The 57,671-nt window shown below is 38.4% G+C and carries 50 protein-coding genes, 3 pseudogenes and 1 other annotated feature (2 of these 54 running past the window's edge); of the genes and pseudogenes, 18 read left to right on the top strand and 35 right to left on the bottom strand.

All coding sequences use genetic code 11. From position 1 onward, the window contains the following. Together MKX69_RS02215 and MKX69_RS02210 are read left to right on the top strand one after the other, a co-directional pair. On the top strand, window positions 1-690 hold the 3' portion of the coding sequence (locus MKX69_RS02215; RefSeq protein ID WP_002339572.1) for a PTS transporter subunit EIIC. It extends 684 nt beyond the left edge of the window; 690 of the gene's 1,374 nt are visible here — the last part of the coding sequence; its start codon lies beyond the left edge, outside the window; the stop codon is at window positions 688-690. Window positions 691-1,046: 356 nt separating this feature from the next. Then, entirely contained in the window at window positions 1,047-3,197 is a 2,151-nt protein-coding gene (locus tag MKX69_RS02210; protein ID WP_114635063.1) for a glucosaminidase domain-containing protein, read from the top strand. A 51-nt stretch (window positions 3,198-3,248) separates the two neighbouring features. On the opposite strand, the gene MKX69_RS02205 is transcribed toward MKX69_RS02210, so the two are convergent. The 10 genes from MKX69_RS02205 to MKX69_RS02160 form a co-directional block, all read right to left on the bottom strand. After that, a complete protein-coding gene (locus MKX69_RS02205) occupies window positions 3,249-4,289 on the bottom strand; it encodes an aldose epimerase family protein (RefSeq protein WP_114635064.1) in 1,041 nt (346 codons plus the stop codon). Window positions 4,290-4,565: 276 nt separating this feature from the next. After that, entirely contained in the window at window positions 4,566-6,368 is a 1,803-nt protein-coding gene (locus tag MKX69_RS02200) for an ABC transporter permease (protein WP_341008597.1), read from the bottom strand. A 13-nt stretch (window positions 6,369-6,381) separates the two neighbouring features. Then, complete coding sequence (locus tag MKX69_RS02195) at window positions 6,382-7,134, bottom strand: ABC transporter ATP-binding protein (RefSeq protein ID WP_002286304.1); 753 nt, start codon at window positions 7,132-7,134, stop codon at window positions 6,382-6,384. A gap of 8 nt (window positions 7,135-7,142) precedes the next feature. After that, on the bottom strand, window positions 7,143-7,505 hold the full coding sequence (locus tag MKX69_RS02190; RefSeq protein ID WP_002286306.1) for a YxeA family protein: 363 nt from the start codon (window positions 7,503-7,505) through the stop codon (window positions 7,143-7,145). A 175-nt stretch (window positions 7,506-7,680) separates the two neighbouring features. Further along, window positions 7,681-8,553, bottom strand: a complete 873-nt coding sequence (locus MKX69_RS02185) for an SPFH domain-containing protein (RefSeq protein WP_002319206.1) — start codon at window positions 8,551-8,553, stop codon at window positions 7,681-7,683. A gap of 25 nt (window positions 8,554-8,578) precedes the next feature. Next, entirely contained in the window at window positions 8,579-9,091 is a 513-nt protein-coding gene (locus MKX69_RS02180) for a DUF5348 domain-containing protein (RefSeq protein ID WP_002339568.1), read from the bottom strand. Between the two features lie 137 nt (window positions 9,092-9,228). Next, window positions 9,229-10,020 carry a DUF4097 family beta strand repeat-containing protein gene (locus MKX69_RS02175; RefSeq protein ID WP_002322196.1) on the bottom strand — a complete coding sequence of 264 codons (792 nt, stop codon included), beginning with the start codon at window positions 10,018-10,020 and terminating at the stop codon, window positions 9,229-9,231. Window positions 10,021-10,074: 54 nt separating this feature from the next. Then, window positions 10,075-10,683 carry a DUF1700 domain-containing protein gene (locus tag MKX69_RS02170; protein WP_002286313.1) on the bottom strand — a complete coding sequence of 203 codons (609 nt, stop codon included), beginning with the start codon at window positions 10,681-10,683 and terminating at the stop codon, window positions 10,075-10,077. Continuing rightward, window positions 10,676-10,993 carry a PadR family transcriptional regulator gene (locus tag MKX69_RS02165; RefSeq protein WP_002286315.1) on the bottom strand — a complete coding sequence of 106 codons (318 nt, stop codon included), beginning with the start codon at window positions 10,991-10,993 and terminating at the stop codon, window positions 10,676-10,678. The genes MKX69_RS02170 and MKX69_RS02165 overlap by 8 nt, the downstream gene beginning before the upstream one ends. 155 nt (window positions 10,994-11,148) lie before the next feature. Further along, on the bottom strand, window positions 11,149-11,877 hold the full coding sequence (locus MKX69_RS02160; RefSeq protein ID WP_002294613.1) for a DUF554 domain-containing protein: 729 nt from the start codon (window positions 11,875-11,877) through the stop codon (window positions 11,149-11,151). Between the two features lie 158 nt (window positions 11,878-12,035). Between MKX69_RS02160 and MKX69_RS02155 the strand changes: the two genes are divergently transcribed. After that, complete coding sequence (locus MKX69_RS02155) at window positions 12,036-12,917, top strand: LysR family transcriptional regulator (RefSeq protein WP_002339567.1); 882 nt, start codon at window positions 12,036-12,038, stop codon at window positions 12,915-12,917. A 233-nt stretch (window positions 12,918-13,150) separates the two neighbouring features. Here the strand turns inward: MKX69_RS02155 and MKX69_RS02150 are convergent, their stop codons facing one another. Continuing rightward, window positions 13,151-14,194, bottom strand: a complete 1,044-nt coding sequence (locus tag MKX69_RS02150; RefSeq protein ID WP_002339566.1) for a HAMP domain-containing sensor histidine kinase — start codon at window positions 14,192-14,194, stop codon at window positions 13,151-13,153. Between the two features lie 2 nt (window positions 14,195-14,196). Then, window positions 14,197-14,865 carry a response regulator transcription factor gene (locus tag MKX69_RS02145; protein WP_002297412.1) on the bottom strand — a complete coding sequence of 223 codons (669 nt, stop codon included), beginning with the start codon at window positions 14,863-14,865 and terminating at the stop codon, window positions 14,197-14,199. Between the two features lie 141 nt (window positions 14,866-15,006). Between MKX69_RS02145 and MKX69_RS02140 the strand changes: the two genes are divergently transcribed. Beyond that, the gene (locus MKX69_RS02140; RefSeq protein ID WP_002319201.1) at window positions 15,007-17,343 is read left to right on the top strand and encodes an ABC transporter ATP-binding protein/permease; all 2,337 of its coding nucleotides are present in this window, start codon (window positions 15,007-15,009) and stop codon (window positions 17,341-17,343) included. 114 nt (window positions 17,344-17,457) lie between these two features. On the opposite strand, the gene MKX69_RS02135 is transcribed toward MKX69_RS02140, so the two are convergent. Further along, entirely contained in the window at window positions 17,458-17,760 is a 303-nt protein-coding gene (locus tag MKX69_RS02135) for a hypothetical protein (protein ID WP_002286327.1), read from the bottom strand. A 188-nt stretch (window positions 17,761-17,948) separates the two neighbouring features. Here MKX69_RS02135 and MKX69_RS02130 point away from each other — a divergent pair, with 188 nt between their 5' ends. The 3 genes from MKX69_RS02130 to lpdD are packed head-to-tail and all read left to right on the top strand — an operon-like array spanning window position 17,949 to window position 20,476. Continuing rightward, entirely contained in the window at window positions 17,949-19,424 is a 1,476-nt protein-coding gene (locus MKX69_RS02130) for a UbiD family decarboxylase (protein WP_002339564.1), read from the top strand. 46 nt (window positions 19,425-19,470) lie between these two features. Next, window positions 19,471-20,055, top strand: coding sequence for a UbiX family flavin prenyltransferase (locus tag MKX69_RS02125; RefSeq protein ID WP_002293209.1), 585 nt, complete (start codon window positions 19,471-19,473; stop codon window positions 20,053-20,055). A gap of 1 nt (window position 20,056) precedes the next feature. Beyond that, window positions 20,057-20,476: a prenylated flavin chaperone LpdD gene (lpdD, locus tag MKX69_RS02120; RefSeq protein WP_025478230.1), complete on the top strand. Its 420-nt coding sequence runs from the start codon at window positions 20,057-20,059 to the stop codon at window positions 20,474-20,476. Between the two features lie 280 nt (window positions 20,477-20,756). Here the strand turns inward: lpdD and MKX69_RS02115 are convergent, their stop codons facing one another. The 3 genes from MKX69_RS02115 to MKX69_RS02105 form a co-directional block, all read right to left on the bottom strand. Beyond that, entirely contained in the window at window positions 20,757-21,041 is a 285-nt protein-coding gene (locus MKX69_RS02115) for a DUF1905 domain-containing protein (protein ID WP_002286335.1), read from the bottom strand. Window positions 21,042-21,149: 108 nt separating this feature from the next. Then, the gene (locus MKX69_RS02110; protein ID WP_002286342.1) at window positions 21,150-21,860 is read right to left on the bottom strand and encodes a DUF4811 domain-containing protein; all 711 of its coding nucleotides are present in this window, start codon (window positions 21,858-21,860) and stop codon (window positions 21,150-21,152) included. Beyond that, window positions 21,857-23,329: an MDR family MFS transporter gene (locus MKX69_RS02105; RefSeq protein ID WP_002319556.1), complete on the bottom strand. Its 1,473-nt coding sequence runs from the start codon at window positions 23,327-23,329 to the stop codon at window positions 21,857-21,859. Before MKX69_RS02105 ends, MKX69_RS02110 begins: the two co-directional genes overlap by 4 nt. A 137-nt stretch (window positions 23,330-23,466) precedes the next feature. On the opposite strand from MKX69_RS02105, the gene MKX69_RS02100 reads away from it, so the two are divergent. Then, entirely contained in the window at window positions 23,467-23,940 is a 474-nt protein-coding gene (locus MKX69_RS02100) for a MerR family transcriptional regulator (RefSeq protein WP_002286344.1), read from the top strand. Between the two features lie 152 nt (window positions 23,941-24,092). On the opposite strand, the gene MKX69_RS02095 is transcribed toward MKX69_RS02100, so the two are convergent. Next, complete coding sequence (locus tag MKX69_RS02095; protein ID WP_002286354.1) at window positions 24,093-24,644, bottom strand: PadR family transcriptional regulator; 552 nt, start codon at window positions 24,642-24,644, stop codon at window positions 24,093-24,095. A gap of 104 nt (window positions 24,645-24,748) precedes the next feature. Here MKX69_RS02095 and MKX69_RS02090 point away from each other — a divergent pair, with 104 nt between their 5' ends. After that, window positions 24,749-25,279 carry a phenolic acid decarboxylase gene (locus MKX69_RS02090; RefSeq protein ID WP_114635018.1) on the top strand — a complete coding sequence of 177 codons (531 nt, stop codon included), beginning with the start codon at window positions 24,749-24,751 and terminating at the stop codon, window positions 25,277-25,279. A gap of 239 nt (window positions 25,280-25,518) precedes the next feature. On the opposite strand, the gene MKX69_RS02085 is transcribed toward MKX69_RS02090, so the two are convergent. Together MKX69_RS02085 and MKX69_RS02080 are read right to left on the bottom strand one after the other, a co-directional pair. Continuing rightward, window positions 25,519-25,962 (bottom strand): GNAT family N-acetyltransferase, encoded by a 444-nt coding sequence (locus tag MKX69_RS02085; protein ID WP_002286361.1) that lies wholly within the window; start codon window positions 25,960-25,962, stop codon window positions 25,519-25,521. 15 nt (window positions 25,963-25,977) lie between these two features. Continuing rightward, window positions 25,978-27,137 (bottom strand): annotated as a pseudogene (locus tag MKX69_RS02080) (class C sortase). A 629-nt stretch (window positions 27,138-27,766) separates the two neighbouring features. On the opposite strand from MKX69_RS02080, the gene MKX69_RS02075 reads away from it, so the two are divergent. Beyond that, window positions 27,767-29,467, top strand: coding sequence for a hypothetical protein (locus tag MKX69_RS02075; protein WP_002376521.1), 1,701 nt, complete (start codon window positions 27,767-27,769; stop codon window positions 29,465-29,467). 101 nt (window positions 29,468-29,568) lie between these two features. Here the strand turns inward: MKX69_RS02075 and MKX69_RS02070 are convergent, their stop codons facing one another. Beyond that, the gene (locus MKX69_RS02070) at window positions 29,569-30,402 is read right to left on the bottom strand and encodes an endonuclease/exonuclease/phosphatase family protein (protein ID WP_002319551.1); all 834 of its coding nucleotides are present in this window, start codon (window positions 30,400-30,402) and stop codon (window positions 29,569-29,571) included. Window positions 30,403-30,951: 549 nt separating this feature from the next. Beyond that, the gene (locus MKX69_RS02065; RefSeq protein WP_002319550.1) at window positions 30,952-33,117 is read right to left on the bottom strand and encodes a PTS transporter subunit IIBC; all 2,166 of its coding nucleotides are present in this window, start codon (window positions 33,115-33,117) and stop codon (window positions 30,952-30,954) included. 259 nt (window positions 33,118-33,376) lie between these two features. Here MKX69_RS02065 and MKX69_RS02060 point away from each other — a divergent pair, with 259 nt between their 5' ends. The 4 genes from MKX69_RS02060 to MKX69_RS02045 are packed head-to-tail and all read left to right on the top strand — an operon-like array spanning window position 33,377 to window position 38,370. Further along, the gene (locus MKX69_RS02060; protein ID WP_002319549.1) at window positions 33,377-35,671 is read left to right on the top strand and encodes a glycoside hydrolase family 65 protein; all 2,295 of its coding nucleotides are present in this window, start codon (window positions 33,377-33,379) and stop codon (window positions 35,669-35,671) included. Further along, a complete protein-coding gene (pgmB, locus tag MKX69_RS02055; protein ID WP_002307916.1) occupies window positions 35,664-36,329 on the top strand; it encodes a beta-phosphoglucomutase in 666 nt (221 codons plus the stop codon). Before MKX69_RS02060 ends, pgmB begins: the two co-directional genes overlap by 8 nt. After that, window positions 36,322-37,329 carry an aldose epimerase family protein gene (locus MKX69_RS02050; protein WP_114634966.1) on the top strand — a complete coding sequence of 336 codons (1,008 nt, stop codon included), beginning with the start codon at window positions 36,322-36,324 and terminating at the stop codon, window positions 37,327-37,329. Before pgmB ends, MKX69_RS02050 begins: the two co-directional genes overlap by 8 nt. 21 nt (window positions 37,330-37,350) lie before the next feature. After that, window positions 37,351-38,370: a LacI family DNA-binding transcriptional regulator gene (locus tag MKX69_RS02045; RefSeq protein ID WP_341008578.1), complete on the top strand. Its 1,020-nt coding sequence runs from the start codon at window positions 37,351-37,353 to the stop codon at window positions 38,368-38,370. A gap of 280 nt (window positions 38,371-38,650) precedes the next feature. On the opposite strand, the gene nhaC is transcribed toward MKX69_RS02045, so the two are convergent. The 4 genes from nhaC to tyrS all read right to left on the bottom strand — a co-directional run bounded on the left by nhaC (window position 38,651) and on the right by tyrS (window position 45,215). Further along, window positions 38,651-40,018, bottom strand: a complete 1,368-nt coding sequence (gene nhaC / locus MKX69_RS02040) for a Na+/H+ antiporter NhaC (RefSeq protein WP_002286385.1) — start codon at window positions 40,016-40,018, stop codon at window positions 38,651-38,653. Between the two features lie 108 nt (window positions 40,019-40,126). Next, window positions 40,127-41,524, bottom strand: coding sequence for a tyrosine-tyramine antiporter (gene tyrP / locus MKX69_RS02035; RefSeq protein WP_002316652.1), 1,398 nt, complete (start codon window positions 41,522-41,524; stop codon window positions 40,127-40,129). A 266-nt stretch (window positions 41,525-41,790) separates the two neighbouring features. Beyond that, a complete protein-coding gene (tdc, locus tag MKX69_RS02030) occupies window positions 41,791-43,668 on the bottom strand; it encodes a tyrosine decarboxylase (protein WP_002319546.1) in 1,878 nt (625 codons plus the stop codon). Window positions 43,669-43,958: 290 nt separating this feature from the next. After that, the gene (gene tyrS, locus MKX69_RS02025; RefSeq protein WP_002286405.1) at window positions 43,959-45,215 is read right to left on the bottom strand and encodes a tyrosine--tRNA ligase; all 1,257 of its coding nucleotides are present in this window, start codon (window positions 45,213-45,215) and stop codon (window positions 43,959-43,961) included. 111 nt (window positions 45,216-45,326) lie between these two features. Then, window positions 45,327-45,532, bottom strand: a binding site (T-box leader). 262 nt (window positions 45,533-45,794) lie between these two features. Here tyrS and MKX69_RS02020 point away from each other — a divergent pair. Next, window positions 45,795-47,096 carry a polysaccharide deacetylase family protein gene (locus MKX69_RS02020; RefSeq protein ID WP_002339555.1) on the top strand — a complete coding sequence of 434 codons (1,302 nt, stop codon included), beginning with the start codon at window positions 45,795-45,797 and terminating at the stop codon, window positions 47,094-47,096. A gap of 68 nt (window positions 47,097-47,164) precedes the next feature. Here MKX69_RS02020 and MKX69_RS02015 read toward each other — a convergent pair whose 3' ends face one another. Further along, on the bottom strand, window positions 47,165-47,764 hold the full coding sequence (locus tag MKX69_RS02015) for a TetR/AcrR family transcriptional regulator (RefSeq protein ID WP_002294634.1): 600 nt from the start codon (window positions 47,762-47,764) through the stop codon (window positions 47,165-47,167). A 253-nt stretch (window positions 47,765-48,017) separates the two neighbouring features. Here MKX69_RS02015 and MKX69_RS02010 point away from each other — a divergent pair, with 253 nt between their 5' ends. Next, window positions 48,018-48,899, top strand: a complete 882-nt coding sequence (locus MKX69_RS02010) for an ABC transporter ATP-binding protein (RefSeq protein ID WP_002339554.1) — start codon at window positions 48,018-48,020, stop codon at window positions 48,897-48,899. Between the two features lie 12 nt (window positions 48,900-48,911). Beyond that, complete coding sequence (locus MKX69_RS02005; protein ID WP_341008572.1) at window positions 48,912-50,522, top strand: ABC transporter permease; 1,611 nt, start codon at window positions 48,912-48,914, stop codon at window positions 50,520-50,522. Window positions 50,523-50,598: 76 nt separating this feature from the next. On the opposite strand, the gene MKX69_RS02000 is transcribed toward MKX69_RS02005, so the two are convergent. The 5 genes from MKX69_RS02000 to dhaM form a co-directional block, all read right to left on the bottom strand. Beyond that, on the bottom strand, window positions 50,599-51,258 hold the full coding sequence (locus MKX69_RS02000) for a Crp/Fnr family transcriptional regulator (protein WP_002289290.1): 660 nt from the start codon (window positions 51,256-51,258) through the stop codon (window positions 50,599-50,601). A gap of 282 nt (window positions 51,259-51,540) precedes the next feature. Beyond that, complete coding sequence (locus MKX69_RS01995) at window positions 51,541-52,206, bottom strand: glucose-6-phosphate 1-dehydrogenase family protein (RefSeq protein ID WP_002289292.1); 666 nt, start codon at window positions 52,204-52,206, stop codon at window positions 51,541-51,543. Window positions 52,207-52,352: 146 nt separating this feature from the next. Continuing rightward, window positions 52,353-52,958 (bottom strand): dihydroxyacetone kinase subunit DhaL, encoded by a 606-nt coding sequence (gene dhaL / locus MKX69_RS01990; RefSeq protein ID WP_002319542.1) that lies wholly within the window; start codon window positions 52,956-52,958, stop codon window positions 52,353-52,355. Between the two features lie 27 nt (window positions 52,959-52,985). Further along, window positions 52,986-53,996: a dihydroxyacetone kinase subunit DhaK gene (gene dhaK, locus MKX69_RS01985; RefSeq protein ID WP_002324360.1), complete on the bottom strand. Its 1,011-nt coding sequence runs from the start codon at window positions 53,994-53,996 to the stop codon at window positions 52,986-52,988. Further along, window positions 53,971-54,366, bottom strand: a complete 396-nt coding sequence (gene dhaM / locus MKX69_RS01980) for a dihydroxyacetone kinase phosphoryl donor subunit DhaM (protein ID WP_002304157.1) — start codon at window positions 54,364-54,366, stop codon at window positions 53,971-53,973. The genes dhaK and dhaM overlap by 26 nt, the downstream gene beginning before the upstream one ends. A gap of 152 nt (window positions 54,367-54,518) precedes the next feature. Here dhaM and MKX69_RS01975 point away from each other — a divergent pair, with 152 nt between their 5' ends. After that, window positions 54,519-54,839, top strand: a complete 321-nt coding sequence (locus MKX69_RS01975) for a putative heavy metal-binding protein (protein WP_002292575.1) — start codon at window positions 54,519-54,521, stop codon at window positions 54,837-54,839. Window positions 54,840-54,950: 111 nt separating this feature from the next. Here the strand turns inward: MKX69_RS01975 and MKX69_RS01970 are convergent, their stop codons facing one another. From MKX69_RS01970 to MKX69_RS01955, 4 genes and pseudogenes are all read right to left on the bottom strand, one after another. Next, on the bottom strand, window positions 54,951-55,808 hold the full coding sequence (locus MKX69_RS01970) for an LPXTG cell wall anchor domain-containing protein (protein ID WP_002317153.1): 858 nt from the start codon (window positions 55,806-55,808) through the stop codon (window positions 54,951-54,953). 107 nt (window positions 55,809-55,915) lie between these two features. Then, window positions 55,916-56,517: pseudogene (locus MKX69_RS01965) on the bottom strand (glycosyltransferase); the annotation flags it as partial. A gap of 80 nt (window positions 56,518-56,597) precedes the next feature. Next, a complete protein-coding gene (locus MKX69_RS01960; protein WP_002327492.1) occupies window positions 56,598-57,107 on the bottom strand; it encodes a hypothetical protein in 510 nt (169 codons plus the stop codon). A gap of 174 nt (window positions 57,108-57,281) precedes the next feature. Then, window positions 57,282-57,671: pseudogene (locus MKX69_RS01955) on the bottom strand (HelD family protein); it runs 1,745 nt beyond the window's last position.

Genomic DNA, 57,671 nt, shown 5'->3' with positions numbered 1-57,671 from the left:
TATTCTTTTGTTGAAAAATTCCTCAAAAAATATATTCGCGAAAATATGCAATTAGTATTTGTACCTTTACTTTCATTAGTTATCACGGTTCCTTTGACGTTAATGGTATTCGGGCCTGCGGGTGTTTACCTTGGCGAAGGTTTAGCTGCCGCAATTACTTGGATGATGGATATTAACGGACCGATCAGTGGCGCAATCATCGCTGGTGGTTGGAATATTTTGGTAATATTTGGTATCCAATGGGCTGTAAACCCTGTCATGATCAGTAATATCTCTGCTTATGGGTTCGACCGAATCGTTCCGTTGACAGGAGCAGCCAATTTTGGAATGGCTGGTGCAGCTTTAGGTGTATTTCTGCGAAGTAAACGTTCAAAAACCCGTTCGATCTCCGGTTCTGCTTTTGCTTCGATTTTACTTGCGGGAGTGACCGAACCAACTGTTTACGGAATTGCGATCCCATTGAAAAAACCATTTGTTGCTGCTTGCATTGGTGCAGCTGTTGGTGGAGCTGTAATGGGATTTGCCCAAGTGAAAGCGATCGCTTTTGTATTTGGTAGTCTGACCACATTGCCTGCATTCATTTCCGGTACTTTTTTCTGGTACTTAGTAGGACTGGCTGTTAGTCTAGTCGTAGCAATGATCACTACTCTTGTTAGCGGGTTTGATGAAGACCTAATGTCTTATGAATAGTTAATGAAAAAGACTGAAGTATGAGATGTTTATCACATATTTCAGTCTTTTTCTTTTTAGGATCATTATTTTTATAAATTTTTGTGATACTTTCCAAACTTTGGTATAATTTACATATGCATAACCATTTTTATCCCCACTTGTTTATCCCCAAACAAAGGTGGTCTATGCAATAAAATGAACGTCAAAGAAAAACGAATGAATGCTCGTTGCTTATTTACAAATTGTTTTATTTAGAATACACAGACAGATTTATGAAAAGAAAAAGCTTTTCGACACGATTATCTGTTCCAAAAAATGTCTAATGAATGCTGAATAAGACAGAAAATCAATGAAAGGAAAAGGACTAGTTTATTATGAAAAATAAAAAAACGATACGTTTGCTAGCTGCTACTTGGCTGATTGCTCCGTCTGTTTTGTCGACCAATACCGTATTTGCCGTAGATAATCAAACAGCTGGTCAAACAGTCACAACAGATACGACTACATCCAGCTCAGCTACTAGTGAAACAACGGATTCTTTTACAGAAGACCCAACTGGAACAACTAACTCAACAACAGGATCGACCGAGCCAACTGAAATTGATCCGGCTGATCCATCAGAAAATGAAAAGCCAGCCGAGACATATTCCCTTACAATTGCTCCTTCTTTGATTGGTAAGATCCAACTGACTGCTTCGACAGCGGATTCCCCTGAACAGCAACCTTTGGATATTACGGAAAGTGGAACGGTAGAAGGTTTATCAGCGGAAACGAAGGTAACTTACACTATTACGCCAGCTGAAGGTGAACAAATTGCTTCAGTCGCTGTTAATGGTGCCAAAGAAGTAAATTATGATGCAAAGACCTTTACAGTAGGTACGAACAATTTATCTATTACTGCAGAATTTGAACCTGTACCGGATACTTCAACAGAGAAACCAACTGATCCTAGTGAAGAAGTCCCTAGTACACCAGATCCGGAAACGCCAAACAAACCAGATGTGGGTAATAACAACAATAACAACAATAATAATGGTTCAAATAATTCAAACAATAATAACAATAATTCGAACAACGGGAATTCTTCGAATCAAACAAACCCATCTGGATCGAATAACAATGGAAATACTCAGAGAGAACCAAACCATCCAAACAATGGTTCATCGAATGGCGGAACGAACAATGCTTCATCTCGTCCAAATACAGCAAATCAAAGCGGTATAGAGAATCCATCTTCTGCTTCTTCTGATTTTGTTGTAAAATCACCAATTGATGCTGTATTGCCTACAAATACAACGAATGTCCAACAAGCAATCGTTCGAGAAGCATTCGAGCATCTTGGAAAACCATATGTATGGGGAGCAAAAGGTCCAAATACTTTTGACTGTTCTGGTTTGATTTATTACGTATATATGAAAGCAACCGGTCATTATATCGGTGGCTGGACAGGCGAACAGCAATATGCAGGTACGCAGATTCCAGTAAGTCAGGCCCAACCTGGCGATCTCGTCTTCTGGGGACCTTCTTCCGGTGTTACTCACCATGTAGGTATCTATATTGGGAACGGACAATTTATCCATGCGCCCCAACCAGGAGATAAAGTTCGAGTAACTTCTATTTCAGATTTCACGCCTGATTTTGCTGTCCGAGTAAACTTAGCAGGTTTACCTGCTGCTTCAGGCTCGCTAACTGGTTCATCTATTTTAGATGGATTAGATGGCTCGTTCCATTTCAGTCAAAACCAAACAACTGATCAGTTCTTGAAAAAGATTGCAGATGATGCACAGGAAATCGGGCAAAAAGAAGGAATCTACGCATCAGTCATGATGGCTCAAGCTATCCTTGAAAGTGGATCTGGAAACAGCTTATTATCAAGCGAACCAAATCATAACCTTTTTGGTATCAAAGGATCATATAATGGAAGCAGCGTGACCTTCAATACACTTGAACAAGATAGTTCCGGACAAAGCTACCAAATCCGCGCACAATTCCGTAAATATCCTTCTTACAAGGAAAGTTTGGAAGACTATGCCGACTTGATCAAAAATGGACTGACTGGCAATCCTGATTTCTACAAACCAACTTGGAAGTCGGAAACAAAAGACTACAAAGAAGCAACCAAATATTTGGAAGGAAGTTATGCTACAGATCGCCAATATTCACAAAAATTGAACGCGATCATCGAAGCGTACGACCTGACAAAATATGATGAACCGAAAAAAGAAGCAGCAACAACTGAAGAAGCAAACGCTGAAATCCTCAATATGTCTAAGCGATTCGATGTGCCAATCAAATGGACAACAGATGGCGTGCCAATCACAGGATTAGAATTTTCAACGATAAAACGCGTCAACAACGCTTCTTCCATCTTCCGTGTCGCTTCAATCTGGGATTTGTGGAACAATTTTACGGCAAGACAGATACCAGAAACAACTACTCGTACAGTTAAAGCTGCAACTGTTCCTGTACTAACCTTGTTAAGTTTAGACAAATCATTCTGGCTTGATCTGCCTTTAAAGAAATAGAATAAATTAAAAAGGGGATGTGACACTGTCACACTCCCTTTTTAATTTATTCTATTTCTTTATATTTATTTTGTATTCCGTTACAAACTCGCGTACTTGGTTAGGTTCCAGAGTGACATCTCCAAAACTTTCAAGTCGCTCCGCTCCTGGCAGTTCTTGAGTCTCAAATGTGATACCGCCATGATTTACTAATTTATTCCCGCGCATTTCCGGTCCATCTTCTCCAAAATTTGCTGTAAAAATCACGATTCCTGAAGCACCTGTTTTTACTTGGATCGATACTTTTTCATCTGGGCTTGTCAATTCCGCAGCATTTAGTAAACCAGATTGTTTTTTCAACAAAAATGGATGATCGATACCGCCCACTATCATTGATTGGCGAAAATCACTGGCAAAGACCTCACCTAATTTTTTAGGACGTTGGAAGTCAAATGCTGTGCCACTTACTGAAACTACTTCTTCTGTAGGCGTTGTATCTTTATTGAGCGTAGCAAATAATCGGCTATTCAACCAAAGTATATGTTCGTCGATTGACTGTGCTGGATCACCGGTTAAATTGAAATAGACATGATTTGTAGGATTGAATACTGTTTTGCGGTCACTGATCCCTTGGACCGTCACTCGCCATGTATCATCGTTCGTCAGCGTATACCGTACTTCTACATCTAAAGTTCCAGGAAATCCGTTTTCCATATCTGGGCTAGTCTGATAGAAAATGACCGATGCTTCGTTTTCACCATTGATGACTGTATAATGCCACTGCTTGGCTTCAAAGCTAGGTGCACCACCATGTAAACAATGACCAGTGTCCGGGTCTGTTTTTACTTCGAACGTTTCATCATCTAATTTGAATGTGCCATTCGTAATCCGTCCAGCCATACGTCCGATTGAAGCACCGATATAAGGGTCTTTTTCTAGATATTCTTTTGCTTCATCAAAACCTAAGATCAACTCTCGTTTTTCATTATCGATTATTGTTTGAAAATGAACAACCCGTGCCCCAAGATCACTGACAGACAAAGATGTCCCATTTTGATTCGTGATCGTAATCAAGTGATAGTTTTCGCCAAAATTTTGTTCATTGATTTCCATGTTCCTTGCACCCTCTTTTCTTTCATTTGCACTGATTCCAGTATACATGGAAACCGTTTTCTTAACAGCTTATTCCGTGAGTAACGAGAAAAAATTTACTATATTTTAATAAAAGACCGTGAAAAAAAGGTTGTGACAAAAATATTGTCACAACCTCTTTTTCCGAACAAACGGTGTTCAAAAGCTTGCATCTGCGGTAATAAGCCCAACCAAACGAAAAATATGAGGAGCTATTTTTGCTTGGCTGTTCTTATTACTTGATGCAGGACAGCTTTTTCACAATCTCTTTTTCAATACGATTCCAGTATATAACCATGTCGTCAGTACATAGTAGATGAAATACAATACGAAGAAGATCGTAAACGGAACCCAAATATCTTTGTATGGATTTTGCATGAATAGACTAAACATTTGTAATCCGAATAAGACATGGACTACACCTAAGATTCCTGGTGCTAAGAATAACACGCCTACTTCTCTACGGATCGATTGTTTAAGCAACCCGCGTCGTGTTCCTATCTTTTCAAGCATTTCATAACGAGCAATGTCACTCTTGCTTCCTGACAAGATCTTGAACATCAAACAGCTAGCAAGCATGGTCAAGAAAGCTAAACCTAGGAAGAATCCCATAAATTCAAAACCAGAGAATAGACAATTATACACTTCATACATTTCATATTTCTGGTTGCTGTACTCTACTTTTTGCAAAGATGGATTGTTCATTTTATTTTGAGCAACAAGTGTTTCGATTGGTTTCAGGTTTGCTTGGAAGTCTTTTACCTGAACTAGCTGTAAAGTGGATTGTGGCAAGTTCAGTTGATCAAATTCTGATTGACTGACTACCTTGATTTCTTTTTCTTGCTGTTCCGGCAATTCATAGCTTCGAAGTTCCTCTTGTACAGTCAGTTCATTCATTTTTTCAGCAGGAACTTTTTCTTTCGTGATCTTCGGCGGTGTTCCATCTTCATGTTTTATCATGATCAATGGTTGAGCCGCAAATTCACTTGCATTATAGTAAATCGTTCCCGCATCTTCTTTTTGAGTATAAGAAGCAGAAAGTGTTGGTGAAAGTTCTTTGATTTTTTGCTGATCTTCTGCCCGAGGATTATTCATCACTAGATCATATCCAGAATTGTTTTCTGTCAAGTCTGCAATTTCATTTTTAAAACCTAATCCTACCGTCAAAGCGCCCAGTGCCAAGGCAAACAGCATAGCGACCATTGAGAGCATTTGTGTATATTCACGAATACGAAAGTTTAACTGTGACAATGTGAAATTGTTCAATTTTTTCAATGAAATCTGTTCTGATTTCTTTAGTAATGATAAAAAGAAAATGATCACAGAATGGAAAATGAAATAAGTTCCTAATACGATCGTAACTAAGGCTACCCCTATACCAAAGACTTGATAGGTCCCCACGTGTTTCATCATATAGTAACCGCAGCCTAGAAAAGCAATCCCCAGTACTACTTCAAGGAAAAACAAGAATTTATGCTGCTTGATTCTTGTTGGTGTCTGATCCGCACGAATCAATGCTAATATCGGTTTTTTGACAATAGAAAAAGCATTGACAACAGCAGCTAATAAAAACAAAACAGCAAAAAACAAAACAGTGATCAACAACCCGTGAATACTAAAAGGTGTAAAATGCGAAATATTGAGATCTAACTGATCCACTAATAATCGGTGGACGATACTTGTCAATCCTACACCGACAGCTGAACCCACTAAAGTAGCTGCGATCCCTACTAAGAATGTTTCAGAAAAAATCATCTGTGCGATTTTTCTGCCTTTTGCTCCTAGCATCATAAACATTGCATAGTCTTTTTGCCGCATCGTCATCAAAAAGGAATTTGCATATAAAATATAAACGAATGTGATGATCCCTAGTAAAACAGAACCGAATCGGAAAATGATAACTGTAGCCGCAACGATCGTATTACTTTTCAAAAAAGCTTCGTTGCTTGCCATTGATTCAAACATGTAAAAAATAGCAGATGCCATAACTAATCCTGAGAATAACACCAGGTAGTCTCTTAAACGGCTCTTTATCCCAGTAAGTGATAATTTCCAAAGCATAGTCAATCTCCCCCTACTGTTCCAAGTTTCCAAGAATAGATAGTATTTCTCGATAGAAGGAATCACGGCTTTGATCTCCACGTTTCACTTCTTGATGGATACCGCCATCCTTGATGAATAAAATACGTTGGCAATAACTTGCAGAAAACGGATCATGCGTCACAAGAAGAATCGATACATGATCTTTTGTATTCAATTCGTCCATCGTATCTAAAAGATCCCGGGCACTTTTGGAATCCAGCGCACCTGTAGGCTCATCCCCTAATAGAATCGTTGGTTGTGTGATCAATGCACGTGCGGCGGCGACCCGTTGTTTTTGTCCACCGGAAATCTCAGAAGGATAGCTTTCCAAAATATGAGAGATGGATAAACGTTCTGCAATTTTTTGGACACGTTGCTTGATTTCTTTTGGTCTGACGCCTTGTAAAGAAAGAGGAACAGCGATATTTTCTTGTGCTGTCAAGCTTTCTAATAAATTAAAGTCTTGGAAAATAAAGCCAATCTCATTCGCACGAAAATCTGCTAGTTGATTTCCTTTTAATGTAGTCACATCTTTTTGATTGATTCGGATATGCCCATCTGTTGGTTTATCTAATGTGGATAAAATATTCAAAAGTGTCGATTTACCAGAACCAGAAGCGCCCATGATCCCAATAAATTCGCCTTTTTCTACATCGAAGCTGATGCCGCTTAATGCTTGCGTCTTTTTCTCATTGTTTTTTCCGTATACTTTTGTTACATTCTGTACTTCGACTATTTTGTTTATTTCTTTCCCTACCCTTTAATTAGTTTTTCCAGTGCTGTTTTCGGCACGTCTTTTTTTTCGACTTCTTCATACGAAGTGACACCTTTATTTTTGTTCCAGGTGATTTTTAAATATGCTCCTTTACGAAGCGGTCGAGTCAATTGTCCCTTGAAGTCCAGTTCTTTTTCCTTACCCTCTTTCGTATAGCCAGGCAGGATATATCTATAGTTGACTGTTTCTTGTCCAGAGTCTGATTTTGAAACTGTTTTTGTACCATCTGTCGTAATTTGTACATAGTATTCTTCTCCACCCATAACTACGTAATCTGCGATTTTCACCCCTGCAAGTACCACAACGATGAAAACAAGTAGACCGATCAGAAGTTTTTTCACTTTTTCCCCTTCTCTCTTACTTTATATACTGATTATAGAAAAAAGCGAACAATTCTGCCTTCGAATCAACTATCATTCTTCTTTCAATTTTGTCATTTTCTTTAAAACAACTAAAAAAAGAGTTCAAGACAATAATCCGTCCTAAACTCCTTCTTCCTATCTTACAAAAAGTATGTCACTTACGGTCTTTCATGTCGCCTGTATTGATAACAGGTTGCGTTCCTTTGTCTGTAATGATTGAGACAAGTAAATTATTGATCAATTGGACTTTCCGATCATCGGTGAAATTGATTTCTTGTCCATCTTCGATTTGCTCTAAGGCCATTTTAGTGATCGTGACAGCTCCTTCAACAATGGTTTGTCGAGCAGACAAAATGGCTTTTGCTTGTTGACGTTGGAGCATGGCACTAGCGATTTCTGTTGCATAGGCTAAATGGTTCAAGCGTGTTTCGATTACTTCGACACCTGCTACTGCTAAACGCTCTTGCAGCTCTTTTTGCAACTCGTCAGACACTGCCGTCGTGTTTCCTCGAAGCGTCAAATCATTCTCATTGAATGTATCATACGGGTATTGGCTAGCGATATGCCGAATGGCTGTCTCACTTTGGATTTCTACAAAATCTTGATAATACGCTACATCGAATAATGCCTTTGCTGTATCAACGACTTTAAAGACTACTACTGCTGAGATTTCGATGGGGTTTCCATCCAAATCATTGACTTTTAAAACAGAACTATTGAAATTCCGAACTTTCAACGAAACAGTCATTTTTTGTGCCAAAGGTATCGTAAGGAAAAAGCCATTTTCTCGAATCGTACCTAAATATTGTCCAAAAAACAAAATTACTTTTGCTTGATTAGGACTGACTACAGTTGCCGAACTTAACAACAATAACGTGATCAACCAAAGAAAAATACTTAAAAAAAGTGCCCAAACTTTCGCTTGCCACATGCCTAAATAGAAGAAAAACAATCCAACTAAAGCTAATACGACCAATCCGACAATCCCTGCATAACCATTGATATAAAATGCTCTTTTTTCTCTCATACTACTTCCTGCGCTCCTTTATCCTTCAATAAATATCTAATGTTACTTTTTTAATTTTTTTTCGAATACGCGCCATTACACCTTCTAGTTCTAACTCTTTGTCTTCAGTGATGTACCAACCGCTTGCCTGTGTCCCTCCGGCTGCCTGCGGTAAATAATCCAATTTTGTTCGAACCCAGTGCTTTTCTTCTGTAAAATAGTCTTCTACCAAGACCTCTAGATCCATCCCTGCTGAAAGAGGCAAATCTTCCCGAACAGATTTAAAGATAAATCGTTCCTTCTTCCCATCATACTTCAATATTCCTGTATCGATAATCGGTAAAGAATAATAATCCAGCTCTTTCTTCACCGTCAATAAATGTTTGAAAACTTCATGGTACACTTGCTCTAATTGGCGACCTTCTGAATTGTTCGGGTAATTAACCATCACTTTTTCTTTGTCTGGATCATAGAAGGTTTGGCTTAGTTGAGTGATATAAGTATGTAATCTTTCCATTTCTGTCTTTAACTTTTCTCTTTGACCTTCTTCTACCTTCATATACTCTTTCACCCTGTTTTCTTTTTAGATATTTTCTTTCTTATTTTACTATAGTTATGTGCGTTAAGCGATGAAAAACAGCAAAGATTGGAAGGATCTTTGCTGTTTTTTCTTAAAATATCCAGTTGAGTACAGGATCAATCTGTTTCATTGTCCTCTTGATCCGTCGTAATATTGATCGATGTGTCTTTAGCAGTGATCTTTAGCTTTTTCTGTCCTTGTTCTAACAAAGTATTTGTTATTGGCTGGTAGTCTTTTTCAATATAAGATTCACCAGACGTTTGGATAGTATAGCCACTGTTTTCCATCTCATGCAAAGATAAATTACCACCGTTTAGGATGACTTTTCCTTCTTTGCTGATCAAACTGTCTTCTAGATGGAAGTTGCTGTTTTCACCTGTGACGATCAAGTTATCCACATTGGCCTCATCTAGTCGAAGTGAGCCTAATTCATCTTTCGCAGTTATTGTTCCTCCTGTAAATTCATTGAACGATACCCAGCCATCATGTGTCTTAGTATTCACTTTTTTGATTGATACTTCGTTGATATCAATTGCACTATTATTCCCTTCGATTGTCAATTCAGATAATTCATGATCTGCAGGGACAACAATAGTGATTTGTGCACTTGTGTCTTCTAAACTAATGATTGCACCTGTTGATTTTTTGACTGCATTCACAGTCAACACGCCATTTTTCTCCTTTATTTCTGGCTTTTCTGTCTTATCATAAGTCGTTTTTATCTCAAAATCCAATCCGCGTATGACCGAAACTGTTTGATTTTCTGCATGGATGACGATTTTGTTTGCATCCTTGATTTTTTTTGTCTCAGTAACCATATCGATCAATCGAGGACCATTATCCCAAGTCAGACTCTTTTGAGCGCCTAATGTATAAGTTGCACCTGCTAGGAGGCCACCAGTAAGCATCAGACCAATACCGGTAATCAAAAAATGTTTCAATCTCAATTTATGTGTCCTCCTTCAAACGCCCGCTGAATGCAGATCTCTTTTTGTAATAAAACGTCGTCCCATCCATTTAACAAAGTTCATCATGACATAAAAAAGCCCTTTTGTTCCTTTCAGCAACAGTGGCGAAATAAATACTGCGCTTCCTGTGGCGAACAGACCGACACCGATAAAGAATAATCCACTCAGAATCGATTGTCCAAACACACTTATTCCTGATATGATCATGAATAGGCCAACACCTAAGATACTGATACATAAAACATAGATACTAAAAATGAGCGCTAGTAAAGCAACCAATAGTCCCCCAATAACCAATATAAACCCCAGTGCTAGTGGAATGAGGACAGGAGAAGCAAATAAACCGATAATGATTAACCAAATCAGGCGAATTTGTCTTTTTGGATTTTTCACTAACTCGTTTTCTGCTTGTTCTTCTTCTGAAAAGTAACTGATTTTTAATTTTAAGGCAAACTGCTTTGGTGTACCATATTCATCAATGATCTGATCTAATGTTTTTCCAGAATCTAAAAAATATTCCTCATAATACTGGATCAAATCAAAACGATCGTCTTCAGGAATTTCTTGAAGATGATCCACAACTTCATTCAAATATTCATTCATTTGTGCTCTCCTCCAATAACCGGTCTAAAGAATCTCGAAAAACAATCCATTCATCAATAATTTCTTCTAAATGACGACTTCCCATTGGTGTCAACGAGTAATATCGACGGTTTCTGCCTTCAAAAGGTTCATCATAGGTCTCAAGATATCCTTCTTTTTTCAATCTTCTCAAAACCGGATATAGTGTAGATTCACTGACAGAGAGACTTTCTTGTACGATTTTTGTTAAGGCATACCCATACATATCTTCCTTGCTTAATGCTGCTAGCACAGTACCATCAAGAAGAACAGTTGGAATCTGGATGTGCATTACGTCACCTTCTATTCTCAAGTGTAATATTTTATTTCAATCTATATTATACAACATATAATATAGTTTCAAAATTAGTTTGTCAAATACAAAAAAACTGACTAAAAGATTTGATCCTTTTTAGTCAGCAAAAAATGGCTTCTCTTTGATTTTTATTATAACAGTGGCATAATCCAATTTGTCCACATCCAGCTCAGTGGCATGATAACGATCATTGCAGGTATCATGTCAGCTACTGGGAACATTTTCACGTTGATCATTCTAAAACCGGTAGCGACCATCAAGAATCCGCCGCAAGCTTTAAAATCTAAGATCATGTCTGGTGTAGTCAATGGATAAATAAATTTTGCCAATAAGAACAAAATATAAAAAATAATGAATTGGGGAATTGCTATCACAGAAACGACATACCCTAAATTACACGCAAAAATAGCTGCTGTGAAAAAATCAAGGACAGATTTAGAAATCAAAATCGTACTGTCTCCTGTCATCCCAGAATCTAAACTTCCATAGATCCCCGTACCACTTGCACAAAATAGAACAATGACCGTCACTAATGTACTGATAAATTCATCGTGGGTCATACCAAGCTTTTCACTAGGGAAGATTTTAGAAATAGGTACTTGCATCAGCGCAGCCCCCTTATTTATCCCATTACCTAAATGAACAATCAGACCAATCGCTGTTCCTATCACTAAAGCAAAAATAACAGCCGGCATATTTTTCATCGGCGCAATGGAATAGATTCCCATCCCCATCGAACACACACCAAAAACCATCGTCAGCTGTGCTTTAAAATGTTCACTTAATTTATTTCCTACTAATCCGCCAATTAGTCCGCCAAGCAAAACGGAACCTACATTGATCAAAACTCCAGTTGGCATCAAAAAACTCCTCTCTTTTTCTACGAAGCGAAAAAAATCAGAAAAATTTCTGTAATTATTGCTTTCGCTGCAAGAAAGATTGTAACAGACAGAGAAGATTACACCAATTCATTTTTTGTGTTAAAGTATTCTTTATTGGAATAAGTAGGAGGAATATGATGGATATCCATAAATTCGAAGTTTTTCTTGATTTAGCCGAAACAATGAATTTCACCAAAACTGCTGATCGACAATTCACCACCCAAGGAAATATTTCTAAACAGATTCTTTCGTTAGAAACAGAATTAGACGTCAAATTATTCGAACGCGCCCATAGAAAAATCGAATTGACCGAAGCTGGAAGCTTATTGCTCCCATATGTAAAAAATGTCGTAGAACAATACCATGCTATGCAAGAAGTGCTTGAAACCTATACGAAAGACAACAATCTTTCATTAAATATCTTAACGATACCGACAATGATCAATTATAAAGGTTTTTCCAAAATCACCGACTTTTTGAAACGCCATCCTGAATTTACAGTCCAGTTGAAAGAAGTGGAAAGTGTCGAATTAACTTACAATGACGCCAATGAACATAGTGACACGATCCACTTTGCTAGAAGTTTCCAGGCCCCGCCGAGTTCGATTGAGTGGTTGCCTACTGAAACAGACGATTTTGTAGCAGTTCTACCTAAAAATCATCCTTTAGCTAGTAAAAAGAAATTGGATCTAAGCGAACTGAAAAAGGAGAACTTTTTGCTCCTTGGCCCCACTACGAACTTGTATCAACCTGTACTAGATCTGTGTCGCAAAGCTGGATTTGAACCAAAAATCTCTTATAAAGGAGCAAGAATCGACTTGATCATCAATATGATTGCAAATGACATGGGGATTGCTATTGTTATGGAAAAAACAGTCAAAAATCTGTTAAAAGAAAATACTGTGATCCTCCCCATCTCTCCAACAAAAGAAAGTTATCTCGCATTTACGCGTAAAATCGGTGAACATTCTTTGGCTTCAGACACATTTTGGGAGTATTTGAGACAAGAAGAGAACTAAGCCCTTCATTTTCTGTCTATCTATCCATCCAAAAAGAGAGCGACTCATGACTTTCGCTCTCTTTCTTGCATCATATCCTTGTTTCAATAACACCTCTAACATTTCTCGTAGTTCAATAGGAAAGCAGCGATTTTTATGCCAAAAGAACCGTAAGAACATTTCCCTAATCACAAAAAACGACTAAAAACCCCTAAAAATCTTCAATAGAATTTTTAGGGGTTTTATTCTTTTTCCTATTGTTTACTTAACCGTATCATTGCTGTCGTTCCTACTCCTTCGATACTGCTATAATCAATACGTCCATCATGCAGTTCTAGAATTTTTTTGACCAGTGAAAGTCCTAGCCCATTCCCAGAAATTTGACGACTTGTATCTCCTTGATAAAATTTTTCAAACATTCGATCTTTGGTCTCTTCATTCATTCCTACACCTGAATCAGTCACTTCCAGTACAATCTCTGTGGCTGTCTCAAATAGTTTGATATGAATCTTTCCATTGACTTGATTGTACTTTATGGCGTTATCCATGATATTCAGCCACACTTGGTACAAAAACTCTTCATTACCTGTATAGTTTACTGCAGCAAGTTCGATATCCAATTCTAGCTGTTCTTTTTCCCATTTAGGCTGCAAAAAAACGATTACTTCTCTGATTTGTTCATCTAATCGATACTCTTTCTTTTCCAGTTGGATACGCTGGTTTTCCAGTTTGTTCAATTTTAAAATGTTCTCTGTTAATTGTGAAAGCTGCGTGATACTTTCGATGACCCGATATAAAAATATTTGGCGTTCTTCGTCAGAAAGATTTGGGGCTTGTAACAATTGAACATATCCTTGGATTGTTGCTAGTGGTGTTTTGAATTCATGGGATACACTGGACACAAAGTCATTCCTCAGTGTCTCGATACTATTGAGTTCTTGGACCATAACGTTGAAATCTTTATACAGTTGCTGTACTTCTGCTACTTTCTGCTGTTCATCCATTCGAATCGAAAAATCTCCCGTTGCTACCAGACTCATATTTGTCCCTAGCGCACTGATTGGATGCAGGATACGCCGCCCAACAAAAATCGATATTCCTGTACCCACGACCATACTGAACCCCGCAAAGACGAATAACGGGTATAACGTTGGTTTTCCAGCCGATTCAGCAGGCGAGATAGAATGTCGAGACAATAAGAAAATAAAACCAAGAAAACACAGCAGTGTTACTAAGATCGAAATAAATACGATACTAGCAAAATAGATCCATAATTGTGAAAATAGCTTCTTTTTCATCTTTAAATAACCGCCTTATAGCCTAGTCCCCGTACTGTGATGATTTGAAAATCTTCTGTCTTTTCAAAACGGGTCCTTAAACGTTTGATATGTACATCGATCGTTCGTTCTTCTGTATTCGTGTCTAATCCCCAAATATCGTCCATCAACTGCTGGCGAGTGAAAATCTTGTTTGGATAAGACAGTAATTTATACAGAAGCAGAAATTCTTTTTGAGGCAGAATAAAAGAATGCTGATTTTGTACCACTGTATAAGTATCCAGCTCTAATTTTGTTTGCCCAATCGTCAAGATACTGCTGTAATTGATTTTTGAACGTCGAAGCAATGCTTCCACACGCAGGATCATTTCATTGACATCGATGGGTTTTGTCATATAATCATCTGCACCTAATTTGAATCCACGTTTCTTGTCCTCGAAATCAGCCTTTGCTGTAATCATCAGAACTGGCATGTCGAATCTGGCGTTACGTAATGATCCTACCAAGTCATAGCCATCCATTTCAGGCATCATGACATCTGTAATGATCAATTCTATATGTGTCGCTTCTAGTTTTTTCAGCGCATCCTCTCCATTCAGTGCGGTGATGACTGAAAAGCCCGCTCGTTCCAACACAGAACGGTAAAGCAACTGTAATTGCGGATCATCTTCTACTACTAAAATACGATTCATTGATCTCCCTCTGTTTTTTGAAAAATTTCTAGATTTTTTCTTGTAGTTCATCTTCAGTTAACATTTATTTCGTATACTACGATCATTGTTCTGATATACTTATTAGTATACCGAATATTTCAATACGGGAGAAGGGTGATTATGCTTCAATTAAAAGATATAAAAAAATATTATAAAGTCGGCGAAACCACCACCAAAGCATTGGATGGTGTGTCTGTCGCTTTCAGACAAAAAGAATTCGTAGCGATTTTAGGTCCTAGTGGTTCTGGTAAAACGACTATGCTGAATGTGATTGGTGGACTAGATAATTATGATTCCGGTGATATGGTGATCAATGGAAAGTCTACTAAAGACTTTAAGGACAGTGACTGGGATGCCTACCGAAACAACTCTATCGGTTTCATTTTTCAAAGTTACAACTTGATTGGTCATCTAGGCATTATTGAAAACGTTGAGCTTGGGATGACATTAAGTGGTGTTTCTAAAGACGAAAAACGAAAACGGGCAGAAGATGCATTGCACCGGGTCGGCTTGACAGATCATATGCATAAAAAGCCAAATCAGTTATCTGGTGGACAAATGCAGCGAGTGGCCATCGCTCGAGCACTAGCCAATGACCCAGATATCCTTTTGTGCGATGAACCAACCGGAGCGTTAGATACAGAAACAAGTATCCAGATCATGGAATTGATCCAAGAGTTATCGAAAGAAAAATTAGTGATCATGGTCACACATAATCCTGAATTGGCCCATCAATACGCAGATCGGATCATTGAATTTTCTGATGGTAAGATCTTAACAGATTCCCATCCTCACATCGAACGACCAAAAGATGATCAATTTAACTTACGCAGAACAAAGATGAGTTTTTGGACAGCGTTGAAGCTTTCCTTCAACAATATCCGAACAAAAAAAGGACGTACTTTCTTGACCTCCTTTGCTTCCAGTATTGGGATCATCGGAATCGCGATCGTTCTGTCCCTTTCTTCTGGATTCCAAAAACAAATCGATAACACGCAAGCTGAAACGATGGCGAAATTTCCGATTACTATTTCTAAGGTAACGACTAACCAGACTCGTGACGATGCCGGATTGGGTGCAAGCAAAGCGGATTATCCAGACAGCAAAACGATTACTGCAAAAGTCAGCGAAGAAGATAAAGCACAGCACACGAATAAGATTGATCAAACATACGTCGATTACGTAACAGACATCGATCCTAACTTAAGTAATAATATCGGATTTACCCGTACTACAGGAATCAATCTTTTACGTGATGTAAATGGCAAAGTACAGCCTGTCAGCTTCTCGAATCAAAATCCTGATACGGAATCTCTTTCTTTATCTAGTACGATGTCAACAATGACAGGTGTGGGAGTGTCAAGTTTCCCTACACAGCTTGACACTAGCAAAGAAAACTTTTTAAAAGACAATTATTCTTTACTTGCCGGAAGTTATCCAGCCTCAGCAACAGATGTCGTGCTGATCGTAGACGGCAATAATAATACTAATATCAACGCATTGAAGAATCTTGGATTTGATGTGAAAGAAGACGAAAAACTTGATTTTGATGATATCGTTGGTACAACATTCAAATTAGTAAACAACAATACTTACTATACAAAACTTCCAACTGGGAATTTTATCCCTAATACAGATTATGATGCGATGTATCAGAATGCTTCTGATGAATTGAAGATCTCGGGGATCCTACGCGTGAAATCTTCTTCTACAATGAATCTCTTATCTCCAGGAATCGCTTATAGCGATCAATTAACGACTCAAATCGTCAACGAAAACAAAGAATCAGAAATCGTCAAAGCTCAAAGAGACAGTGATGTAAATGTCTTAACTACTGAAAAAGTTGACGAAAATGCCAAACAAACATTGCTTAGTTATTTAGGTGGAGACAGCTTGCCTTCAAGTATCATGATTTATCCGAACAATTTTGAAGACAAAGAAAAGATCTTGGATTATCTAGATGATTACAATAAAGGCAAATCAGATGAAGATAAAATCATTTATACTGATTTAGCTGGAACGATGACTGAACTGACTGGCGGATTGATGGATGCTATCACTTATGTCCTTATTGCTTTTGCAGGGATCTCTTTAGTAACAAGTATGATCATGATCAGTATCATTACTTATACATCTGTGATTGAACGGACAAAAGAAATCGGTGTACTAAAAGCTTTAGGTGCACGTAAAAAAGACATCACTCGCGTATTTGACGCAGAAACGTGTATTTTAGGTATTTCTTCTGGGATATTAGGTGTGTTTATTGCATGGCTAGCTACGTTCCCTATCAATAGCATCTTATACAACATGACGGATCTAAAAAATGTTGCTCAACTAAATCCTGTCCATGCGATTATTCTAGTGATCGTCTCTACTATATTGACGATGCTTGGCGGTCATCTTCCTGCACGAATGGCAGCGAAAAAAGACGCCGCTATCGCTTTGCGTGCAGAATAAGGTTGTGACAACCACATTTATATTTGAGTCATAAGAGCGCTGAAATAGTAGAAAACAGCAAGAAACGAGGAAGTAATATGTTCCTTGTTTCGCGCTGTTTTTTTTAATTATTTTTTATAATTCTGGTATACTTTTCTTTCCTTTGTACCACAACTCTTCTGGCGTATACCTGTCTTTTCCATTTATGAATACTGTTCCATCTGCTTCAATCGTTACTTCAGTCCCAATCCACATATTACGAGAAAGTGCGAGAAGATTTTTTCTTTTTCCTCTTCCTTTTTTTCCAAATTGCAAGGCATCGGTTATCTCTTCTGTCCAATGAGATTTCACGTATTTTACTTCTCCGTTTTCAAATGTAACTTTCAAAATATTCGCTATATTTTCCACTTTTACTGCTTTAGGAAATGACTCCTCCATTTTTTCACTTTCCTTCTGTTAATTTTAAGTATACGCTTTCTTTTAGTGATAAGTATATCATAGTTTATTCTATTATCAAAAAAACGCATCCATTCCATTGTAGAATACTTTACCGAACAAGTTGAATTGTTTTCCTCTTTTTCACCTTTTACTATAGATAGGTAAAGACAACTAAGGAGGAATCTCTCATGACAGATCAACCGTATGATTTAAGAAAAGTCATCGAAGAACTAAAAACACTTCCAGGTCAATATCACGAAACAGATATTGAAATCGATCCTGAAGCAGAATTATCTGGTGTTTACCGTTATATCGGTGCTGGCGATACAGTAAAACGTCCGACTCAAGAAGGACCAGCTATGACTTTCAACAATATCAAAGGTTTCCCCGGCACACGTGTGAACATCGGAACAATGGCTAGTCGTAAACGTGTAGGTGAAATTTTGCACCATGATTATCGAACACTTGGTCGTTTCTTGAAAGACGCTGTAGAAAATCCAATCAAACCTGTGAAAGTAGACAAAGCAGACGCTCCAGCACAAGAAGTCGTTCATCTATCTACCGATGCAGACTTCGATATTCGCAACATTTTGCCTGCACCTACAAATACTCCTGAAGATGCTGGTCCATACATCACAATGGGTGTAGTCTTAGGATCAGATCCAGAAAAAACAATGAGCGATGTAACGATCCATCGTATGGTTCTAGAAGATAAAGATACGATCGGTATGTACATCATGCCTGGCGGACGCCACATTGGTCACTTCCAAAAACAATTCGAAGCCTTGAATAAACCAATGCCTATCACTATCAATATTGGTTTAGATCCAGCAATTGCCATTGGCACGACTTTCGAACCACCTACCACTCCACTTGGCTACAATGAACTATGGTGTGCAGGAGCTTTGCGTAACGAACCTATTCAAATCGTTGATGGTATAGCAGTCGATGAAGTGGGTATTGCTCGTGCTGAATTCATTATTGAAGCAGAAATCATGCCAAATGAAACAATGCAAGAAGATATCAACACGAACTCAGGAAAAGCAATGCCAGAATTTCCTGGCTATACTGGGGATGCTAATTCAGCTGTACAAGTAGTGAAAGTCAAAGCAGTTACTCACCGAAAAGACAATCCAATCATGCAAACAACGATTGGTCCCAGTGAAGAACACGTATCTATGGCCGGTATTCCTACAGAAGCAAGTATTCTTGCCTTGGTCGATAAAGCTATTCCAGGAAAAGTAGTAAATGTCTACAATCCTCCTGCAGGTGGTGGTAAATTGATGACCATCATGCAAATCCGTAAAGAAAACGAAGCGGATGAAGGTATTCAGCGTCAAGCAGCTATTCTTGCTTTATCAGCCTTCAAAGAATTGAAGACAGTCATTTTAGTCGATGAAGATGTTGATATTTTCGACATGAACGATGTAGTTTGGACTTTCAACACTCGTTTCCAAGGAGATAAAGATATCATCGTGATCCCAGGAATGAGGAACCATCCATTGGACCCATCAGAATTACCAGAATATAATCCTGGCTCTATTCGTTTCCGTGGGATGAGTGCAAAAACTATCTTTGACGGTACAGTTCCTTTCGATATGAAAGAACATTTTGTACGTGCAAAATTCCAAGAAGTAAAAGATTGGGAAAAATATTTGAAATAATGAATGATCTGCAACTGTTTTGACATCATAAAAAGGAGTGCGGAAAATGGAACAATTGGCACAACGGAAGAAAAAAATCGTGATTGGTGTAAGTGGCGCTTCAGGCACCATTTATGCCATCAACCTAGTGAAGAAACTAAAAGAATATCCGATGGTAGAAACACACGGAATCATCAGTCCATGGGCAAAACAGAACTTAAAGCTGGAATCCGACTTATCACTAAATGAATTCGAAAGCCTGTTTGATTACCATTATTCAAACAAAGATTTAGGTGCTGCTGTCGCCAGCGGATCATTTTTGACCGATGGAATGATCATCGTACCGGCAAGTATGAAAACAGTCGCAGGTATCTCTGTTGGTTTAGGCGACAACCTGATTGCACGTGCTGCTGATGTAACAATGAAGGAGCAACGAAAGTTAGTTATTGTTCCTCGTGAAACGCCATTAAATGCCATTCACTTGGAAAACTTGACTAAATTAGCACGACTAGGTGTGCAAATCATACCACCGATCCCTGCTTTTTATAATCAGCCTCAAACGATCCAAGATCTTGTTGATCACCATACAATGAAACTTTTGGATCAATTTGGGATTGTAAATGAGCATTCAAAACGTTGGCAAGGTGATTAATATGGAAAAAGAAACGATAGTTGAAGTAACAAAACTAGGTTTCACGATCCAAGCTGCTGTTAAAGTAATTGGTAAAGACTTATTGATTACTTTAACAGGCGGAGATACACCACATATCGGAACAGTCACTACATTTTCTCGTAATACAGAGATGCAAACTGTACGTTTCCCTAGCCACGATGGTCGGTTCCATAAAGACGATGTCTTAGCCGAAAAAATAGCTGTGATCATCAAAACTGCCGTTCCGGGAAGTTGTACGATCACTTCCGGTATCCATGTTGACCATATCTCCAATGCACAAATCAACGCCTCTTTTCCGATGTCAGAAGAGTTAGGTTACAAGATTTTAGATTGGTTGGAAAAAATAGATTTCCATATCAAAGAACCAGTTTATTATAAAGATGGTGAAAAACCATTATGAAAGAAGAGGTTGTGAAATCAGCGTTATGACCTGAGTATGAGAGAAAAAAATGGAAAAATAGCTTCTCATATTTTGCCGTTTTTGAGCTAATACCGAGGGACAGCTGATTGAACGCCGTTTATCAAGAGGTTGTGATAAAGCCGCTTCGTTTCGAGTAGTAAGAAAAATTTTGTAAACATGGGTTTCCACATTTTTGCATAAATTTGACTTACTACCGAGAAACTGGCTTTTGAACACCGTTTATCAAGAGGTTGTGACACGTCTTTTGTCACAACCTCTTTTATTTTTGCTTCACTGTAACTGCTACAATATCACCGATTTCTTTACCGATGTTTTTACGAATATCTTTTCGTAGTCCAAGGATGTAGCAGACTGAACCATCTGGATTTTTCACACCCATATTCACGATACTGCCTTCGTACGGCACATTGTCAAAAGTTGCTTGGACTTTAACTCTTCCAGCACCGAATTCTTTTCTTATATCATACGGAAAAATAATATATGCCCCGCCCTTGCCGACTTCGGAAGCATAGATTTTTGATTCAAAAGAATAAATTTCCCTCATTTTATTTCTCCTATTTTTTACATCTAGTATAGCATAGCAAAAAAAAGAAGGAACTGTGACAAAAGTCTTGTCGCAGTTCCTTTTTTCGAATAAACGGTGTTCAAAATATTATTCGCCTTTTGCTTCTTTCACTAATTTTGCGAATGCTTGTTGTTGGAATTCAGCAGCTAAGGCTTTCGTACGTTGTTCTTGCTCTGCTTTGCTCATTTTTGGATTTTCAGTCATTGCTTTTACCATACCGTCTTGAACATAAGCTTTTGCTTCACTTTCCATCGTACTTTGCTGTTTCTTCACTAATTCAGCTAACTTGGCTGCTTGGTCCGTACTTAATTCTACCCATGTCTCTGGGATTTTGAATGTATTCACTCGGCTGTCATATTCGTGATTGTTATCAGCAATATTGAACCAGAATTTATACATGTCGTTTTTGTATTCCCAATAAGTAGTTTTCGTCACTTTTTCAGCATCGCCGTCTGTCTTTTCTACTTTATTTGTTTCGTTATCCGTACCAGTTGCTTTTGGTTTTTCTTGTTTTTCATTTGTTCGGTAAAGATACACTTTTTCTTTTCCATTCCCTAAAGCTTTATACAAAAGCATATCTGCTCCTTGGGAATCAGCACTGGAAACAATTTTTTCTGTTTTTGTTTCCGTTACTTTTTCCATTCCAAAGTGATTGGACAAATTAGCGACGATCAAACTTAGTGAAGCGACGAAGATTAGTCCGAAAATCAAAGATAAAAAGGTTTGCCATGTTTTTTTAGCGAACACGTTCGTTAAAGCAAAAGCAAGCAAGCTGACAATCAAAACTCCAATAATCATGCATTATCCCCCGCTTTCGTTAGAACAGGTTCTTTTTTCTTCAATAAAAAGGCAATAATAAAGCCAAGGATCCCAAAGATGATCGCTACGATAAACGCGGCATGGTAACCTGACAGTGTGGCATTGATTGCCTGATCTTTATAAGCTAATGGTGTATTATCCAATACAGATTTGCTTGGGATATTTACTTTTGTCACATTCGTCAACACACTGATCAAAATAGCTGTACCAATCGAGCTTGCGATTTGACGGAATGTATTATTTACCGCTGTCCCGTGACTGATCAAGTTATTTGGCAATGCATTCATACCAGAAGTCGTTACCGGCATCATGACCATGGAGATCCCAAACATACGGATTGCATAAAGGATCACGATATATAAAACTGGAGTCGTTTTTGTCAAGAAAGCAAATGGTGCAGTTGCGGCTGTCAAAATGAACATCCCTGTGATGGCTAAACGTTTCGCGCCATATTTATCGAAAATCGCACCCGTAACAGGCATCATAGCCCCCATGATCAATGCACCCGGCAACAACATCAAGCCAGAATGGAATGCTGATTCTCCACGAATATTTTGAATATACAATGGTACGACCATTTCTGCCCCTACCATCGCCATATTTGTTACACCAGCTAAAACAGCGGCAATCGTGAATGTAGATGATTTGAATACGCGAAGTTCCAAGAATGGATGTTCCAAATGTAATTGACGCCATGAAAACAATGCGATGAAAATCACACCAACAACTAAGAAACCAATTACTTTCAAGCTTCCCCAGCCGTCATCTCCTACACTAGAAAATCCGTAAAGCAAACTACCGAATCCAATCGTTGATAAAATAGCGGATAAAATATCAATGCTAGGATTTGACAATGGAATAACGCTCTTCATTAGGAAGAATGCTAAAACCAAGACAAGAACAACGATTGGCAGTACCATACCAAACAAGTCACGCCAATGGTAGTTATCAATGATATAACCAGATAATGTAGGGCCTAAAGCAGGAGCAAGTCCAATAACGATCCCTGACATCCCCATTGCTGATCCTCTTTTTTCTGGCGGGAAAATAGATAGCATGATATTTTGCAATAATGGCATCGATACTCCCACACCGCAAGCTTGGATCAAGCGACCGATTAGTAATGTACTAAAATTAGGTGCTGTAAAGCAAGTAATTGTTCCGATCAAAAAGATCGTCATGGCAGAAAGATATAAATTTCTTGAACTGAATTTATTGATCAGCCATGCTGTTATTGGGATCATGATCCCGTTGACTAGCAAGAAACCAGTCGTTAACCATTGCACATCAGACGCTGAAATATCGAAAGCTTTCATCAATGTAGGAAAAGCTGTCGTCAATAAGGTCTGATTCAAAACGGTACAAAATGTACCAATTAATAAGACAACAACTAAAAGTGTCCGATTATATGGTTTTCCGTAAATATCTACGGGTTGGTTGTTACTCATATTTCTCCTTCTTTCTGAATTTTTTCTGAAACTACTAGAATACTTTAGTCCTAAATTCGCTATTTGTCAACCTACTTGACACATAAGTTAATACGGATATAATTAAGGGAAGCAAGAGGACAAAAGGAGTGACAAAAATGGTTGGGGCTTCCCTTAAACGTTTGTTGGAAAATGATCAATTGGTTGTTGGCATCAGTGAATTAAGTGATATCGTAGGTGTGTCTCCACGTCAATTAAGGTATTGGGAACAAAAGGGATTCATTCGTTCGATCGAAGCTGATGCGAATTGTCCTAGAAAATATCGTTTACCTACAGTCATAAAAGTAGAACTGATCAAAAAATATTTAGATGACGGATTTACTTTGTCAAAAGCTGCAGAAAAGGCAGAAATCCGCCAAAAGAAAATGCACCATGTCCGTAAAGTTTTTTCAAAAGCAATCAAAGATATCGAATTGATCGACGAACGCTATACGATTTTACAAATTGGTAACTTCAAAGAAGAGAATGCTAAGATGTACATCATTCATGACAACGAGACAGACGAATTAACTTACAAGCTCCTTCCTGTCGATGAAAAAGCTGACTACGAACAGCTGTTAAAAGAACTCTAAACGCCACTAATCTCCTAAGTACCAAGCTTTTTAATAAGTAGATGCTACATAAATACTTGAAAAAAGGCCTGTTTGAACATAAGAATATCCGAACGGTGATCTGCGTTTCTTTCATATAGAAAGGAATTCTCCATCACTGTTCGGATATTTTTTTATTTTTTTCGGTTACTTTCTTCTAATACATCTGTTAGCCAATTTGCATATTCTGTTTCCCGATTGATCGCATGCGCTAAAATCAGGTAGTGTCCGTAATTTTCATGTTTTTCTTTTTCAGTAGGAAAGATCGTTTTTTTTCGCTCTAATAGATGAAGTCGTTTTTCTTCATGAAGGTCACGCTGCTGCTGAATAATTTCTACTAATGCCGGATCATTCACGTCTTTGACGAAATACAATTTCAGAACAAATTCGTCTCGATTAACCGGTAGTTCATTGGTGGGTGTATGAATCCACTCTGCCAATTGTTCCTTCCCTTCTTCTGTTAATTCATAAACTTTCTTTTCCAATTTTTCACCTGTGATCTCTACTTGATGCTGAATGATTCCTTGCTCTTCCATTTTTGCAAGTTCAGGATAAATCTGACTATGTTTTGCTTGCCAAAATTCTCCTATTTCATTTTTGAACGATTGATTCAATTCATATCCTGTCATCTTCTTCTTACTTAATAACCCTAACAAAATATATCGAAGTGTATTTTTTCTTGCCATCAGTTTTCCCTCCTTGACAAATCTTTAAATCCATTCTATCATAAATGAGTAATCGAAAACATGTAGTTTATTACATGTTTTAATTTATAAGGAGATGCTTAAACATGAAAGAATTTAAAGAATTGGAAGATTTTATTGGAACTCACTTTATCTATACGTATGATAATGGTTGGGAATATGAATGGTATGCCAAAAATGACCATACTGTTGATTACCGTATCCATGGCGGAATGGTCAAAGGCCGTTGGGTAAAAGACCAAGAAGCTGATATCGTTAAATTGACGGACGGCGTATTCAAAATCACTTGGACAGAGCCAACAGGGACAGACGTGGCATTGGACTTTATGCCAAATGAAAAGAAACTTCACGGAATGATCTTTTTCCCTAAATGGGTTGAAGAACAGCCAGAAATCACTGTTACTTTCCAAAACGAACATATCGCAGAAATGGAAGCAGCTCGTGAAAAATATGAAACTTATCCAAAATTACTTGTTCCTGAATTTGCTACTATCACTTATATGGGTGATGCAGGTATAGACAATGAAGATGTTATTAGCGAAGAACCATACGATGGAATGCCAGATGATATCCGTAGCGGAAAATATTTCGATGAAAATTATAAACGAGTAAAATAAGGTTGTGAAAGAGAGGTTGTGAAATCAGCGTTCTGACCTGAGTATTAGAGAAAGAAACGGAAAAATAGTTCCTCATGTTTTGCCGTTTTTTGAGCTAATACCGAGGGTCAGCTGATTGAACACCGTTTATCAAAGGTCGTAACAACTGCATATTCACACAGTTAAATTAGTGACTTCAAAATGAAATAATGCTCCCAGCCTAATTTTTTGCTGGGAGCATTATTTCGTTATTCTGTTCATCAAAAATCAGCGTTTTGATTCCATTTCATCACAAGTTCCTCCTCATTTACTGCTTCATCTTTTTGCTGTGTTTGAATTGTAAAACCTTGTGAAAGATAGAAATGAATAGCTGATTGATTTTTTTGATAGACTGTCAAAGTCAGTGTTTTATTGGTTTCTTTTATTTTTTTCATTAGTTGCGTACCGATTCTTTGTTGCCGGTATTCCCTTTTCACAAAGATTCCTGCGATAAACTGATCAATCACCCCAGCAAAACCAATAATTTCTTGATCTATTTCTGCTAAGTAAATCACTGCATCTGGTAAAGCTTTCCTAACAGATTCTACTTGATTCTCCCAATAAGTTGATGGAATGAATTCATGAGAATCCAAGTTAGCATGCAGCCAAATCGATAGAACAGATTCCAGTTCTTTGGCAGACAATTTTGTTGTTGTGCGGATCATTTTTTCTCTCCTTACTTATTCATTGATTTTAAAATAAAAACCATTTTTTGAAGCTCTTTTACAAGTTTTCGCCCCTCAAAAAAGTATATCTTCTCTTGTTTTACTTTTCTAATACCAAAAGAAACAGCAACTTTAGGATCATCAGCTGAAACGATTCGATAAGTCCCACCAGGCAATTGATCCAGCTTGACTTTCCCATGATGGTCGCTTTGTACTGAAAACGGCACACCATTTCTAGTAAGTATTTTTTTCTTATGTTTCAAAATGAATGAACTACCATTTACCGGTTTCCCTGACGAATCACTAATAATAAATGAAAAATCAAGCACTTTTTTACTTAATCTATACTGATAGATTAGTCGTCCGATAAACACTAACAGTATGACTACAGCTATTATCGTTCCTGCAAGAATAAACCATTGCCTCATGGTTCTTTCCTGATTTCCTTTTCCTTCTTCTTTTTTTACCGATTCGTTATAAGGAATCCGATGTCCTGTCACTAGCAAACGATGCGTGTTGATCATATACGGCGTACATGTAAGCAAGGTAACTAAGTCTTCTCCTTCTGCAATCGTTAGAACAGACGTGTCATCTGGCAGTACCACTTGTATATTTTTAACTTGATAAGCCAATTTCTCCCCCAAAACAGTCAAAATAAACGTGTCTCCGTTTTCTAAACGATCTAATTCGGTAAATAACCGTCGATTAGGTAAACCGCTGTGAGCAGAGATCACTGAATGCGTCGAATTTCCACCAAGCGGGAAAGAGGTTCCTTGCAAGACGCCTGCTCCATTTTCAAGGATCCTACCATTGAGCCGATCATAAAGTGAAATATTTAATTGGATCTTAGGTATATTGATACTTCCGATCAGCCATTCCTCTAATTGGCTGGATGTTGTACTTTCATTTCTGTTCTTTTCATTGAAAGGATCAGTACCAGGATTGAATCCTTGGTCAGTTAATCGTTGGTTTTTCTCCTCCATTTTCTTTCGCTGCACTTCAATTTCAGCTGCGGTCCGTTTTTGTACTTGTTCGATACGTTTTTGATCAATAAAACTATTTAAAGAATCCACATAAAATGGATATAAAGCGATCAGTAACCCTACGACGATACATATTAATAAAAACAAACGAAACAAAAGTCGACGAGACTGTTTTTGCTTACTCTGCTTCACATGTGTCCTCCCTTGCAAGTTTTTTTGTTCTTTCTTTTATTATATGGGTTCAGGAAAAAAATAGAAAATGAAAGCCGATGAGGTTGTGAAAAAGCTGTCCTGCATCAAGTAATAAGTACAGCCAAAAAAAATAGCTACTCATATTTTTTGTTTGGTTGGGCTTATTACCGCAGATGCAAGCTTTTGAACACCGTTTAAGGAAGAGGTTGTGAAAACTGCGTTATGCTTTGAGTAATAAGAGCGCTAGTCAGAAAATAGCTTCTCATATTTTCTAGGCTAGTGAGCTTATTACCGAGAAGCAGCTGATTGAACACCATTTAAGGAAGAGGTTGTGAAAACTGTGTTATGTTTTGAATAATAAGAGCGCTAGTCAGAAAATAGCTTTTCATATTTTCTAGGCTAGTGAGCTTATTACCGAGAAGCAGCTGATTGAACACCGTTTACCGAGAGGTCATGAAAAAGCTACTTTGTTTCGAGTATTAAGAAAAATTCTGTTTCAAAACAAGGAGATGCAACAAAACTTATGTCGCATCCTCTCTCCTTAGAACTTTCACTTATGTTTTTCTTGTAAAATTCATAAATATTTTCATGAATTTTCTAATTTCTTGCCTACCTCTCGCATAGGATATATGATGAATTTATCTAAAGTTTGCAAAGGAGTTCGACAATTGAAAAAATATGGCCCATTTTTAGCAATTTTTTTCATTGCTTTGGCATTTCTCATGCCTCATTTATTCACACATAAACTAATTTTGGGTGCTGATGCCCCATTCCATTACAATCGGTTCTATGATGCCGCGCAACAAATTAAATATGGGGATTTCCATTATTTTCCTTCCCTTTATGGATTCCAGCAAAGTGGCAGGATCGTGAATGCCGTTTACGGCCCATTTTTCGCTTATTTACAAGGATTGATCGTGTTGCTTGCAGGTAGCTGGTTTCATTATCAGATTCTTTCAAATTTCATTCTTTATCTTATTTCAGGATTTTCTATGCTGATTTTACTGAGATATGTCAATATTCGAAATTGGGTAAGTGTACCAGTAGCCGTTTTATTCATGAGTACGTATTCTATTCAATACTGGTCTATCAACCAAGGATTCACTAGCTGGGGGACTTGTTTTTATCCTTTATGTATGATCCCTATTGCTGATTTCGTCCTTCATAAAAAGTTCCCTGTTATCAAAGTCGCTGTCTCAGTGGGACTTATGACACAGATCCATTTACTGTCTTCGATCATGTTAGCTTTGATGTATATCCCTTTTTATCTTTATTACTTTTTTAACCAGACTGAAAAAGGAAAAGCACTGCTTCAACTGATTAAGTCGGTCTTGCTTTATTTTGTTCTGACAGCAAATATTTGGGCAGGATTAGCTATTGTTTACAGTGGGAATAAGATTCTTCCTCCCTTTGTTAACAGAGAAATGAGTCAAAAGGCGATAGATCTGGATGGCAGTTATTGGCTCCATTACCCTAAGGCCTTTCCTATATTGATATTATCAGGTTTTTTGCTTTTTATTTTCTTTCAACAAAAGAACACCTTATTCCAAAAAATCGTGTTGTACACAAGTCTTGTTTTCTTTTTTCTTTCTACTAGCTTGATTCCATGGACGACATTGATCGAAAAAAATGTGCCTTTTATTAGTTTGATCCAGTTTCCATTTCGATTTTTCGTGCCATTTACGCTATTGCTTCTACTTTACCTTGCCCTTTCACTGAACCAGTGGTCTGAACAAAAGTGGTTCCGTCTTTTAAGTATATTTGGCATTCTTATTTTTTCAGCACAGACGATCCAGAACTTATACCAGCATCTGGAAAAGTGGGAAAATGAAACATTTGTCAGTCGACATACTTATCTATTCGATACGCCGGAAGAAGCAAGGAAAACATTCTTCAGCAAAGATATGTCTACCAGCTTGTTCGTTTTCCAAAAAACCACACCTGACTATCTGCCAATCTATAAGGAGACAAAAGACAATAAATACGACCGGTATAACGAAGAAATACTAGAAAACGAAACAACTTTTATAAAAACACATCCAGGCGGTCTTCTGACAATCAAGTGGAAAAACACTGGGGACAAAACTGTTCATATCCCTGTTATCGTCTACGATCGGACTGTGCTACAGCAAAATGGAAAAACATTGACTGATTATGAAGTAACAGATATCGGGACCCCAATCGTGAAGCAGCAAAAAGGAATCAACGAGCTCACGCTTCATTATCAAACGCCAATCTATTTCTATTTCATTCTTTCTCTTACTTTGATTGGCTGGTTTACCTTGCTATGTTTATTTATTTATCATAGATACAAGCTTTTACGTGCTTAGGCAAAAGGGATAAATACATCCGATCAAAAAACTCTCCAAACGGTATAATCGTTTGGAGAGTTTTATTTTAATCAGTTTTTTTATGTTATATGTTATATTTTTTATTCGTTCACATCTAATTCGATTTCCACCCCGTAGTGATCACTGATGATTGGACTATCGATCCCATCAAAAATCCGTTGATATTTTTTAACCTGCATTCCTTCAGGGACGAAAATAAAATCTATACGCAATTTTTCTGTATTTTGTTCCCAACCATCGATTTTCTTTTCCACAGTAGCTGCTTTTCCTTTTTCATTCGCGACAACATACGAATCTTGAAGAAGAAGGCAACTTTCTCTTACAGTATAATAACCTTGAGAGTCTACTGGATTATTGAAATCACCTAGGAAAAAAAGTGGTACGCGAGTTTCCAAAAAGTAGTTTTCCAAGTTTTTCCACTCAAAATAAAAGCCACTTTTTTTATCTGTCCACCAAGAAAAGTGGCAGCTCGAGACAAAAATGTCCTGATCATCTATCTTTGTTTTCCCAATCAAGATCTTGCGTGTCTGATAATCTTCTTTCTTTTGAGATTGGGAGACGGTAAGGACCTGACTTTCCAATGTTTTTTTCGCAAGCAGTGCATTTCCTTCTTCATATTTATCATAACCGATGTGGCTCATTTCCCAACTCCAAAAATACTCTTTTCCGTGTTCCTTTAAAAGCTGAACTAAACGGTAGGCAAAATTATCTTTACGGATAGGTACTTGATTCTTTACCGGACAGAACTTCATTAGCTTCGCAGGTTCTACTTCTTCAGATTCCAGTAATTGGTTGATTTCTTGTAAAGCAATCACTTCATAATCTTCTAACAGGATCTTATCTGCTAATTCTTGCAATTTTTTCTCTGGTTCTGGCTCAAGCCAGCTATGCGTGTTGAGTGTCATGAATTTCATTGGTTTTCTCCTTGTCTTCATTTCGAAACAAAAGGGTTGTGACAAAATTTTTGTCACAACCTCTCCAGCAAATAGTGTTCTCCTGCTAACTCCTCAGTAATAAGCTCAATGGACCAGGAGCTATTTTTTGTTTGGCTGTTTTTATCACTTGGTGCAGGGCAGCTTTTTCACGACCTCTCCACTAAACAGTATTCAAACTGCTGCTTCTCGGTAATAAGCTCACTAGCCTAGAAAATATGAAAAGCTATTTTCTGACTAGCGCTCTTATTACTCAATGCATAACGCAGTTTTCACAACCTCTTCCTTAAACGGTGTTCAAAAGCTTGCATCTGCGGTAATAAGCCCAACCAAACGAAAAATAGGAGGAGCTATTTTTGTTTGGCTGTTCTTATTACTTGATGCAGGACAGCTTTTTCACAACCTCTCGATAAATGGTGTTCAATCAGCTGACCTTCGGTATTAGTTCAAAAAACGGCAAAATACGAGGAGCTGTTTTTTCGTTTTGTTTCTCTAATACTCAGGTCAGGGCAATGATTTCACAACCTCACCTTACATTTTAATGGAGCCGATCACTTTACCAGCTGTCACTGTACCTAATTGCTTGATCACTACTTCTTCTACTTTATCGTTTGTAAATACGATCATGATCGTTGGATCTTTTTCTTCGTTTTGGATCACATCAAGATCCATCTCAGCTAATTTCGTTCCTGTTCCTACTTCTTGGCCTTCTTTGACAGCAATCTCAAAAGCTGGCTGATTCATTTGGACTGTATCGATTCCCATATGGATCAAAACTTCGATACCATCTTTCGTCTCCAGCCCAATTGCATGTTTGCTTGGGAAAATACTTGTCACTTTTCCAGCGATCGGCGCAACAACTTCTCTTGATGTTGGAATAACAGCAAAGCCGTCACCCATCATTTTTTGTGAGAATACCGGATCTTTTACTTCAGATAAAGGAATCACTTCTCCAGAAGCTGCGGAAACTAGTTCTTGTTCTATACCTAAGTATTGCTTACTATCTGCTTGTCTATTTCCTGTAGAAACCATTTCTGGCTCTGGAATCTCTGCTCCTGATTGCAGCAGATCTTCGATATCTGATTTCAAGACATCTGCTTTTGGTCCATAAACTGCTTGGACTCCATTGTCTTTGACGATCAATCCCATCGCCCCTGCTCGTTTCCAGGCTTCTTCAGTCCCTACTTTTTCTCGATCATTTACACTTACGCGTAACCGAGTCATACAAGCATCGACATCTTTGATATTTTCTTTTCCTCCCAGCAAATGAATGATCTGGACCACTTGCTGATCTGCTGTTCCTGTTCCGCTGTTAGATACAACGGTTTCTTCACTGTCATTGTCGTAATTTCCGTTACGTCCCGGTGTAGCAAAGTTGAATTTTTTGATCAAGAAATTTGCTAAGAAATACGTAACAACACCAAAAGCGATCACACACAACACGAAGTTGATAAGATCTCCACCTAAACCCGCTTTGATAGCTAACGGTGTCCGAGTCAGCAATTCGATATTCCCAAATGAATGGACCCGCAATGGCAAGATATCTGCCATCGCAAATGCAGCCCCTTGGATCACTGAATAAATGACATATAATGGCACAGCAGCAAACATAAACATGAACTCCAATGGTTCTGTTACACCTGTTAGAAAGACAGCCAACGCTGCTGAAAAATACATTGATTTATATCTTGCTTTCTTATCAGGATCGACATTACGATACATCGCAAAAGCCATTCCCATCAAGATACCTGAAGAACCAATCATTTGTCCTACTTTGAAACGAGCCGGCGTCCAGTTATGCAACACAAACTCATATTGCGACATATCCCCTGCACCTTTAAGATTCACTAAATCAGTGGCCCAAGCCAACCATAACGGATCTTGCCCAAATACTTGTGTCCCCGCCTGTGCGCCTGATAAAATCTCATACGATCCGCCAAGCTGTGTATAGTTGATAGGAATCGTCAGCATATGATGCAATCCAAATGGCAATAGTAAACGTTCTAATGTTCCAAATAAAAACGGTGCTAGAATCGGTGCGCTTTCTTGTGATTCTGCGATCCATAAACCAAAATTATTGATTCCAGCCTGTACGTTTGGCCACACCACAGCAAGAATCAATGCCACGATTGTTGACCATAAGATAACAACAAACGGAACAAAGCGCTTTCCATTAAAAAATGACAAAGCATCCGGCAATTTTCTATAATTATAGTACTTATTATAAGCCATTGCCCCGACAAATCCAGCGATGATCCCTACGAATACTCCCATATTCAAAGCTGGTGCTTCCAATACACTTGTAAAAAATCCTTTAACCATGATCTTCGTACCGAACAGAGTGTGGGTAAATGCATCTTCATTCGCAAGCATGTCACTTGTGACACCAAAGATAGCCCCAGTGATCCGATTGATCAAAATAAATGAGATCCCAGCTGCAAATGCTCCGCCTGCTCTTTCTTTTGCCCAACTTCCTCCTATTGCTAAAGCAAATAAAATATGAAGATTACCAATAATTGCCCAACCAATATTTTCAATTACTCCGCCCGTTGTGACAAGCGGCGTCCAATCAGGATTGATCAAGGGAATTGATTTTCCTATACTGATCATCAACCCAGCTGCCGGCATAACTGCTACCACAACCATTAAAGCCTTTCCAAATTTTTGCCAAAACTCAAAACTAAATATCTTTTTCATTCCGTTTAGCTCCTTTACGCAATCGATTTCGTTAAACGTATTATAGCGTGCGTTTTCTTTTTTGTAAATGCTTTATTTTTTATTTTTCTGTCTATACCATTCTATAAAACCTATAATGCGTGTGTTTCCTTCTATAATTTTCTCCTAAAAATTTATTTTTTTATGCTTTTTTCTATGAAATATTTTCTTTTGTCTATTGACTTGTGCAATCGGTTGCGTTTATTATGAACGTATAAAACAGCTCATTAGGAGGAGAAAAATGAAACAGATCAAACGACTATTTGCTATTGATCCATGGAAAATCAGCACGACACAATTAGATAAAAAAAATCTTCGACTGCAAGAATCTTTAACAAGTATTGGGAACGGTTATATGGGGATGCGCGGGAACTTTGAAGAAACTTACTCAGGGGACCACCATCAAGGTACTTATTTGGCGGGTGTCTGGTATCCCGATAAGACACGTGTCGGCTGGTGGAAAAATGGTTATCCAGAATACTTTGGAAAAGTGATCAACGCCTTGAACTTTATCGCGATAGATATTTCGATCAACGATCAGCTGATCGACTTGGCTTCTTTGGAACCAGAAGACTTTTACTGGGAATTAGATATGAAAAATGGTGTATTATCTCGTACATTCACAATCACTACTTCTACTAATAAAGTACGCATTTCCTTCGAACGTTTTCTGAGCATTGTCAAAAAAGAATCAGCTTATATCTATTTAACTATAGAAATGCTTGAAGGTAGCGGAACAGTCAAACTCGTATCAAAATTGGATGGAAATGTTCAAAACGAAGACAGCAACTATGATGAACATTTTTGGAATGAGATTGATTGTGGAACTATAGAAGAAATCGGCTATTTGACGACTAAAACTATTCCAAACAACTTTGGGATTGAACAATTTACTGTTACTGCAGCAATGCGCCATTTCGTTAATGGAAAATCAGTCATCCCTGACTATCACGAAGATACTTTAGCATTACATGGTTGCTTGTCTGCAGAATTATCTCAAGGTGAGACATGGTCAGTGGAAAAAGAAATTATCGTTCTTACTAGTAGAGATATTCCAGAAGCGCAGCAAGCAGAAAAAGCTGTCTCAGAATTAACGAACCAGACAAACAATTATATCCAAGCAAAAGAAGAGCAAACAGCGGCTTGGGCAGAACGATGGAAGCTTGCCGATGTGGTCATCGAAGGAGACGAAGAAGCACAACAAGGTATTCGATTCAATTTGTTCCAACTATTCTCTACTTACTACGGCGAAGATGAACGATTAAATATCGGCCCCAAAGGATTCACAGGAGAAAAATACGGCGGAGCCACTTACTGGGATACAGAAGCGTATGCTGTCCCTCTTTATCTTGCTTTAGCCAAACCTGAAGTAACTAAGAATCTGCTGAAATATCGGCATAATCAACTGCCGCAAGCAATCCACAACGCTCAGCAACAAGGATTAAAAGGCGCGCTTTATCCTATGGTCACCTTCACTGGTGTCGAATGCCATAACGAGTGGGAAATCACATTCGAGGAGATTCACCGAAATGGCGCGATTGCCTATGCAATCTACAATTATACGAATTACACCGGCGATACGGAATATTTGAAAAATGAAGGACTGGAAGTTTTAGCAGAAATCGCACGCTTCTGGGCAGACCGTGTCCATTTTTCAAAACGAGCAAATAAATACATGATCCACGGTGTGACCGGCCCAAACGAATATGAGAACAATATCAATAACAATTGGTATACAAATACGATCGCAGCTTGGGTCTTGCGTTACACGCGAGAAAATTATTTAACTTATCAAAAAGAAGCTGCTATCACTATCAGCGAAGAAGAACTAGCCAAATGGAAAGATATCGCAGAGAACATGTACTTCCCAGTTGACGAAGAATTAGGAATCTTTGTCCAGCATGACACATTCTTAGATAAAGATCTCATGCCTGTATCCGATATTCCCACAAGCGATCTTCCTCTGAATCAGCATTGGTCTTGGGACAAAATCCTTAGATCTTGCTTCATCAAGCAGGCAGATGTACTACAGGGGATTTATTTCTTCAATGATACTTTTACAAAAGAAGAAAAACAAAAAAACTTTGATTTCTATGAACCAATGACTGTCCATGAGTCTTCCCTTTCGCCAAGTATCCATTCGATTTTAGCAGCAGAATTAGGAATGGAAAGCAAAGCTGTAGAAATGTACCAGCGAACAGCTCGCTTGGATTTGGATAATTACAATAACGACACAGAAGACGGCTTGCACATCACTTCCATGACTGGTAGCTGGTTGTCGATCGTCCAAGGGTTTGCTCAAATGAAAACTGCCCATGATCAGTTGAGATTCGCACCATTTCTGCCAAAAACTTGGAAAGCTTATTCTTTCCATATCAATTATCGCGGACGTTTATTGTTCATCTCAGTCACAGATGAACAAGTTACTTTCGAGTTATTAGAAGGTTCTCCTCTAGAAATTTACGTCTATGAACAGTCTTATTCTTTAGCGGATCGTCTAGAAATAACGCTAAGAAAGGAGGAAGCAAATGTTTAAAGGGGTATTGTTTGATTTAGACGGTGTCATTACCGATACTGCTGAATTCCATTATCGTGCTTGGCGAAAGCTTGGTCAGGAAATCGGCATTACGATCGACCGCACATTCAACGAACAGCTAAAAGGTGTCAGCCGAGAAGACTCACTCTCTTTGCTTTTAGCTTATGGCGGAAAAGAACACTCTTTTTCAAAGGAAGAATTTGCAGAATTAGCGAAAAGAAAAAACGATTATTATTTAGAGATGATCCAGACGATCGAACCAAAAGATGTCTTCCCCGGGGTCGTGCCTTTACTGGATTCTTTAAAAGAAGAAAAAATCAAGATTGCTCTTGCTTCTGCAAGTAAAAATGGGCCTTTCCTACTTGAAAAAATGGGTCTTACACCTTACTTTGATGCTATTGCCGACCCGGCAGAAGCAACAAACGGAAAACCTGCGCCAGATATCTTCCTCCTTGCAGCAAAAGCTGTCGGACTAAAAGCAGAAGAATGTATCGGGATCGAAGACGCGCAAGCCGGTATCCAAGCCATCCTCTCAAGTGGTGCTCAACCAATTGGCGTGGGACGTGCTGAAGACCTTGGAGAGGAGATCCCGCTTGTCCCTGATACGACTTTTCTTACGATCGATTACTTGAAAGAAAAGTGGCATGACCATGGATAATCCAGAAATCTCCGTCGTACCAGTTCCAGAGACTGAAATAAAAAAAGTCACATTGAAGAACGACTACTTAGAAGTCGTTCTTCTCAATTACGGTGCCCGCCTGCACCAAATCTTCGCACCAGACAAAGAAGGAAAATCAGAAAATGTTTTATTGTCTTACGATCGTTTCGAAGATGTTCTAACAGACAAAAGCTTTTTTGGAGCAACTGTCGGACCTGTAGCCGGAAGGATCCGGGATGCTTCTTGGGGTGAGCATAGATTGGAGAAAAACTGCGGATCACACCATATCCACGGTGGCACGAAAGGCTGGTCTTTCCAATTTTGGGAAGTAGAAGTTTTCAAAACTCCTTCATCAATAGGCGTGGTCTTTTACTTAAAAGATGAATTTTCTACCTATCCAGGACCAATCACTGCTACGATCACTTACCGTTTGACAAAAAACGAGTTAGAGATGACGACCTCTGCCAGTAGCCTGGTCGAAACCATCTGCAATCCGACCAATCATGCCTACTTCAACCTTTCAGGAAATGGAAAAAGAGACATCTATGACCATCAGTTAACGGTCTTCTTAGATGGTATAATTGAATTAGATCAAGAAAAACTACCTACTGGAAATTGGACGAAAAAAGAAGACCTGCCCATCGACTTTAGAAAATCTCCAACACTGCAAGAAATCCTTGCTTGTTATCCAGCTGGACTAGATGATGTATTTCTTTTGCATCATCCTAGGCTTTCCAGAACTTCCTTACAATTATTCGAGAAGCATTCTGGTCGTCAAATGACTATAGCAACTTCCAATAAAAGTATGGTATTATTTTCTACGACTGGATTTGAAGCTGATTTCTCTGTCAACGGAAAACAGATGCATTCAAACTACGGATTAGCAATCGAACCGCAAGAAATCCCTGATATCGTTCATTTCCCCAACTTTGGATCGATCAACCTCCATCCTGGTCAAGAACGGATCAGTCAGACGATTTATCGGTTCTCTGCACAATAACAAGAGAAAGGTGTTTTTATCATGGCTATTACCGTAAAAGATGTGGCGAAAAAAGCCGGTGTTGCTACCTCGACCGTCTCTCGTGTTATCAATGATCATCCTAGTATTTCCGAAGCAACAAAGAAGAAAGTCCGAAAAATCATGGATGAACTAGGTTATGTTCCTAACATGACTGCCCGCAATCTAGGAAAACGCATTTCTAGTGCCATCGGCGTGATCTTACCCCCTCTTGATTCAAAAGAGCGGATTGGGAATCCCTTTTATCTTGAGATCATGGAAGCAATCAACGAAGAAGCTCGGAATTATGATATGACGACAGCGATTGCTACTGCTAAAAATTTTGATTTACTGTTAGAGAACGTCCAGCGTATGCATCTACAAAAACAAGTAGATGGTTTTATTCTAGTGTATTCAGATAGTCAAGACCCTGTCATTGATTATTTATACCAAAACCACATCCCTTTCACTTTGATCGGACAGCCTTATCATCACGAAAACGAAATCGTTTATGTAGATAATGACAACCAGCTTCTAGGCAAACAAGCAACAGAATTTTTGATCCAGAATGGACATAAGAATATCCTATTCGTGACGAATACGACTCATGAGAGTTTGTATTTCGAACGATATTTCGGTTATCAAAAAGCGATGATGATGGCTGATCTTCCTGCGTTTTCCAGTGTAGTACTGGAACATACAGAAGATTATCTGACCTTTGAGAAAACGTTGAAAGAAAACGAAGCCACAGCATTGGTAGTCATTGACGATATCTTCGCCCTTCGCACGATGCAGTTGGCACAAATGTATGGTTATGTCATTCCAGAGACACTTTCCGTCATTAGCTTCAACAACTCGATCTTCTCAACATTGATACATCCTTACCTTACAAGCATCGATATCGATATCTCCGAATTAGGACGTGTCGCTATGCAAAAACTGCGTGAACTGATCCATGAAGAATTAAGTAGCGGCGTACGCTTGGTCATCCCTCATCGCTTGATCAAAAGAGAGACAGTCGTTCCTTTAGAAAACCCATACTAAATAGCTGACTCACTAAATACGCTGACCATTTATTCTATGGTCAGCTTTTTATGTAAAAGAAGATACTACTTCTAACACATTGTTTATCTGTAAAAAAGAGCGTGGGACAAAAGTAAAGAACACTTTTGTCTCACGCTCTAAACACGTATAAACGGCGGAAGCAGAAGCAACTCCTTCGGAAATAAGCTGAAATTCACAAAAATTTAAAAAGCAATTTTCTTGAATTTCTTCTTATTTCTTGGAGTTAAACGCTTCTGTCCCAGCCTCTTTTTTCCTTCCTTCAATTTTTTACACGTCGACGATTCAATAAAAAACCGCCTAATATTGTAAAGACAGGTGCAAGAATCGAGAAAAAGGCGAATGGCAAGTAATGCAACGCGCTAACTTTCATCGTTCCCATAATGAATGTGCCGCTGACTCCCCACGGTACGAGAGAATTGACGGTCGCACCTGAATCCGCTAGTGTTCGTGTCAAATAGGTTTTTGATAAGCCAACGTCATCAAAAGAACGCTTGAATGTTTCTCCTGGAAGAATGATGGACAGATACTGTTCTCCAACGATCAGATTGATTCCGATACAGCTCAAGGCAGTAAACCCGACTAAACGAGAAGGTCGGTCCATCTTTTCTTTTAATTCTTGAACGATGGTATCAACGATCAGATATTTGATCAGTAACCCACCTAATGCCAATGCAAGTAAAATCAAACTAGCAGAACCTAACATACTCATGATCCCGCCTCGAGAAAGCAGTTCATCTAGCTTTGGATCAGGTGTATTTGCGACATAACCATTCATCAAGATGTCTGCTGCTTTTCCGACCGTCAAACTTTTCTCATGGATAAAAGAAAGAACGAGAGCAGCTGTTGATCCCGCTAGTAATGTAGGGATAGCCGGAATTTTTTTGATTGCCCCCCCAAATAAAATAACTAGTGGAATCAATGTCCAAGGAGAGATCCAAAAGCTCGCTTTCATGTTTTGGATCATTTCATTGATACTAGCTAGATCGGCTGAATGACTGTTATGTCCTAATATCGTATAAAAAATCAACGAAAGGACGAATGCTGGGAAATCTGTATAACGCATACCAGCGATATGTTCGAATAGATTAACTCCTCCAATACCCGCTGCCAAGTTGGTCGTATCTGATAAAGGCGAGCAGTTATTCCCTAAAAAGGCACCGGAAACGACTGCGCCTGTAGTCATTGCATCATTGAATCCAAGTAAATGACCGATCCCCAAAAAAGCAATTCCAATCGTCGAAATCGTTGTAAATGAACTGCCGACAGTCACTCCGACAATTGCACAAACAAGAAATGCTGTCGGTAAAAAGAAACGCACAGAAACAAGTTTAAATCCATAAACCATAATCGTAGGGATGGTTCCAGATAAAATCCATGAAGCAACTAAGACACCAATCAAAAGAAAAATCAGGATTGGAATGATCCCTGGAGTGATTCCTTTGATGATCCCGTCATGGATCTCATCCCATGTGAACTTTTTAAATCTGCCATAAAACAACAAACACATGAAAGCTGCAAGGATCGGGATATGTGGCGAGAGCTGGAATCCGATGATCAGTACTCCTAGGAGTGCCAACAACACGATCAATACAGCGATACTTTCTTTTAAAGAAATATTTTTATTCATCGTCGATCTCCTATTTCAAATGAAAAGGCCCTGCCATGAAAAAACTATTCACTTGGCAGGACCTCCTACTAAATCAGCGACAAAACGTCGGCTGAAAGACTTATTTTTTTATTTTTCTTCTAAACTTTTTTCTACCTCAATCCCCCAAGAATCTTTCTTGAAGTGATTGATGATCAATGGAATAACGAACATGACCACTGTGATAGCTGCTACTAATAATGCATCACTCAATGTCGCTGTACCTAATGTAGCAAATACGACAACGATGATAGAGAAGATCAGCATGCAGCTGACTACCCAAGCTAATCCGTTTCCGTTTTTACCAATTCGGTAAGGACGTTCGAATTCTGGATGTTTCTTACGCATTTTAAGCAATGAAACAGCAATCAAAATGTACACGATACAATAAATAACAGTTGTAGCATTTGTAAGTGTCAAGAATACAGCACTTACGTCATCCATTACACCATAAAGCAAAGCAAATAATGAAATAACGATTGATTGTGTTAGAACGACATTTCTAGATACGCCGTATTTGTTTTCTTTATGGAATCCGAATTTTGGTGGAAGGAATCCTTCACGAGCTACTTGGATGATTGTTTTTGATGGTCCAGTAACCCAAGCTGATAATTGTAAAAGCACACCAATAAATACCATGAAGCTGAAGATATTTCCGATCACTTCTGGTAAGCCTAGGATTTGACAGTCAATCAAGATAGGCTGCGTGATATTTGCTAATTCCATTTTTCCATCTGGTACGACATTTGCTACAAGCATCGCATTGATGACATTCAATAAAACTAATCCGATCAAAGCGATAAATACGCCTTTTGTATAATTTTTTGTTGCGTCTTTCAAACGAGGCATGTAAACAGAACTCATTTCGATCCCAACAAAAATAAATGTGATACCAGCTAAGTATTTCAATGAATCAATATGTTCCAAGTCAGGGAAAGCTTTTGACCATGAAAAGTCACCTAGATAGCCGTTTGAGACTAGTCCGACTTTGAAGGCTGCCAAAACACCTAAAACGAACATGATGACTACTGGGATATATACCCCTAGCCATACACCGATGTTCCCGCCGACTTTTGCCATATCGAATTTCAAGTTCAAGATCGTGATGATCCAGTAGATAACTAAAATACAACCTAAAACGAACCAGTGATTATTGCCAAGTTCTACATTACCAAATGTGTTTCCTAACAATGGTCCTAAAGTAGAAGCGACCATTACCATACCTGGGAACATTTGCACCCATAATAGCCATGCAACGACAAATCCCCATTTGCTGCCCAGTGCTGTTTTTACCCATAACTGAGGACCGCCTTCTTGAGGAAGCATCGTTGAAAGCTCACCGGAAACCATTGATATCGGACCGGCAAAAAACAAAACTGCAAAAATTGAATAAAAAATCAATGTCCAACCGACTGCGGCTAACGTAGGAATACTCCGAACCGTTGCACACAGTGCCATTGTCAGACCGATAAAGGTCCCAAGACCCATTTTACTTACTTCAGATTTACTCACCGTTGACACTCTCCTTGATTTTTTGGATAAAATAACGGTGTCTTTGAAGTAGTTTCAGCAATAAACGAAACAATTCAGCGAATATTTGAGGGGATTCTTTGAGTCTATTGCTTGAAGGGTTTCTTCAAAGACAACCTCAAAACAAAGGGATCGAAGAGCTTAGGTCTCCCCTTGCTCTTCAGATCCAAACATGCGTCAGAAACAGTTAGTATTCAAGCTGTTTTCTAACATGATTACCTTGCTTATTTTGCTTCGCTTGCCAATAATTGGTCTGCGTAGATTTTTTCCAATTTTTCTTGAAGAGCTGCTTTGATTTTTTCAGCATATTCTTCAAAGTGTTCTTCTTTGTTCATGTATGGTGTCATTACGCTGGCACGCAATACAGTTACTTTTCCGGCACGGTTCCATTCTTCATCTGAGAATCCTAGTTGGTTCACAAATTGTAATGGGCTGTTGCCATAGTCTGGGATAGCAAAGTCAGTATGTGAAGTTAAGAACTCATTACCGTAAATGCTTCCTTTCACGTATGAAGAATAATCATATACGTCATGGTTCAATTTATTCATTGCAACTAAGTCATCGTTGCCTTTTTCTTTGAATACATAGTCTACCATATTGAAATCTGGATAAGTTAATGGATGAACTTCGATTTCTTTGTCTCCTACTTTAAATGACAAGTCATTCAAGAAGTTGTAGAAACGATGTGCACCTTCGATTGATGCACCCATTAATTTACCATATCCTGTGACATTCAAAGGTAAGACATGGTGTGCTGCCCAAACGCTGGCTGCTGTTGCCCCTGCTTTTGAACCTTCCAAGATATAAGCCCCAAGTAATGCTGGGATATCTGCGCCTTTTTCAAATACATATGTCGCAAAGTAAGAGATAACGTCTCTCATGCGGATATCTTTGATGACGATACCACCGGCAGAATATGGAACATAACCCATTTTATGTGGGTCGATCGTTACAGATTCTGCTTCTTCGATTGCTTTATATGCACTGTGTACTTCTTCTAAGATATAATCTTTGTTTTCTGTAAAGACATTGTATTTGTAATGAACATCTTTTAAATCTTCAAATGGAATGAAGTTGTTGTCTTCGTCTAAGAAAATCGCACGGCCGTATCCGCCATAAGCAGCATCTACGTGTAAGTAGAAGTAAATACCGTCTTTTTCTAATACGCGACGCAATGCAACGATTTTATCAATACCGTCGATTGCTCCTTCTTCTGTTGATCCTACAACACCGACTACACCTAGGATTGGTGTTTTTTCAGCTGCTAGACCACGAACGATTTTTTCAAGTTCGTTGATGTCCATGCGATAGTTGTGGTCAACTGGCACTGGAATCACTTGGTCTAAACCGATACCGATGATGTCGGCAGCTTTTAGCCATGAATAGTGTTTAGTTTGTGGAACCAACCATTTTCCTAATTTTTCTAAATGTTTTCCGCTACGTGCTGAGTGAGCTTTGATTTCGTCGATTTTTTCTGGGACGCTGTCTAACAGATTCATGATTTCTTCTGTTGACAAGTTCATTAATTCCCAATCGCTTTTTCCAGTAACTAGTTCAGGTGTCACTTCTTTCATTGCAAGCGGCAATGATTTGATGTTGCGGGCATACCAAAGTCCTTCTAAGTTTGCTAAAGAACCATCAGCAACGATGTGGCCCCAGCCATCTTTATAGCTCATTAATTTTGCAAATTCCATTCCTACTTCTTCTTCCATTTGGCTTGTTGCAGGAGAAGATTCATAGGCAACGTTATTACCATTCCATAGCATAGCAAAATTGTACGCTAGTAAAGATGGCATCAATGTTTCAGAGTTCATATGACCCCAGTAACGTCCGGCATTATGCCAAGGAACGGAATGGGTACGCATCCGCGCTGAAATTTCTGATAGAACATCCTTTGTTTTATTCACAGTGTGTTCAAAACTAGCACTGCTTTTTTCTTCTGGCGTAATAATAGGCATGTCTTGAGGCATGTAGTTTTGACGCCAGCCTAAATGTTCATCCACCAATTCATTCAACAAAGCTTTATAGATTTGGCCGTTCTCAGCTTTGTCCCCAATGAATAGGGCATTTAGGTTTAGATCTTTCGACAATGATTCACTCATAGTGAAACCCTCCTAAAAAAATATTTAAATTTTGTCGAGCCCTACATTACACCTGTTCTTCTATTCTGTAAACTAAGTTTTGGCCTGCTTTTTAATCATATTTTAATATGTATCAATTGTCCGAATTGTTCACACTTTTGAAATAATTAAAAAAAACGAGGGAATTTACAAATGTAAACTCCCTCGCAAAGATTGTATTAACGACAACCAGCGTTCTATTTTAGGATGGGTTTCAAAATTGGAATGTTGTAATAGTATTTCCCTTTTTCAAGGTAAAAACTTACTAAATTCTAATCAATTACTTTGGCCAAAAAGTAATTTTTCTTACCTTTTCGAATAACCACAAACTTACCATCGAATTCATCGGATGGATTTATGACAAAATTTAAATCGGTAACGCGGTCACCGTTAATACTTATAGCTCCGTTTGAAACATCTTCACGTGCTTGACGTTTAGATGGTTCAATTTTTGTGGAAACAAGCAGTTCCACGATATTTTCAGGTGTGCTTGAAATTTCAACGTTCGGCATTTTACCGAATCCTTGCGCGATTTCTTCCGCATTTAGTTCTTTAATATTTCCAGAGAACAATGCTTGCGTTATTTTTTGCGCTTCTTTCAAGTCTTCTTCACTATGCACAAATCTTGTAACTTCTTCTGCCAAACGGCGTTGTGCTTCACGTTTCTCAGGTTCTGTCTCTACTTTTTTCGCTAAGTCTTCGATTTCTTCTTGAGACAAGAAAGTAAAGAATTTCAAGTATTTCACTACATCGCGATCATCTTGATTCAACCAGAATTGGTAGAACTCAAATGGTGAAGTTTTCTTCGGATCAAGCCAAACGGCACCGCCTGCAGTTTTTCCGAATTTCGTTCCATCAGCCTTCAGCATCAATGGGATCGTTAAACCGAACGCTTCTGCTTCTGGTCCTTCTAATTTTCGGATTAGGTCTAATCCAGCTGTGATATTTCCCCATTGGTCTGCTCCACCGATTTGCAATTGCACATCGTATGTTTTATGCAGATGCAAAAAGTCGATAGATTGCAGGATTTGGTAAGTAAACTCTGTAAATGAGATTCCTACTTCCAAACGGCTGGCAACGATATCTTTTGCTAACATCGTGTTGATGTTGAAGTTTTTACCGTAGTCTCTCAAAAATTCAAGTAAAGAGATTTTTGACAACCAGTCGTAGTTGTTCACAAATGTGATATTTGCATCTTTACCAAACAATTTTCTCATTTGATTGGAAAGTGCGTCCACGTTATGTTGCACTTGTTCCATCGTTTGCAACACACGTTCTGTTTTGCGGCCGCTTGGGTCGCCGATCGTTCCTGTTCCGCCGCCAATCAGAATATATGGATGATGGCCTGCCAATTGGAATCTTTTCATCATCATAAATGGAATCAAATGTCCGATATGCATCGAATCACCAGTTGGATCAACGCCGCAATAAAGTGAAATGCTCTTTTCTTCAACGAGCTCGCGAAGTCTTTCTTCGTTTGTTTGCTGATTAATGGCGTCGCGCCAAGTTAATTCATCAATAATATTCATTTTACTGACCTCCGTGTAGTTTTTTTATGAAAGCAGGAACCTGCTAGCATGTGTAATTAATTATTTCTTCAGGATAGGATAGGAAATAAAAAAAGTCCCTTGGCATATAAGCCAAGGGACGAAATCTCGCGGTACCACCCAATTTGTATGTCTAGATATCCAACATACCTCTCGAACATTTAACGCTGTCGCGTGGCAATCACTGCCAAAGACTCCTGAAATGTAATTCGCTTTAAAGCATGTACTGGTTTGCAGCGACCACCAGCTTTCTGAAACATTGGCTTTAACAACTACTTCGTTTCGATCTTCGTCTTGTTATTATTAATATGTGTCTATCATAGAGCGCAACTTTTTCTTTGTCAACAGAAAAAGGATATTTTTTTTAAATTCCTCATTTTTTCTTTTTTGAATCCGCTCTAATTCCGAACATTTTATTTTCAATTATTGTTAAAAGAAATAACTTTTTCTGTATTTTTTCTGCAATTTATCGAGAAGTCACTTTACTTTGCCTCTTATTCTTTCTTCGTTACAATAAGGAATGGGACAAGTAAAAAAATGAAAAAGCAAGGGACGAGGTATATGGAAAAAAAGCAAAAAATTATTTTAGGAGCCACTTCTGCTTTAACTATCGTTATTTTAATTCTAAGTTTGTTTTTTGTCATCCGATCATCTACAAAAAAAGAACCAATCATTCCTGAAAAAAAAATAACAGAAAAAGCAAAAGAACCGACAGATGATAAGCAACAACTAGTTACTCAAGCAAAAAATCTGGCTCAAAGCTACGATTATGACCAAGCGATTGCGTTATTGGAAAAAGATAGTAAGAACGGATCTACTGAAACACAACAGCTTCTTCAAACACTAAAAAAGGAGAAAGAACAATTGATCGACTGGTCTGATCCTACTCAGATCTCTCATGTTTTTTTCCACAGCTTGATCGTGGACCCGCAAAAAGCCTTCCACTCTCAACAGGCACAAGGATACAAAGATTATATGGTGACTGTTGAAGAATTCAACCGTTCGATCGAACAACTTTATCAAAATGATTTTGTTTTAGTTAATTTGAATGATTTGATCCAAAAAGACGAACAAGGAAATCTTTCCTTTAACGGGCTTGCGCTACCTGAAGGAAAAAAACCATTGGTTCTTTCACAAGATGATGTCAGCTATTATGAATATATGGATAATTCCGGTTTTCCTAGCCGATTGGTCGTATCAAATAACAATGAAATCAAAAATGTCTATAAAGAGAAAGATAAAGAAGAAATCGGTGACTTTGACATGGTTCCTCTGATCGATGTTTTTGTCAAGAAACATCCTGATTTTTCTTATCGAGGCGCAAAAGGTACCTTGGCCCTGACAGGTTACAACGGAGTTTTAGGTTATCGAACATCAAAATCTCAATATGGAGACAATGAAAAAACAAAAAAAGAGATTAAAGAAGCTAAAAAAGTGGCGGAACAGTTGAAGAAAGATGGCTGGAGCTTTGCTTCCCATACATGGGGTCACTTGAATATGACTCAAGCTTCACTAGAAGATGTAAAAAAAGACAATGAATTGTGGCAGCAAGAAGTTGCACCTATCCTAGGAAAAACAAATATTCTGATTTATCCATTTGGTGCAGACATCAGCGACTGGCAGCCTTATTCAGCAGAAAATCAAAAATTTGCTTACTTGAAGAGTCAAGGTTTCGATATTTTCTGTAATGTCGATGCTTCTACACCAGCTTGGGGACAATTAGGTACCGATTTCTATCGAAATGCTCGGATCAATATCGATGGCATTCGTTTTCAATCTGATTTAGACGGAAAAAATCCTATTCTTGATCCATTCATCAATGTCCATGATGTCTATGACAAAGAAGCACGCGAATCTGCTTGATTTTACGTCATTTATGAACCAAAAAAGCCGAACTGACATTTTATCGTCAGTTTCGGCTTTTTTATGCTTTATTTCTTCTTCGGTGCGATTCCCTTGATCAGGACTTCTGTCCATTCTGCTGTATATGGAAGCAGTTTTGCGTATATCTCCGGCTTAGAAATTCCTTCTACCATTGCTTGAAAATAGAGGATCAAGAACTCATCCGAATATTTCAAATCCACTTTTCCTTCTTTCCGCCCTCGATGGAAAAGATCAAGCATGATACTGAAACTTTCTTGCGTATACGCATCCATCGCGTCAGAAAATTCTTTTTTTTCTTTTTTTGTATAGTATGTCATCAAATCGATATAAAATTGTTTGTTCACTCGATTGAGATAACGGATTTTGTTTTCACTCATGGCAATCAGTGTTTCTTCAAATGGAAGATTTTCCGCAATCAACGCTTTCGCTTCTTGCCCTAAATCATTCATAAATGCAAAAAATACTTCATAAATCAGCCCTTCCTTGCTGCCAAAATATTTAAAAATCGTCGCTTTACTTACCTGAGCGTTCTCAGCTACCTTATCCATTGTCACTCCAGCGGTTCCTATGTCTGTGTTCATCAAGTCAAAAGCTGCTTGTAAAATCTCTTTCTTTTTCTCTTGTGCTCTCTTTTCAAAACCGTTCATTTGTAGAGCCTCCCGTAATTTTAAACTTTTATAATATATATAGTTCAAATTTATTCTGAGGTTTATTATAACTATCTATTGAGAAAGTATCAAGCTAGCAATTCCTTGTTTATGAATTCATTGACAGAAATTTATAAAAAGAATATTATGTACTAAAATAATAAAAAAAGTTTTATAAAAAGGTATAAAACCATTTTATTAAACTATTTAATCTTGTTTAGTATATATTTTTAGAAAAAGGAGTGGGGTTTTTATGGCAGAAATCGTCAAAGTCACACATTTGAAAAAGAGCTTTGGACGTTTCGAAGCTTTAAAAGATGTCTCTTTCACCGTACATTCAGGTGAAGTCGTTGGATTTATCGGACCAAATGGTTCTGGAAAATCCACGACGATTCGGACACTTTTAGGGATTATAAAAAAAGACGGCGGAACGGCAACGATTTTTGGGCAAGATGTATGGGAAGATAGTTTATCTATCCATGAACGTCTTTCTTATGTTCCAGGCGATATCTCTTTGTGGGGAAATTTGACTGGAGGAGCGATCATCGATCTCTTCATGAAGCTTCATGGAAAAGGGAGTGCTCAAAAAAAAGATGAACTGATTCAACGTTTCTCTCTTGATCCTAAGAAAAAAGCAAAAAACTATTCAAAAGGAAATCGCCAAAAAGTGGGCTTGATTGCTGCTTTGGCTGTTGATTCGGATCTCTATTTATTTGATGAGCCTACTTCTGGTTTAGATCCTTTGATGGAAACGATTTTCCAAGAAGAAGTTGAAAAATTGAAAGAACAGGGCAAATCCATCCTACTTTCTTCTCATATTCTCAGTGAAGTCGAGCGACTAGCGGATAAAGTCGTGATCATACGCGAAGGAACAGTCGTAGAAGAAGGAACACTCGATGAATTGCGTCATTTGACTCGTTCGACCATCACTATAGAAACAGAAGCAGAGAATAGTCACTTAGCACAATTGAACGGTGTCCATGACTTTGTGCAAAAAGGTCACCTCGCTCAATTTGCTGCTGATAACGAAGCTTTCGATGTGATTTTAGCTGAAGCGTCCAAATTAGGTGCGAAAAAATTTGAATCTATTCCACCGACTCTTGAGGATTTATTCATGAGACATTATGAAGGATGAGGAGGAAGCGAAATGACTGATAAATTTTCACGCTGGTCCACCCTTTTTTCTCAAAACCTTAGCCGTGACTGGAAAAAGATCCTGATATGGCTAGTCGGTGTCACTGCTTTTTCTGGTGGTTTTGTCCCTGCGTTTGAAGAATTGACTTCCGGACAAGGATTAGCTGGATTATACGAAACCTTGCAAAACCCGGCAATGATTGCAATGGTCGGACCAACTCCAGCTTCGAATGCTGCTGAGTATACTTTAGGAGCGATGTATGCAAATGAAATGTTGCTTTTTTGCAGTTTGTTTGCTGCTGTGATCTCTGTTTTACACGTGGTGAGCCAAACGAGAAAAAAAGAAGAACTTGGTCTGATTGAACTTATTCGTTCCTTTCGAGTCGGACGTCAAGCAAACTCTTTAGCTGTCATCGCTGAAAGTATTCTGATCAATTTGCTTTTAGCAATATCGATCAGCTGTACGATGATTTTTTTCCAAGCAGATTCGATCACTGCAGAAGGTGCTTGGCTTTTTGGGCTATCTGTAGGTAGTATGGGGATTTTGGGGAGTGCCGTTGCACTGTTTGCTGCACAACTGATGCCAAGTTCAGCCAGTTCGAATGGTCTGTCTTTAGCGTTTTTAGGTGGACTTTACCTTCTACGAGCAATAACAGATGTAGCTGATTCCTCCCTTTCGATGTGGAATCCTTTAGGCTGGTCTTATTTGACCTATCCATTTACAATTAACAACTGGATTCCTTTGCTTTATTTGTTTTTGTTCAGTCTAATCTTGATAATCAGTTCATTTGTTTTAGAGGAACATCGAGATTTGAACACCGGCTATATCCCCGAACGTGAAGGAAAACCGTATGCTAAACGTTCTCTTTTATCCTTGCGTGGTTTATTATTCTATCTAAATAAAGGGATGACAATCAGTTGGCTTATCACTTTTGGTTTGATGGGGGCGGCATACGGCTCTATCTACGGGAATATGCAACAGTTTTTAGAAAGTAACGACTTAATGAAACAGATGTTTATCCAATCTGGCGTCTCAATTGAAAAAAACTTTACAAGCATGATCATGGTCGTCTTGATTTGTCTAGCTGCTATTTTACCAATTGCTAGCATCAATCGTTTATTTACAGAAGAAACCCACGGACGTATGAATCAGCTGTTCGCAACAAAAATTTCTAGGAACCAACTTTATTGGACCAATATGTTACTAGCTATTCTATTTGCTATATTGGCAATCCTGATTAGTTCTGGTGCACTAGGGCTTTCTGCTTTGGCTTCGATGAAGGATGCGAAAGACATGGATCTATTGATGTTTCTTAAAGCCGGGTTCAATTTCCTGCCTGCCGTTTTAGTGTTTATCGGAATTAGTGGCTTTCTATTCGGATGGCTTCCTCGAATGGGTAAACTTGCTTATATCTACTTAGCTTACTCCTTTGCACTCAATTACTTTGGCGGAATTTTGGATTTACCAGAATGGTTTTCCAAAACAGCTGTCCCTAGCTGGGTTCCACGGATGCCAAACGATTCTTTTGATCTTTCCGTGTTCCTTACGTTATCATGTATCAGCCTTGCACTGTTCGTCCTTGGTTCTATTAGTTATAGGCGAAGAGACTTACTAGAAGGATAATAAAAAAGCATGTACAATTTCATGCTAGCCTCCAAATCTGGGTCAAAAATCCAACATTTGGAGGTCATTTTTTTATTTACAAGTCTTCTAACTGCTCTTTATCAATGATCCAGACTTCTCGATTCTTTCTTTTTACATAACCATTCTCCTCTAATAATTTAAATTTTCTAGATAAAGTTTCGGGGGTCGTACCGATAAATGCAGCAAGTTCTTTCATTTTCATTGGCAGGAAAAAGTGATCCTTCCCTGTCGCTTTAGCTAAGTCAAGCAGATAGACAGCGACTCGTTCTTCTACTTTTTCCATCATCAAAAAAGTTGTCTGCTGCTGTACTTTTGTTAATTTCTCAACGTTGATTGCTAAAAGTTTCAGACTAAGGGCGGGATAATGCAGTAAGAGTTCCGAGAAATCTTTTTGTCTCAATATGCAAATTTCCGTTTTTTCTAGTGCTTCGCCAAATAAAGACTCATTTGGAACGCCTAGCAACTGGCTCTCTCCCTCATATCCGCCCGGCTCTATTACTCGTAAAAGCTGTTCCTTTCCGCTAGCAGATAATTGATACACTTTCATACTGCCGGAGGCCACGATCACTAATTGAGGTTCTCCATTCGGCGCAAGAATCTGTTCTCCTTTTTCCACATAGTGATGTTTGACAAGTGCGTGTACTTTTTCTTGATCTTGCTGTACTAAGTGATTGAACAAAGGAACAAATGAAACACATAAATGATCATGACTCATAATCTCTCCTCCTTCTAAACAGCTATTTCTAATAAAGGAACATGGCTTGCCTTATTCCAACTGATAATTTTCTTTTATCATAGCATAAACGTCAAGCGAACCAGATACCAGCAAATAGAGTGGATTTCTTTTTGTCACTTGCTTTATTTTCCTTCTTTTGAGACCTTAAGTAATTGATTCCTATCAATTTTTTAAATATTTACTTTTTGAATAATCAAAAACAAACCTTCACTCGCAAGCCGAGAGTAAGGTTTGTTTTTCGCATTGCTTATTTCGTGTTGTCTATTGAAATTTTTCCGCACCTAGCTTTTGATATAGTGGTGCTAGTTCTTGTAAGGTTTCAGCGGTTATTTGCTCAACGTGTTCGATTTCTTGCGGATAGAAGAATAGTTTACCCATTTGAAAGGTTCGGTCTCTCATCGCTTTTTTCAACTCTTCTTGTTTCTTTGTATCGGACAAATAGTCAGACAAAGCTAAGTGGTCGTCAAGTTCATGTTCTGGTTGCGGCCATATGTAATAATCCTTGATATCGACTGTTTTGCTCCACTCTTTCAGTATCGCAAGCAACTGGTTATACGCTGCAATGCTACCATATCGTTCTTCGCTTTTATAATGTTGGTACATCAAATAGATTTGGTATTGTTTTTGATTCAACAAAACTGCTAGACAGGCATTCTCGTCTTGACGAGATTCGCTTCGGTACGCGCTCCAAAAATGACTGCGTAAATTCCAGCCATTCGTCCAGCTTTCGATTTTAGGTTTGCTCATGCCGTACATATCAGGCAAAAGTGCAGCTGTCTGGAGCTGAATCTCTTTCCATTTTTGCCAGTGTTCTTTATATTCTTTCTTGATTTGTTCGATCTTATCTGTTGGATGGCTCTCTTTGAGCTGTTTGAATGCGTAGATTGGTCGATCAAACAACTGATAATCTGATTTTCCAAGTTCCATTGTTTCGCCTCTTTCCGTTATCTTTTGTATTCTACCTGAATTTTGCGATATGGACAAATAGAGGTTGTGAAAAAGCTGTTCTGCATCAAGTCATAAGAACAGCCAAACAAAAAACTGCGATGAGCATCACCGCAGTTTTATTGAACTTAAGGTTGATTGATCACATCTAAAAGCGTTGAAAATAAAATGGCACTAGAAGCAGCTCCTGGGTCGATATGTCCGATTGCACGCTCTCCTAGATAGGAAGCTCGTCCTTTTTTAGCTACCAAGTCTTTGGTGTGTTCTTTTGCCTGGTCAATGATTTCTTTTGTTAAATTCCCTGCCTTCAATGCCTCTGTGACTGGCAGCCAAACATCTAACATCGTTTTATCGTCAGCTTCTGCCTTTCCTCGGCTTTGAATACCCGCTGTTCCCTGCTCGATCACTTCTCCTAATTTTTCTTGAGAATCAATAGAATCGACCTCTTTTGTCGCTTTCATCATGTTCATGAATGCAGATCCGTATAACGGACCAGAAGCACCACCGACTTTCGATATCATCGCCATAGAAAATACTTTGAATGTATCGCTGATTGTTTCAGGATGATCGGCTTGAAAAGCTTCTTCATAAGCTGAAACTCCTCTTCCCATGTTATTTCCGTGGTCTCCATCGCCAATCGGGGTATCTAGATCACTGAGATATTGTTTGTTCTGATTGATTGCCTCTGCAAATTGCGTGAGCCATTCTTGGATTTCTTGAACGCTTAGTTTCATATTATCACCCTTTTATCTTGAGATTTTTTACCATGAAATCGTCTGTACATTGCTTTCTAAAGAATCTTTCCATTGTGTCCCTGTCAAGTCGATCAGTGTCAGAGAAAGACCTTGCATGTCTAGTGAAGTCATGAAATTACCGACTTTTCGGAAAACTACATTGACTCCTCTTTCTTCCAACAAAGCTAAAACATCATTCATGAACACGAACTGTTCCATCAAAGGCGTCCCGCCCATTCCGTTGACTAGTACACCTGCTTCTTTTGGTAAATTCGAGTAATCATCTAAAATCTTAGTAACAAGTTCCTTTGCCAGTACTTTAGAAGGCTGCATCTTTTCTCGACGATAGCCTGGCTCACCATGGATACCAACACCATACTCGATCTCATCTTCTCCTAGTTCGAATCCTGGTTTCCCTACTTCTGGTACAGTTGCTGCTCGAAGCGCTAGACCGATCGTCTTAGTTGCCTGTACGACCTTTTCTCCCAGTTCTTTCAACTCAGCTAGGGAAGCACCGTTTCTTGCTGCATCGCCCACGATTTTGTGTACAAGGACAGTACCTGCAACTCCGCGTTTTCCAGCAGTATACGTACTATTTTCAACGGCGATATCATCATCTACGATCACACTTTCTACTTCAATATCGTCCATAGCAGCTAGTTCCTTTGCCATATCGAAGTTCAATGCATCCCCTGTATAATTCTTAACGATCAGTAAAACTCCTTTTCCACTATCCGCTTCCTTGATAGCCGTTTGAATCTGATCTGGAGTTGGAGAAGTAAACACATCACCAAGCACCGCTGCACTTAACATTCCTTCCCCTACAAACCCGGCATGGGATGGTTCATGTCCGCTTCCTCCACCAGAAACCAAACCAACTTGTTCCGCTTTCTGATTCTTGGCTACAACACGGGAAGATTCTACACGATGAACAAGTTCTGGATAGCTTTTTACTAATCCTTCCAGCATTTCTTCGACAATATTGCTTGGATCATTCATGATTTTTTTCAATTTATTCCCATCCTTTCTTTCCGGCATTTTGTGCTTCTGTTAAGATTTGCTGAGTATCATCCGTTATACCGGCAGTGATGGCTGCTGCAAAAGCTCCTTCCACTAAAGGCGCATCCACCAGATGATAACGTTGCTGCTGTTCTTCTTCCAACATGTCTTTTGCCAGTTCCGAATTCAATACCGCGCTGCCGATATCCGCAAAAACAAAATAACTAGCTGCATCACTTGATTCATTGACAGCTTCTACGATTTTCATCGGGTCTGATCCGATCTCGCCATTTATTCCGCCGAGAGAAAAGATCTGCACCTCTTCGGATTTTTGCATCTGCTCAATCATTTCTTTAATACCATCTGTTACTTTTTGACTATGAGAAATAAGCAAAATACTCTTTTTCACAAGAATCTTCCTTTCTTTTACATAGTTGCTAACGATTGGTTTCGCTTTCATTAATGAACAATTCAAGTATATAATAAATTCCTAATTTTGGGAAAATATGTGTTGCGCATCTTGAACTTTGTTATACTTTTATTAAAGAGAGGAGTGATCGAATGATTACAACAACCACGAATAGTGTGGAAGGAAAAACCGTAGTAGCTTATAAAGGAATCGTTTTTGGTGAAGTTATTACTGGGATCAATGTATTGAAAGATTTTGGGGCTGGTTTGCGAAACGTCTTCGGCGGCCGTTCAAAAAGTTATGAAAATGAACTAATGGGCGCAAGAGAAGAAGCCCTTGCGGAAATGGCCGAACGTGCAAAAGCATTAGGAGCTGATGCGATCATTGGCGTAAAAATGGACTATGAAGTATTAGGCAGCGACAATGGCATGCTGATGGTCACATGTAGTGGAACAGCTGTCTCCACGAGATAAGTAGGGGACATCTGTTTTAATAACTAAAGAGAGATGGGACATGTAGTGGCACTCAAGAATTAGATTTTTCAGTCTAACTTCGAGGTACTCTACCTTCCCATCCTCTCTTTTTTATTTCTTTTTGCGGATGATTCCGTAAGCTGCTGCGACTAACACACCCGCCCCTGCTAAGGAATAACTGACAGAAGCTGTTTTTTCATTTGTTTTTGGCAAAGTCTGACTTGTTGATTTGGATGGCTCTGTCGTTTGCTGAACTGTTTCTGTCGTGCTTCCAGAGGTCACTGATTTTTCTCCTGCCGAATGCAAAATATCTTTTATTCGTTGGATACTAGCTGCTATGTCAGCTTTTTTTGCTTCAAAATCATTAGCAACTGTTTGTGCTTCGCTGATCTTTCCGTGGATTGCTTGACTGGCCGCTATGATATCCGCTTGAGTTTGACTTAGCTTTCCAGAAGCTGTTTGAGCAACCTGATTTAATTGCTGATTGAATTCTTTTGCTTGTTGGATCTTCCCGTCAAGATCTGTTTGGACAGCTTCCGCTTTTGCTTTCGCTTCGGCAAGCTTTTTCTCAAGTTGTGCACGGTCATTTCCCACTTTATTTTTAAGATCAGCTAAATCTTGATCGATTGCTGCTTGGTCTTCTTTCAATTTGTTTTTTGCAGCTTCTAATGCTTCTTCGAGTTCTTTTCTTTTATTTTCCAAGTCTTGCAAATGATCGATTTGGTCAGAAGAGGTAGAACTATTTATTGATGTATCTTCTGAAGATGAAATCGTTTCTCCTGAATTATCTATCGGTACATTGGAAGTCGTTTCTGTTTCCGAGGCACCTTTTTCAGCATCAGAAGAGCTTATAGTTGTTGAAGGTTCTGTTTGAGCAGGTTCAGAAGTTTCCGCAAAAGCTGTCTGTCCCAATAAGAAAATACTGGAAACAGCAATTGGCCAGATTAACGGCTTCATTCTTTTTTTCATCACTTTTCCCATCCTTACTACTTTTTAACTAATTTCTTATTATAAGCAAAAATGTTTGGAAGAACCATAAACACAACAGGCTGTTTGTCTAAAAAACGGTGCATCTTTTATTTTTTTGTACGTTCCGGGCTTTTCCATGTCCCGCTTCCATAACCTAAAATCGTTTTGACTGCTGGAATGAAAGTCGTCACGATCGTTATCGCGTTCACTATCCAGAACAAAAGCATATATAGTGGTGCGAAAAGAAGGTATTTCAATTTTCTTCGTCGATCATCTACAATCAGCGAAGCTAGCAACTGGAAAAATCCTGCGACCATTTCAAAGCAGATGAACACAAAACTGAATGTAAAAGTAATATAAATCTGTTCGTAGTTTCCTTGATATACATAATGCCCGATTAATCCAGCAAAAAGAACTACGGAAATACAAAAGAATATTGACCGACAATACTCAATGTTTGATCAATGAAGATGATCGTTCTTCCAATATGTTTAAAAGGATGGAGCATCACTTTTTTGAAATTCGTCAGCCAGACTTCTGTTCCACCTTTTGCCCAACGTTTTCTTTGTCGATATAGCATCTTCAACGTCACAGGTACTTCCATGAAAAAGATGATCCCAGGAGCAAATACAGATACCCAATCATTTAACTGATGATCCCAAGCAATACTGATGTCTTCTGTCGCTCGATCTTGTCTGAATCCGCCTAAAATCGGATAAGAAACGAGAAAAAAATACATAATAGACAAACAAGTATCTAAGAATAAATTACCTGTATGGGTGATTGAGATCATTTCAGTTCCACCCCATTTTCTTTATACAAATCTGCAATGAATGTCGTATCTAGATTTTGCTCCGCGGAGACAGAATAAAAACGGACCGTTTCTCTCTCTTCTTTTGTTCCAAAACGTTCCGTATACATTTCTTCAAGTAATTCTTGTCTTTTTTCCAATTCTTCATCTTCATATTCAAAAGATTTATTTACTTTTTTGTATAGATTTCGATTGTTCCACCTAGTCAATACAAATGAGGTAATCAGGAAACTGAAAAAAATCAATACAAAAAAGCCGTTTAAGAAATACAGCATTTTCTTTTCTGATAAAAAAGCGTACAAGGAAAAATCCTTGGCTCTTTCTGGTCTCGTTAATGGGAAAAACACCCATATAAAAGGAAGAACAACGATCATCCATCCTAAAAGAGCCACTAACGTTTGCCAAATCTTTAACCAGTAATTACCTTTTGAAAAATACTTATCTTTCACCAAAATTGATGCAACTTCTTCTCTTGTTACTTTTTTCATATCCTCACCTCACGTTTTTTTGTTACGACGTAGGAGTTTACCATACATTTCATTTCTTTTCACATAAAGTGTTCCTAAATTTTTCCTAAGAAAAAGAACAAAACATTTCTCATCAGCAAATGAAAAATATTTTGTTCTTTTTATCAGTTGTTCTTTTTATTTTTTATCTCTTAATTATGTTGCTCTTTCCAATACGACAATGCTTTTCATTCCTCTAGATATCGCCGTGTACATTTGTCTGCGTCTTCTTTGCTCATCTCCATCGTTTTCAAATGGATATAAGATTACATAATCAAATTCCAGTCCTTTTGCTAGACTCAAAGGAATGATTTGGCAGTTTTCTAATCCATATGAATTTTTTTTAATCGATTCTTGTAGCGTTTGGGTTTCCTCTTCTGTTTGGGTGATAACTGCCGCTTTTTCTCCTTTTAGAGAAACCAAAATCTCAGCTAGTATTTTCAACAATTCTTCAGAGGATCGAAAAGAGCGGTATTCGGGTTCTTTTCCTTGCGGTCGGATCGATACGATGTCGACTTCTCTTGATCCACAGCATAGGTTTTGAAA

It is taken from the genome of Enterococcus sp. FSL R5-0957, assembly GCF_038008005.1.
In the GTDB taxonomy this organism is placed as follows: Bacteria; Bacillota; Bacilli; order Lactobacillales; family Enterococcaceae; genus Enterococcus_B; species Enterococcus_B faecium.
Note: the sequence above shows the minus strand (reverse complement) of the source record. Positions and strands in the feature narration are given on the sequence as shown.

Excerpts from the sequence above, each read along its gene's own strand:
- MKX69_RS02185 (WP_002319206.1), bottom strand. The coding sequence starts at position 8,553 with ATGAGAGAAAAAAGAGCATTTTATATCAATGGTTATGCAGGGATTGTC.
- MKX69_RS02200 (WP_341008597.1), bottom strand. The coding sequence starts at position 6,368 with ATGCTTTGGAAATTATCACTTACTGGGATAAAGAGCCGTTTAAGAGAC.
- MKX69_RS02075 (WP_002376521.1), top strand. The coding sequence starts at position 27,767 with ATGATGAATTTATCTAAAGTTTGCAAAGGAGTTCGACAATTGAAAAAA.
- MKX69_RS02180 (WP_002339568.1), bottom strand. The coding sequence starts at position 9,091 with ATGAAGGTAGAAGAAGGTCAAAGAGAAAAGTTAAAGACAGAAATGGAA.
- MKX69_RS02135 (WP_002286327.1), bottom strand. The coding sequence starts at position 17,760 with ATGGAGGAGTCATTTCCTAAAGCAGTAAAAGTGGAAAATATAGCGAAT.
- MKX69_RS02060 (WP_002319549.1), top strand. The coding sequence starts at position 33,377 with ATGAAACAGATCAAACGACTATTTGCTATTGATCCATGGAAAATCAGC.
- MKX69_RS02130 (WP_002339564.1), top strand. The coding sequence starts at position 17,949 with ATGACAGATCAACCGTATGATTTAAGAAAAGTCATCGAAGAACTAAAA.
- MKX69_RS02015 (WP_002294634.1), bottom strand. The coding sequence starts at position 47,764 with ATGAACGGTTTTGAAAAGAGAGCACAAGAGAAAAAGAAAGAGATTTTA.
- MKX69_RS02085 (WP_002286361.1), bottom strand. The coding sequence starts at position 25,962 with ATGATCCGCACAACAACAAAATTGTCTGCCAAAGAACTGGAATCTGTT.
- MKX69_RS02005 (WP_341008572.1), top strand. The coding sequence starts at position 48,912 with ATGACTGATAAATTTTCACGCTGGTCCACCCTTTTTTCTCAAAACCTT.
- MKX69_RS02205 (WP_114635064.1), bottom strand. The coding sequence starts at position 4,289 with ATGGAAATCAATGAACAAAATTTTGGCGAAAACTATCACTTGATTACG.
- MKX69_RS02090 (WP_114635018.1), top strand. The coding sequence starts at position 24,749 with ATGAAAGAATTTAAAGAATTGGAAGATTTTATTGGAACTCACTTTATC.
- MKX69_RS02110 (WP_002286342.1), bottom strand. The coding sequence starts at position 21,860 with ATGATTATTGGAGTTTTGATTGTCAGCTTGCTTGCTTTTGCTTTAACG.
- MKX69_RS02105 (WP_002319556.1), bottom strand. The coding sequence starts at position 23,329 with ATGAGTAACAACCAACCCGTAGATATTTACGGAAAACCATATAATCGG.
- MKX69_RS02170 (WP_002286313.1), bottom strand. The coding sequence starts at position 10,683 with ATGAATGAATATTTGAATGAAGTTGTGGATCATCTTCAAGAAATTCCT.
- dhaK (WP_002324360.1), bottom strand. The coding sequence starts at position 53,996 with ATGCCGGAAAGAAAGGATGGGAATAAATTGAAAAAAATCATGAATGAT.
- MKX69_RS02045 (WP_341008578.1), top strand. The coding sequence starts at position 37,351 with ATGGCTATTACCGTAAAAGATGTGGCGAAAAAAGCCGGTGTTGCTACC.
- pgmB (WP_002307916.1), top strand. The coding sequence starts at position 35,664 with ATGTTTAAAGGGGTATTGTTTGATTTAGACGGTGTCATTACCGATACT.
- MKX69_RS02000 (WP_002289290.1), bottom strand. The coding sequence starts at position 51,258 with ATGAGTCATGATCATTTATGTGTTTCATTTGTTCCTTTGTTCAATCAC.
- dhaL (WP_002319542.1), bottom strand. The coding sequence starts at position 52,958 with ATGAAACTAAGCGTTCAAGAAATCCAAGAATGGCTCACGCAATTTGCA.
- MKX69_RS01970 (WP_002317153.1), bottom strand. The coding sequence starts at position 55,808 with ATGAAAAAAAGAATGAAGCCGTTAATCTGGCCAATTGCTGTTTCCAGT.
- tdc (WP_002319546.1), bottom strand. The coding sequence starts at position 43,668 with ATGAGTGAATCATTGTCGAAAGATCTAAACCTAAATGCCCTATTCATT.
- MKX69_RS02160 (WP_002294613.1), bottom strand. The coding sequence starts at position 11,877 with ATGCCAACTGGAGTTTTGATCAATGTAGGTTCCGTTTTGCTTGGCGGA.
- MKX69_RS02165 (WP_002286315.1), bottom strand. The coding sequence starts at position 10,993 with ATGCACATCCAGATTCCAACTGTTCTTCTTGATGGTACTGTGCTAGCA.
- MKX69_RS02010 (WP_002339554.1), top strand. The coding sequence starts at position 48,018 with ATGGCAGAAATCGTCAAAGTCACACATTTGAAAAAGAGCTTTGGACGT.
- nhaC (WP_002286385.1), bottom strand. The coding sequence starts at position 40,018 with ATGAATAAAAATATTTCTTTAAAAGAAAGTATCGCTGTATTGATCGTG.
- MKX69_RS02150 (WP_002339566.1), bottom strand. The coding sequence starts at position 14,194 with ATGAAAAAGAAGCTATTTTCACAATTATGGATCTATTTTGCTAGTATC.
- MKX69_RS01995 (WP_002289292.1), bottom strand. The coding sequence starts at position 52,206 with ATGGAACTTGGAAAATCAGATTATCAGTTGTTTGATCGACCAATCTAC.
- MKX69_RS02125 (WP_002293209.1), top strand. The coding sequence starts at position 19,471 with ATGGAACAATTGGCACAACGGAAGAAAAAAATCGTGATTGGTGTAAGT.
- MKX69_RS02140 (WP_002319201.1), top strand. The coding sequence starts at position 15,007 with ATGCTTCAATTAAAAGATATAAAAAAATATTATAAAGTCGGCGAAACC.
- MKX69_RS02020 (WP_002339555.1), top strand. The coding sequence starts at position 45,795 with ATGGAAAAAAAGCAAAAAATTATTTTAGGAGCCACTTCTGCTTTAACT.
- MKX69_RS02065 (WP_002319550.1), bottom strand. The coding sequence starts at position 33,117 with ATGAAAAAGATATTTAGTTTTGAGTTTTGGCAAAAATTTGGAAAGGCT.
- tyrS (WP_002286405.1), bottom strand. The coding sequence starts at position 45,215 with ATGAATATTATTGATGAATTAACTTGGCGCGACGCCATTAATCAGCAA.
- MKX69_RS01975 (WP_002292575.1), top strand. The coding sequence starts at position 54,519 with ATGATTACAACAACCACGAATAGTGTGGAAGGAAAAACCGTAGTAGCT.
- MKX69_RS02155 (WP_002339567.1), top strand. The coding sequence starts at position 12,036 with ATGGATATCCATAAATTCGAAGTTTTTCTTGATTTAGCCGAAACAATG.
- MKX69_RS01960 (WP_002327492.1), bottom strand. The coding sequence starts at position 57,107 with ATGAAAAAAGTAACAAGAGAAGAAGTTGCATCAATTTTGGTGAAAGAT.
- MKX69_RS02095 (WP_002286354.1), bottom strand. The coding sequence starts at position 24,644 with ATGGCAAGAAAAAATACACTTCGATATATTTTGTTAGGGTTATTAAGT.
- MKX69_RS02145 (WP_002297412.1), bottom strand. The coding sequence starts at position 14,865 with ATGAATCGTATTTTAGTAGTAGAAGATGATCCGCAATTACAGTTGCTT.
- lpdD (WP_025478230.1), top strand. The coding sequence starts at position 20,057 with ATGGAAAAAGAAACGATAGTTGAAGTAACAAAACTAGGTTTCACGATC.
- MKX69_RS02210 (WP_114635063.1), top strand. The coding sequence starts at position 1,047 with ATGAAAAATAAAAAAACGATACGTTTGCTAGCTGCTACTTGGCTGATT.
- MKX69_RS02070 (WP_002319551.1), bottom strand. The coding sequence starts at position 30,402 with ATGAAATTCATGACACTCAACACGCATAGCTGGCTTGAGCCAGAACCA.
- MKX69_RS02115 (WP_002286335.1), bottom strand. The coding sequence starts at position 21,041 with ATGAGGGAAATTTATTCTTTTGAATCAAAAATCTATGCTTCCGAAGTC.
- MKX69_RS02100 (WP_002286344.1), top strand. The coding sequence starts at position 23,467 with ATGGTTGGGGCTTCCCTTAAACGTTTGTTGGAAAATGATCAATTGGTT.
- tyrP (WP_002316652.1), bottom strand. The coding sequence starts at position 41,524 with ATGGGTCTTGGGACCTTTATCGGTCTGACAATGGCACTGTGTGCAACG.
- MKX69_RS02175 (WP_002322196.1), bottom strand. The coding sequence starts at position 10,020 with ATGCTTACTGGTGGCCTCCTAGCAGGTGCAACTTATACATTAGGCGCT.
- MKX69_RS02050 (WP_114634966.1), top strand. The coding sequence starts at position 36,322 with ATGGATAATCCAGAAATCTCCGTCGTACCAGTTCCAGAGACTGAAATA.